The 53238-nt window shown below is 31.3% G+C and carries 46 protein-coding genes and 3 pseudogenes; 26 read left to right on the forward strand and 23 right to left on the reverse strand.

Features of this window, described 5'->3' with window-relative positions; genetic code table 11:
* A partial coding sequence (locus tag Z054_RS31915) for a hypothetical protein (protein WP_035093512.1) occupies positions 1-620 on the forward strand: 620 nt, incomplete at its 5' end.
* A gap of 224 nt (positions 621-844) precedes the next feature.
* Positions 845-1078 (forward strand): hypothetical protein, encoded by a 234-nt coding sequence (locus Z054_RS0124935; RefSeq protein WP_024772735.1) that lies wholly within the window; start codon positions 845-847, stop codon positions 1076-1078.
* Positions 1079-1153: 75 nt separating this feature from the next.
* On the opposite strand, the gene Z054_RS0124940 is transcribed toward Z054_RS0124935, so the two are convergent.
* The gene (locus Z054_RS0124940; protein ID WP_152538670.1) at positions 1154-1399 is read right to left on the reverse strand and encodes a hypothetical protein; all 246 of its coding nucleotides are present in this window, start codon (positions 1397-1399) and stop codon (positions 1154-1156) included.
* 879 nt (positions 1400-2278) lie between these two features.
* Between Z054_RS0124940 and Z054_RS0124945 the strand changes: the two genes are divergently transcribed.
* The 5 genes from Z054_RS0124945 (at position 2279) to Z054_RS0124965 (ending at position 8540) form a co-directional block, all read left to right on the forward strand.
* Positions 2279-2932: a DUF6577 family protein gene (locus Z054_RS0124945; RefSeq protein ID WP_316929950.1), complete on the forward strand. Its 654-nt coding sequence runs from the start codon at positions 2279-2281 to the stop codon at positions 2930-2932.
* Positions 2933-3973: a nucleotidyl transferase AbiEii/AbiGii toxin family protein gene (locus tag Z054_RS0124950; protein WP_024772738.1), complete on the forward strand. Its 1041-nt coding sequence runs from the start codon at positions 2933-2935 to the stop codon at positions 3971-3973.
* A 2-nt stretch (positions 3974-3975) separates the two neighbouring features.
* Positions 3976-6963 (forward strand): DEAD/DEAH box helicase, encoded by a 2988-nt coding sequence (locus Z054_RS0124955; RefSeq protein WP_241461452.1) that lies wholly within the window; start codon positions 3976-3978, stop codon positions 6961-6963.
* Between the two features lie 6 nt (positions 6964-6969).
* On the forward strand, positions 6970-7761 hold the full coding sequence (locus Z054_RS0124960) for an AAA family ATPase (protein ID WP_084050584.1): 792 nt from the start codon (positions 6970-6972) through the stop codon (positions 7759-7761).
* 170 nt (positions 7762-7931) lie between these two features.
* Positions 7932-8540, forward strand: coding sequence for an SWIM zinc finger family protein (locus Z054_RS0124965; RefSeq protein WP_024772741.1), 609 nt, complete (start codon positions 7932-7934; stop codon positions 8538-8540).
* Positions 8541-9321: 781 nt separating this feature from the next.
* On the opposite strand, the gene Z054_RS32770 is transcribed toward Z054_RS0124965, so the two are convergent.
* The 4 genes from Z054_RS32770 to Z054_RS0124980 all read right to left on the reverse strand — a co-directional run bounded on the left by Z054_RS32770 (position 9322) and on the right by Z054_RS0124980 (position 11555).
* The gene (locus Z054_RS32770) at positions 9322-9465 is read right to left on the reverse strand and encodes a transposase (protein WP_394331067.1); all 144 of its coding nucleotides are present in this window, start codon (positions 9463-9465) and stop codon (positions 9322-9324) included.
* Positions 9466-9567: 102 nt separating this feature from the next.
* A complete protein-coding gene (locus Z054_RS0124970; protein WP_024772742.1) occupies positions 9568-9870 on the reverse strand; it encodes a transposase in 303 nt (100 codons plus the stop codon).
* 350 nt (positions 9871-10220) lie between these two features.
* Positions 10221-11234 (reverse strand): ETX/MTX2 family pore-forming toxin, encoded by a 1014-nt coding sequence (locus Z054_RS0124975; RefSeq protein WP_024772743.1) that lies wholly within the window; start codon positions 11232-11234, stop codon positions 10221-10223.
* Between the two features lie 111 nt (positions 11235-11345).
* Positions 11346-11555 carry a hypothetical protein gene (locus Z054_RS0124980; RefSeq protein ID WP_024772744.1) on the reverse strand — a complete coding sequence of 70 codons (210 nt, stop codon included), beginning with the start codon at positions 11553-11555 and terminating at the stop codon, positions 11346-11348.
* A 289-nt stretch (positions 11556-11844) separates the two neighbouring features.
* Between Z054_RS0124980 and Z054_RS32520 the strand changes: the two genes are divergently transcribed.
* Positions 11845-11937 (forward strand): LacI family DNA-binding transcriptional regulator, encoded by a 93-nt coding sequence (locus Z054_RS32520; RefSeq protein WP_241461453.1) that lies wholly within the window; start codon positions 11845-11847, stop codon positions 11935-11937.
* Between the two features lie 478 nt (positions 11938-12415).
* Here the strand turns inward: Z054_RS32520 and Z054_RS0124995 are convergent, their stop codons facing one another.
* From Z054_RS0124995 to Z054_RS0125005, 3 genes are all read right to left on the reverse strand, one after another.
* Positions 12416-12916 carry a hypothetical protein gene (locus Z054_RS0124995; RefSeq protein WP_024772746.1) on the reverse strand — a complete coding sequence of 167 codons (501 nt, stop codon included), beginning with the start codon at positions 12914-12916 and terminating at the stop codon, positions 12416-12418.
* A 23-nt stretch (positions 12917-12939) separates the two neighbouring features.
* A complete protein-coding gene (locus Z054_RS0125000) occupies positions 12940-13275 on the reverse strand; it encodes a hypothetical protein (protein WP_024772747.1) in 336 nt (111 codons plus the stop codon).
* Positions 13276-13339: 64 nt separating this feature from the next.
* Positions 13340-13915, reverse strand: a complete 576-nt coding sequence (locus Z054_RS0125005; RefSeq protein WP_024772748.1) for a Crp/Fnr family transcriptional regulator — start codon at positions 13913-13915, stop codon at positions 13340-13342.
* 402 nt (positions 13916-14317) lie between these two features.
* Between Z054_RS0125005 and Z054_RS0125010 the strand changes: the two genes are divergently transcribed.
* The 9 genes from Z054_RS0125010 (at position 14318) to Z054_RS0125060 (ending at position 24493) form a co-directional block, all read left to right on the forward strand.
* The gene (locus Z054_RS0125010) at positions 14318-15382 is read left to right on the forward strand and encodes a helix-turn-helix domain-containing protein (protein ID WP_024772749.1); all 1065 of its coding nucleotides are present in this window, start codon (positions 14318-14320) and stop codon (positions 15380-15382) included.
* 97 nt (positions 15383-15479) lie between these two features.
* Positions 15480-17189, forward strand: a complete 1710-nt coding sequence (locus Z054_RS0125015) for a serine hydrolase domain-containing protein (protein ID WP_084050586.1) — start codon at positions 15480-15482, stop codon at positions 17187-17189.
* Positions 17190-17593: 404 nt separating this feature from the next.
* Positions 17594-18292: a hypothetical protein gene (locus Z054_RS0125020; RefSeq protein ID WP_152538671.1), complete on the forward strand. Its 699-nt coding sequence runs from the start codon at positions 17594-17596 to the stop codon at positions 18290-18292.
* A 145-nt stretch (positions 18293-18437) separates the two neighbouring features.
* The gene (locus Z054_RS0125025) at positions 18438-18941 is read left to right on the forward strand and encodes a GNAT family N-acetyltransferase (protein ID WP_024772752.1); all 504 of its coding nucleotides are present in this window, start codon (positions 18438-18440) and stop codon (positions 18939-18941) included.
* A gap of 895 nt (positions 18942-19836) precedes the next feature.
* Positions 19837-20886 carry an outer membrane protein assembly factor BamB family protein gene (locus Z054_RS0125030; protein ID WP_024772753.1) on the forward strand — a complete coding sequence of 350 codons (1050 nt, stop codon included), beginning with the start codon at positions 19837-19839 and terminating at the stop codon, positions 20884-20886.
* Between the two features lie 1337 nt (positions 20887-22223).
* Positions 22224-22799 (forward strand): Crp/Fnr family transcriptional regulator, encoded by a 576-nt coding sequence (locus tag Z054_RS0125045; RefSeq protein WP_024772754.1) that lies wholly within the window; start codon positions 22224-22226, stop codon positions 22797-22799.
* Positions 22800-22807: 8 nt separating this feature from the next.
* Positions 22808-23491 (forward strand): hypothetical protein, encoded by a 684-nt coding sequence (locus Z054_RS0125050; RefSeq protein WP_152538672.1) that lies wholly within the window; start codon positions 22808-22810, stop codon positions 23489-23491.
* A gap of 97 nt (positions 23492-23588) precedes the next feature.
* On the forward strand, positions 23589-23942 hold the full coding sequence (locus Z054_RS0125055) for a YciI family protein (protein ID WP_024772756.1): 354 nt from the start codon (positions 23589-23591) through the stop codon (positions 23940-23942).
* 23 nt (positions 23943-23965) lie between these two features.
* On the forward strand, positions 23966-24493 hold the full coding sequence (locus Z054_RS0125060) for an SRPBCC family protein (RefSeq protein ID WP_024772757.1): 528 nt from the start codon (positions 23966-23968) through the stop codon (positions 24491-24493).
* Positions 24494-24920: 427 nt separating this feature from the next.
* Here Z054_RS0125060 and Z054_RS32775 read toward each other — a convergent pair whose 3' ends face one another.
* Positions 24921-25130 carry a transposase gene (locus tag Z054_RS32775; protein ID WP_084050588.1) on the reverse strand — a complete coding sequence of 70 codons (210 nt, stop codon included), beginning with the start codon at positions 25128-25130 and terminating at the stop codon, positions 24921-24923.
* Between the two features lie 653 nt (positions 25131-25783).
* On the opposite strand from Z054_RS32775, the pseudogene Z054_RS29215 reads away from it, so the two are divergent.
* From Z054_RS29215 to Z054_RS30590, 4 genes and pseudogenes are all read left to right on the forward strand, one after another.
* Positions 25784-26194, forward strand: a pseudogene (locus Z054_RS29215) (IS1595 family transposase); the annotation flags it as partial.
* 450 nt (positions 26195-26644) lie between these two features.
* The gene (locus Z054_RS30580; protein WP_024772760.1) at positions 26645-27064 is read left to right on the forward strand and encodes a transposase; all 420 of its coding nucleotides are present in this window, start codon (positions 26645-26647) and stop codon (positions 27062-27064) included.
* A gap of 298 nt (positions 27065-27362) precedes the next feature.
* Entirely contained in the window at positions 27363-27554 is a 192-nt protein-coding gene (locus Z054_RS30585; RefSeq protein WP_024772761.1) for a hypothetical protein, read from the forward strand.
* Positions 27555-28168: 614 nt separating this feature from the next.
* Positions 28169-29413, forward strand: coding sequence for a DKNYY domain-containing protein (locus Z054_RS30590; protein ID WP_161635340.1), 1245 nt, complete (start codon positions 28169-28171; stop codon positions 29411-29413).
* Between the two features lie 71 nt (positions 29414-29484).
* On the opposite strand, the gene Z054_RS29230 is transcribed toward Z054_RS30590, so the two are convergent.
* The 7 genes from Z054_RS29230 to Z054_RS0125115 all read right to left on the reverse strand — a co-directional run bounded on the left by Z054_RS29230 (position 29485) and on the right by Z054_RS0125115 (position 41898).
* On the reverse strand, positions 29485-30558 hold the full coding sequence (locus tag Z054_RS29230; protein ID WP_241461454.1) for a reverse transcriptase domain-containing protein: 1074 nt from the start codon (positions 30556-30558) through the stop codon (positions 29485-29487).
* On the reverse strand, positions 30518-30763 hold the full coding sequence (locus Z054_RS32525) for a hypothetical protein (RefSeq protein WP_241461455.1): 246 nt from the start codon (positions 30761-30763) through the stop codon (positions 30518-30520). The genes Z054_RS29230 and Z054_RS32525 overlap by 41 nt, the downstream gene beginning before the upstream one ends.
* 1404 nt (positions 30764-32167) lie before the next feature.
* Positions 32168-32401 carry an HNH endonuclease gene (locus Z054_RS32780; RefSeq protein ID WP_084050590.1) on the reverse strand — a complete coding sequence of 78 codons (234 nt, stop codon included), beginning with the start codon at positions 32399-32401 and terminating at the stop codon, positions 32168-32170.
* A gap of 19 nt (positions 32402-32420) precedes the next feature.
* Positions 32421-32639 carry a hypothetical protein gene (locus Z054_RS32355; protein WP_024772763.1) on the reverse strand — a complete coding sequence of 73 codons (219 nt, stop codon included), beginning with the start codon at positions 32637-32639 and terminating at the stop codon, positions 32421-32423.
* Positions 32640-32923: 284 nt separating this feature from the next.
* Positions 32924-34618, reverse strand: coding sequence for a cadherin repeat domain-containing protein (locus Z054_RS30595; RefSeq protein ID WP_024772764.1), 1695 nt, complete (start codon positions 34616-34618; stop codon positions 32924-32926).
* A 725-nt stretch (positions 34619-35343) separates the two neighbouring features.
* Positions 35344-36270, reverse strand: a complete 927-nt coding sequence (locus tag Z054_RS0125110; protein WP_024772765.1) for a PorP/SprF family type IX secretion system membrane protein — start codon at positions 36268-36270, stop codon at positions 35344-35346.
* Between the two features lie 3 nt (positions 36271-36273).
* Positions 36274-41898, reverse strand: coding sequence for a T9SS C-terminal target domain-containing protein (locus tag Z054_RS0125115; RefSeq protein ID WP_024772766.1), 5625 nt, complete (start codon positions 41896-41898; stop codon positions 36274-36276).
* Positions 41899-42367: 469 nt separating this feature from the next.
* Between Z054_RS0125115 and Z054_RS0125120 the strand changes: the two genes are divergently transcribed.
* The 3 genes from Z054_RS0125120 to Z054_RS30600 all read left to right on the forward strand — a co-directional run bounded on the left by Z054_RS0125120 (position 42368) and on the right by Z054_RS30600 (position 46214).
* Positions 42368-42568, forward strand: a complete 201-nt coding sequence (locus tag Z054_RS0125120) for a hypothetical protein (protein WP_024772767.1) — start codon at positions 42368-42370, stop codon at positions 42566-42568.
* Between the two features lie 260 nt (positions 42569-42828).
* Complete coding sequence (locus tag Z054_RS31420) at positions 42829-43101, forward strand: hypothetical protein (RefSeq protein ID WP_152538674.1); 273 nt, start codon at positions 42829-42831, stop codon at positions 43099-43101.
* Between the two features lie 920 nt (positions 43102-44021).
* Positions 44022-46214, forward strand: a complete 2193-nt coding sequence (locus tag Z054_RS30600; protein WP_024772769.1) for a tetratricopeptide repeat-containing hybrid sensor histidine kinase/response regulator — start codon at positions 44022-44024, stop codon at positions 46212-46214.
* Positions 46215-46246: 32 nt separating this feature from the next.
* On the opposite strand, the gene Z054_RS32785 is transcribed toward Z054_RS30600, so the two are convergent.
* The gene (locus Z054_RS32785) at positions 46247-46558 is read right to left on the reverse strand and encodes a transposase family protein (protein WP_024772770.1); all 312 of its coding nucleotides are present in this window, start codon (positions 46556-46558) and stop codon (positions 46247-46249) included.
* A gap of 711 nt (positions 46559-47269) precedes the next feature.
* Here Z054_RS32785 and Z054_RS29245 point away from each other — a divergent pair.
* On the forward strand, positions 47270-47803 hold the full coding sequence (locus tag Z054_RS29245) for a reverse transcriptase domain-containing protein (RefSeq protein WP_262482461.1): 534 nt from the start codon (positions 47270-47272) through the stop codon (positions 47801-47803).
* A gap of 244 nt (positions 47804-48047) precedes the next feature.
* Positions 48048-48445, forward strand: a pseudogene (tnpA, locus tag Z054_RS29250) (IS200/IS605 family transposase).
* Between the two features lie 78 nt (positions 48446-48523).
* On the opposite strand, the pseudogene Z054_RS31165 reads toward tnpA, so the two are convergent.
* The 6 genes and pseudogenes from Z054_RS31165 to Z054_RS0125175 form a co-directional block, all read right to left on the reverse strand.
* Positions 48524-49301: pseudogene (locus tag Z054_RS31165) on the reverse strand (IS1595 family transposase).
* Between the two features lie 371 nt (positions 49302-49672).
* Positions 49673-49903 (reverse strand): helix-turn-helix domain-containing protein, encoded by a 231-nt coding sequence (locus Z054_RS29260; protein ID WP_206538812.1) that lies wholly within the window; start codon positions 49901-49903, stop codon positions 49673-49675.
* A complete protein-coding gene (locus Z054_RS32790) occupies positions 49860-50027 on the reverse strand; it encodes a thermonuclease family protein (RefSeq protein ID WP_206538813.1) in 168 nt (55 codons plus the stop codon). Before Z054_RS32790 ends, Z054_RS29260 begins: the two co-directional genes overlap by 44 nt.
* A 153-nt stretch (positions 50028-50180) precedes the next feature.
* Positions 50181-52010 (reverse strand): zinc-dependent metalloprotease, encoded by a 1830-nt coding sequence (locus Z054_RS30605; RefSeq protein WP_024772772.1) that lies wholly within the window; start codon positions 52008-52010, stop codon positions 50181-50183.
* Between the two features lie 212 nt (positions 52011-52222).
* Positions 52223-52579, reverse strand: coding sequence for a hypothetical protein (locus Z054_RS0125170; RefSeq protein ID WP_024772773.1), 357 nt, complete (start codon positions 52577-52579; stop codon positions 52223-52225).
* Positions 52580-52582: 3 nt separating this feature from the next.
* Complete coding sequence (locus Z054_RS0125175; protein ID WP_024772774.1) at positions 52583-52804, reverse strand: transposase; 222 nt, start codon at positions 52802-52804, stop codon at positions 52583-52585.
* Positions 52805-53238: the final 434 nt, after the last annotated feature.

A 53238-nucleotide genomic window follows, 5' to 3' on the forward strand; every position in this document is an offset into this window, starting at 1 on the left:
CAGTACCTATCTCCGCAGAGGAAAGATTCCGGTTATTATTGGGGGACTATGCCAAAATAAAAGTAGAAAATTTAAAATTAAAGGAAGAACTTGAAAAAACAAAGGCTAGAGCAGTTATTAGAGATTATCTGGTAGAACAACGAAATGAACATCAACAGGATAAAAGTGGTAACACAACTGTGGTTTCAGAAAGAGATTTTGAAGGTTACATAGATAATTACTTCGATGAATTGTATTTAGATCAATTTTTACATAGGATAACTATTAATGAGATGCAAAGTGGATTTTGTTTCGAAGTGTCTGGAGAAGATTTAGATCATTTGGGTATTAATCAAGGTGATTTTGTATATACTGATGCTTTGATAGAACATTATGATTTAGTTAGAAAAGAAAACTTATATGTGGTTATTATTAATGACCCTGTCAATGGGAAGGATATTCTTATAGGACAAATTCGATGGTACAGGGGGGCTATAGGGCTTGTACAGCTTGATAAACGACAATTTGATTTGGAAGGGAATCTTAATATTGAACAATTATGGGAAGTGAAAGGGCACATTACTAGAGAGGAATATGATATAAAAGTTAACTGTGATGATGATTTTGAAACACCATATTAAATACTTTGATCGCTGACTAATCATTTGAGATTTTGGTCATGACAAGCAAAAAAATAATGAAAAGTGCTAAAATTCGAAAGTCATCGTAATTTCATTCATTTTGATTTTTTTAAGAAAAATTTATAGGTAACATTTTATAGAGTATGGACACCTATTAGAAGGACAACATTGAAAATACGTTGCATTTAGCACAAAGAATACAATTAATTTAAGGTAAAAAGAAAATGGATTTTGAAAACAGTGAAAAGGACTATATAAAAAAGATAAATGCACAAAGCCAGGAAATGATCAAGGATTTTCAAGATCATTTAGCAGAGGTGAAAGAAGTTCATCCTGAAGTAAATGACAGGATGATCTTTGAAGGTTGGGCAATCCAAAAAATAGCTGGTTTACAAGTGATCATAAAAGAATTAGTAGAAGACAATCAACGATTGAGAAATTTTAGTAATTTGAATTAAAATGATTCTTGATAATTCTTATTATAATTGACAATAATTCTACGTTTTAATAAAAAAAGACGAAATTATAGCGAACTAATCCAAATATTTAGCTACAATTGAATATGCCTGTTCCCTTATTCTATCAGTTTCTCTAATGTCATCCATTCTTATTTGATTATAATTATAAGGAATAGATACTTGTTTTATTTGTTGTTTTAGCTGTAGTAATTGTTTGAAACATTCCTTATCCTTTTTTATTGAAGGAAGATTCATGGCATCTATGATTCCAATAGACACGTTGTTAGTATAATAAACTAAGTCATAACTTTTATGTGACAATTTAAGTTTTATTTGATGCATAATTATAATTGTATAGTTTTTTATTATGCAAATATAGCTAAATATAGATATAAATTATAGTTTAATTTTAAATTTTACAAAAGGATTATCTGTGAGTTCTGGAGTTTGTAAAATTAATAAACATAAATCAGCTAGCATTTAATAGTTCTTTTTGCATTTCAAAGTAGTTGCTTAAATCTTCCAAATCTTGTAATGAAAAGTTTGAACTCTGGATATTTGGGACTACTAGTAAAAGTTAAAACGTTCAACCCTATATGCTATAATACTAAGCAAAGATATAATAGGATAAGATTTTAGTGTTAATGAAAGTAAATAAGAGTGTAACCCTTATGAAACCATTAATAATGTAGAATGGTCTTTTGTAAATGTTTCTATTTCAAATAAATAGTCTATAGAATGGTTAGATATTTCAATTTCTCCCGCTACATTTGGGACATTTTTTTCCTCAAGCCAGACAAAATTGTCTGGCTTTTTTTTGACTTTTTAAAATAGCATGTTTCGGAGGTGTCAAAAATGTAGAATTCTTCCTCTTAGGATTAACAGAATATTTGCATAAACACAACTTTTGAGTTTGATTTGATTCTGTAAATTTCAGCTATCAAGGTTATTAATTTATAAAGACAATTTCTTCGATAAGTCGGCTGTTTTTGTCCAAATTGTTTTTAGTAGTCTTTGTTGTTTACTGAAAAAAATATCAAATGATTTATACTATAATTCGGCACTAAATCTAATTTGCTGACGAATTATAGTTTTTTGTATCTTTGCCTCAAAATCAAATAAGATATCGCAGAGAGAACACTACATATAGAATCCTTCAAAAAGAAGTTTGAGAATTTTGATACGATAACGGTCAAGAAGATATTCGATTTTTATCAAAGTAAAGATACTTTTGTCAAAAAGAGTACAGTCAATTGGCGAATATATAAACTCGTTGAAAAAGGAATCATACAAAGAGTTGGTCGAGGAAAATACAGACTTGGAAAACAAAAAGAGTTTCATCCAAAGGTCAATCAATCAATAAAATCTTTGTATACTATTCTTAAGAATGAATACCCATATTTAGATATTGCTATTTGGACAACGGAATGGATATCACAATGGATGCTCCATATTCCCCAAACAAATAAAACAATTATTGAAGTAGAAAAAGGAACAGAAGACAGTGTATTCTATTTCCTTTCTAATATTAGAAAAAATGTATTTCTAAATCCATCTAGAGACATATTAGACAAGTACGCACAGGAAAATAAAAATCAAATTATTATAAAGAATTTGGTTACGGACGCACCGCTTCAGAAAATAAACAGCTTAAAAACACCAGCATTAGAAAAAATAATTGTTGATTTAATACTTGACCTTGAAATTTTTTCAGAATATCAAGGTCGAGATTTGGAAAGCATTATTGAGAATGCATATCAATTTCACTCTATTCAAGAAGATAAGCTTTTACGCTATGCAAATAGAAGAAGAAAAAGAGAGTTTGTAGAACAGTTCATTAAAAGGATTATATAGATGATATCAGCAGATAGCTTATCCATAGAATGGATGTCTTCAAAAATACGAGAGTTTAAAGGAGACCCAATAATTGTCGAAAAAGTAATTCAGGCATTGACCCTATTAGAGTCTTTGCGAATTGAAAATCTTGAATTCATTTTTAAGGGAGGAACGGCTTTGATGTTGATGATACAAGAACCAAGAAGGTTCTCGATTGATATTGATATTCTAATCGAAAATAAGGATCAGGATTTAGAGCAAATCTTAAATGTCATCATTGATAAGACGGTTTTTGTAAAATGGGAAGAGCATAAAAGAAAAACTGTTTCTGAAATAGAGAAACGTCATTTTAAATTATTTTATGAACCTTTAGTAAAAATGAGAGGTGATCTTAACTACATTTTATTGGATGTGGTTTATGAAACAAACCCTTATGTAAATATTCAAGAGACTAATATTTCTCATTTTCTGCTAATTGAAGAAGGATCTCCAATTCAGGTAATAACACCTACATTAGAAGCTATTCTTGGAGATAAGCTAACAGCCTACGGACCTAACACAACTGGAGTACCTTTAACAAAGCCTATGGAGGTAATGAAACAGATTTATGATATTGCTGGAATCTTTGACCGTATATCTTCTTTAGAAACTGTAAAACAAAATTTTATCAAAGTTGCCCAAAGAGAATTAGCTTATAGAGGCTTTGAAAGTACGGATCACAAAGTCATCTTTGATGATATTATTAATACCTCTCATAATTTTTGTGTTTACGGAAGACTTGATAAAAAGACTTTTGCCATTATGCGTTCAGGGGTTAGCAGGCTAAACAATTTTATTTATGGAGAAAAATTTAGAGAACCCCAAGCTCAAATTGCAGTTGCTAAGGCAGCGTACTTATCATCAAAACTCGATGCTGATTCTTTTAATTTAGAAACGTTTGATAAGTCAATAGATATGAATGATTGGGCGATTTCTGACCATCATTTTTCTGCATTAAATAAATTAAAAAAGCATAATCTAGAGGCTTTCTATTATTGGTATAAGGTATTTAAATTCTAAGAATGAAAGATACCACATTACAAATACAACTTTTAAAATCGTTATTCAAAGGACGTGAAGATGTATTTGCCTTACGTTGGGAAAAAGCAAATAAAAGTGGTTACATGCCAGCATATTCCTATGACCCTTATATGTACCGACTTCATAAACAAAGAGGTGGCACATTTAAAAATTACAAAGACAAGATCTATGTGAAGTTGGATGATTATCAATTATCAAAACATTTAAATGGAAATCAATTTATTGGTATTTATCCCTTATTAAAGGATGACACTTCTTGGTTTATAGTAGCCGATTTTGATAAAAATAATTGGCAAAAACAATCTCAAAGAGCAGTTGAAGTATGCAAGCAATATCATATTCCTGCTTATTTAGAACGCTCTCGTTCTGGAAATGGTGGACATGTATGGGTATTCTTTGAGCAACCCTATCCCGCAGTAAAGAGTAGAAAGATTTTGCTTAAACTTTTTGAACAAGAAGGTGTTTTTTCCGTGTTTGATAAAAACACAAGTTTTGATCGACTATTTCCAAATCAGGATTATTTATCTGGAAAAGGGTTAGGTAATCTTATTGCTCTTCCCTTTCAAGGAAATGCTTTACAAGATAACAACTCTTGTTTTATAGATGCAGAAACACTTACACCTTATAAAGATCAATGGGTATTTTTGAAAACTATTCAAAAAGTATCGAACACTCATTTAGATTCAATTTTAAATGAATTGTCTAAGCAAGATAACCATGGTACTGTTATAGTAAATAGAACACCTGACAACCCAGAGAAGTTACGGATCATCCTTGAAAATAGTATTACTATACATCGGAATAACTTGACTCCTACAATAGCTAATTTCCTAAAAGAGCATCTTAACTTTTTTAATACGGATTATGCTATTAAAAAGAAAACAGGAAGGAGTACTTGGAAGACTGAACGATACTTTAAACTTATTGATGAAACAGAAAACACCATTGAAATTCCAAGAGGGTTTATTGGAAAATTACTTCGGTTTTGTAATAACCAAAATATTGAATATGAATTCCTAGATCAAAGGAAACAACTTGATACGGTTGAATTTTCATCTTCAATTAAGTTATTGAAACATCAGTATCGTCCTATTGAAATTGCCTCAAAAAAAGATTTTGGAATTATCGTTGCTCCACCCGGTTCTGGAAAGACAATCATTGGGCTAAAAATCATTGAACAAAAGAAAAAGACTGCATTAATCATTACTCATAGAAAACAAATTGCAGAGCAATGGATAAGTAGAATTGAAACTTTTTTAGGAATTCCGAAAAGAGAAATTGGTAAAATAGGTCAAGGGAAAATGAAGATCGGAAAACATGTAACAATAGCATTAATTCAATCGTTAACAAAGAAAATTACTAATACAGATGAAAAAATAATAGATGCTTTTGGAACGATCATTATTGACGAATGCCATCATATTCCAGCTAAATCTTTCCGAGAAGTTATTCATAAACTATCTCCATATTACCAATATGGGCTAACAGCTACTCCTTTTCGTAAAAATAGTGATGAAAAATTACTTTTTGTGTATTTAGGCGATATTATTTCGGAAATAAAGTCACAGGATATTGACCGATATAAAAAAGCAAGGATTAAAATTCGAGAAACTAATTTAAATGTTCCTTTTAATTCTAAAACAGATCATTTTGAGACACTTTCAAAAATACTAATTCACGATTCCGAAAGAAATAAACTGATTTTAAAGGATATTCAAAATGTACTAGATAATGGTAGAAAAGTTGTAATTATTACTGAACGGAAGGAACACATTCAGGTACTTTATCAATATCTAAAAAATCATTATGAAATCATTCATATTTCTGGTGATGACAGTACTTCTTCTAGGAATTCAAAATGGAAAAGTATTGAACAAGGAAACTATCAAGGTATTATAACAACTGGTCAATTTTTTGGAGAAGGTACGGATATTAAGAGTGTTTCTTGCTTATTTCTCGTGTATCCTTTTTCATTTAAAGGTAAGCTAATTCAGTATATAGGAAGAGTACAACGTTCTGAATTAACACCAATCATCTACGATTATAGAGATAAGCAAATTTCATATTTGAATAAGCTCTTTTTAAAAAGAAACACACATTATCGAAACTTAGACCGTCAGGCTTCGTTATTTGATGACATAGAAGAAACTTTTGAAGCAAAACCAAAGCTACAAGATGATATTGACAAGGCAATAAAGGTTGCGATAAGTGACTTGGATTTTCATTATGGAATGGTTTGTTTTTCATATAAACTATCAGAACATACTTCTATTCAATTTGAAATTGAAAATGAGGAAATGCAACCGGAGTTTGAGGTTTTGAAACCTTATTTTTCTAAAGTTTTGAACTCCAAGTCGATCACTGTTCAAATTCAGATTGGGTTTGAAGAAAATGTAATCGTTTCTCAATTAGCTATATCAAAAGATATTAACCGTATTAACAAAGAATTGATAGACAGTGTGAAATTTCAGTTTGTCGAACAGCATTTTATAAAAAATGGGAAATCTAAAAATGAAGAAGGTATCGAAGAGACTCCAAAAACAATAGGTTCTTTCTATGGTTCTGAAGATAAACTACTAGAAGATATCTTAAAAAATAGTAGTTATGCTCATCATAAACAGCTTTTATATTTGGCAAAACACCACCAATATCAACGATTAAAAATTAGATTTGTTTTGTATCCATTTTCATTTGTTTTCTTACTGGAAGGACAGCAAAACTATCATATCGTTCTGGAAACATTAGATACAAAAGAAGCTACCTATATTTGGTATCTTTCTAAAGAAACTTCTCAATTTAAAAAAGAATTAGAATTAATAAATCAAAAACTGAATTGGATTCGTAATAATGGTCGTCAATCTTTTTTAGAAACTAAAAGTAAAAACTTCAGTAAAATCATTCATGATTACAGCCAAAATAAAAAAGGATTCTATAAATGGAAAAATGCTTTGGAGGAGCGATTAATTTAAATTTTTATGATGTCATATTTAACATCTGTTCATATAAAAACGGATAGAGATCATCCTTATCCTTATAATGTTCCGGCAATAAAGTTTGCCAAAAATATTGATGTGTCTAATAACATCACTTTTATTATTGGAGAAAATGGTTCTGGAAAATCTACATTGCTGGAGTCTATTGCCTTTAGATTGCAGCTTCCCCATATGGATGGTAGAGGATATGATAAGAAATGTTTTGATGCGGCTAGAAAGCTATTGCCTTATTTAGAATTGAACTGGGATATAGAACGTTCCGTTGGTTTTTTCTTTAGAGCAGAAGATTTTGGGGATTATCTAAATAGTGTACATAGAACAGATATTAACTTACACAATCAGATGGGATATTTAGATCAAGATGTTCCAGAACATGTTATTCAGCAAATGAAAGATAGTGCCAATCATCAATTACATCAAGTGCGTAGGAATTATGGGCAAGAATTGGATTCATTCTCTCACGGAGAAGCTTATATGCATATTATGAATGAAATGGTAAACCAACGAGGTATATATCTTCTGGATGAACCGGAAGCTTCCCTTTCCCCTTCAAAGCAATTAGCGTTTATTTATTTTTTGCAAGAGCATTTGCAAAACTTCAATTCTCAATTTATCATTGCCACGCATTCTCCAATGCTAATGGCATATCCGGACGCTTCCATTTATGAAATTACTGATAAGGATATGAAAAAGACCTCTCTGGAGGAAACAGATCATTATTCGATTACAAAATCATTTCTTAATAATCCCAGAGCATTTTTAAGACATTTCTAGGTATAGTACTATTATTACAACAAACTCTTTTATTTCAATTAAATCCTTTTACAAAAATTGTGAACTCTTAAGTTTTGGGAGCTTTCTGGATGTGTTTTTCTTAACACATTTTGTCTGTTGTTTTGTTTATAATAATTAGTTTTACAAGACTTAAATTTCAATCATTAGTAATGATAATCCCGTTAAACCAATTCGAGACATTAATAGATGATAAAATCCTAAAAAGAGGTGTTGCTTATTATGAAAATGGAGCTGTTGTTGATTTTGAAGAAATCTCTACAGGAGAATACGAGGCTATTATACTTGGTAGTGAAGAGTATAGAGTGCAATTTAAAGTTTCTGACAATACTATTGTAGAACACTTTTGTGACTGCCCTTATGATTTTGGTCCGGTCTGTAAACATCTTGTAGCTGCTATTTTCTATTTAGAACAAGATCGCCTCATGATTAATCATCAAACACTCTCTACTCAGAAAACAGAAAAGAAAACAATTTCAGTCTCAAAACAAGTCAAGAATCTCTTAAAGCAGATTTCGCATAAAGAATTAATTAGTTTTATAGAAAAGCAAAGTAAAGCAGATAAAAAGTTCAGGAACTATTTTTTATCTGCGTTTAGCTACCTTCATCAGGGACAATCAAAGGATTTTTACAAAAAACAGATCCATAATGCTTTACAAGCTGCTAAAGGGAGAAATGGATATATCAGTTGGTCGGAAACTAAATACATTCACAATACGATTACTCCATTTTTAGAAAATGCTTATAGGGAAAAGTTCTAGATCCTTCCTATAAGGAATAGTTGTATCTCCTCCTTATAGGGAAAAGTTCTAACTCTTTCCTATAAGAAAAACCTACATATCATTGCTATAGGAAAAATTCTTGTGTCATTCCTTATAAGAAAAACTTACGTGTCGTTGCTTTAGTAAAAATTTTAGTGTCATTACCATAGAATCAAGTTTGAGGTTTGTTTCTCTGTTACCAAACAAAAAGTTAAATTTTGCAACTTTTCAAATAACATCAAGATCGATACGAAACAGGGATAAATTTATTCTTTAGTAACCAATAAATTTTTAGGTACAAATCGAGGTGCTTATTTTTCTCGAATACAGACCACAATCCACCTGTGTATTTGCCATTCAAATCGGGCTGTATATTTTTATCAAATACTGATCCCAAAAACTTTGATACACTTAATATTTACCTTATGTTCCGTTTTTTAGTAAAAATCTAAATTGGACTGTGCATTTTTAGTTAAAAACCATTGTTAAAAAATAAGTTGTGATCGGGCTGTATATTTGGGAAAAATCAGAATCCCAATCGACCTGTGTATTTTTAAGCTAAAAAAGGTAAGTATAAGCTTTAAAAACTTCATTTTATATCAGGTGTATTTACCTCCGAATACTATTGTTTAGAGATAATCCGAGTGCTTTTTGAATTACATCTCATGCAATTTATATCCATAACAATATATGTTAACCCACATTTATTTGAATTTAGATAGCTTAAAAATGTGTTGAACTATGTTTCAATGCATGGAAATTACTGTAACCCTATTTCGAATTACGATAATGTGAACAGCTTTATTAAAGAAGAAACGATCCAAAACCTCAAAAAAAGTTCTTGTTTAATCCTGGGGCTTCCATAAGTTTGTTTACTGTCATAGAAGATGTTTTTTATTTCTAAAGCTAATTTCTGATCTTCCAAAACCCTATTACAAGGACCGTTACTATACCATCGATAATAACCTCCTGCTAACTTTTAATACTTTACACATTTTCTCAATGGGGTATATATGTTTATACGAAACTATGAATTGATAGATTTCCTACCGCTCTTGGAGAAAATGTAAACGGCCTTTTTAAAAATTTCTAGTTCTAATTGAGCATCTTTAAGAGCTTTACGTAACTCCTTTACTTCCTGATTATCTACTTGAGAAGGTGGTTTAGACACCTTTTTTGAAGATCCATCTTCACTATCTAGCTTACGCCTTCGATAAATCCTATCAACTTTAACCCCTAGTTCATCGGTTAATTCCTTTATGTTTTCTCGCTGATAACTTAACCGAACAGCTTCTGATTTAAATTCTTTACTATAAAATCGTTTCTTCATTTTTCTAAGATGTTTATTTAAACATAAACTGTCTTAAATATCTATCCGAATAAAGGTAGCAACTCCAACATCTCATGCAATTTATATCCATAACAATTTATGTTAACCCACATTTATTTGAATTTAGATAACTTATAAATGCGTTGAAGGAGGATAACAAAAATAAAATAGTTGATAAACAAGGATATTTTTAGATTCATTCTTCATTAAAATGGTTGTGACTGGTTATTATGCCATTTCTTATGCGAAATGGTCTAATTAGATAGTTTAAAAATGCTGCAATTTGCTTAAAATTGCAGCATTTCAAATTTCATTATAATTGGGTTATTACCCAACCACATTTCTTCTATTTAATTTAGAGGTTCTACTACACCTGCTATAACATTTGCCCTATAAGCTGTTTTTGTGTATACAAACCCTCTTTGTTCCTTTCTACCATCAGAATCTAAGAGTCTATTAATTCTGGTAAAGCGAAAATAATGTCCATCTACGCGGTGACCAAAATTAGCTCCTATACCACCAGAAGTGTATACAGGTATTCTATATTCCATTTTAGTTTCTGATACTGGTTGTGTCATTATTACGCGTCTTTTGGATTTAGGAGGAATTATAATTTCACTGCGTACTTCATAAACTTCTTCTCGGCTAGAAACACCTCCTTGAGTAGCGCTTACACCAACTGTTATTTCTATAGAACCCTCTGTAACAAGAGGAAGTCCAACTTTACCGCCAAGAGCTACACTTAAAGACTCAGTTACACTCCAAGAAGAATTTGATCCTTTTTTTATACTATGAACAATAGTATGCTTATCTTGTACGTTGGAAGGGTTTTCAAGTGTTACGTCATAAATTATTTTTTGTCGTTTATCACCTGGATCAACTACACTAATAATTGGATTTCCTGTATGAATATATGATGGAACATTATATCGTACTGTAATAGGAGGATTCATCCCATCAAATATATTTTCATTATTAATAGCGATTCCATCTGGCCGACTCCCATATTTTGTAGTCATAAGGTGCATTATTCTATATTTATCAAACCCTAAAGCTTTTAGGTGAGCAAAGTTTAATTTTTCTTTAATGTAAGATTGTACCTTATTCCTTGGCTGTTCTTTATTACTATCTTCTTCTTTATCAAAATTGAGGTTTGGAACTTCTTCCCATCCATCATTTAGCATTTCTTTAATGGACTTATACCCTAAACTACTTTCCAAATCAGTAGCAGGCTCTTGTTCATGAGAAGTAATTTCATTAATAGTTTGTTGTTCATCAGATAACATTTCTGAATCTTCTTTTTCGCAAGCAGTAAATACACACGCTAAAGCAATCGATAATAAAACTTTTTTTAAATTTTTCATTTTTGTGAATTTTAGTTATTTAAAATTGAATAATTTTTCAAGTTTTTATTTCTAAGCTGACGACTAACAAAAAACTTCAGGTTTTTATTCTATTAAAACATGATATTATTCTTAAAAATTCATTGCTACAGATAATCTATAGGCCTGACCCAAAATTGATCTCTCCAGAAAGACATCATCTTTAGCATTAGTTGTTTCTCTGTTGGTTCCTTCCAGTAATATATTAACTCCAATTACCGTATCTTTAATCGTTCCTGATACATTTTTTCCTCCCTGAGCAATGAAATCTCCATTCCGAAAACCAAGAAGAGAATAACACATAGTCTTGTTCTCATAATTTTTAAGTATTTAGTTCTTTGCAATTTCATAAAACCTTAATGATAATTTGTTTTTTCTTTAAGATTCAAAAGGTTCGAAATCGTTTTCGATCACATCGAAAACGATTTCGAAAGAAATATTCATTTAGGGAAAAAAGCCTGTATAAAAACACTTTTCTCATTCTTTTTATCCCTTTTCACTAATAAGAGAGGCTTTTTAATTTTTTATATACAATTTAATCTAATTGTATTTTAGCTTAAATTGTATATTTAATAAATATAACACTTAGTCTATGAAAGTTACTACTCTAAAAGATATTGCTAATGAATTAGGAATATCTGTAGCAACTGTATCTAAGGCTTTAAAGGATTATCCGGGTAAATAAAGGGACAAAGAAAGGGTTCTTCAGATCGCCAGAAAACTGAATTATTCGCCTAATCAATTAGCTGTAAATATAAGAACCAAGCAAACAAAAACGATTGGTGTTATTATCCCAACTACGGTACATTATCATACTCCTCATTTTTAAGACAGCTACTTAAAAATGAGGAGTAATATATTTAAACCTTCTTTCAATAACATAGTGGGCAATATCATGATAAGGAATATTTGGGCCTATTCTTTCAATAGTCAAACTTCCATCGTTTCTTTTACAAGTTAAAATGTTTTGGTTTTTGTCTTTTGTAATTATTATTCCATCCTTCAAATGCTTTTCAATCCCTACAGGCAAAATTAGGTTGGACTTATACTTATAACACTCATTTATGTTTTTGTACGTACACCTCTATTTTCATATACTTTAACTTTCATAAAATTTAAAAATATAAAGAAATCTTTTTAGCAAACATCATATAACTTTTAAATTATAGTTCTTCTTCCAACCTCACCCATCCAACCCTTTCTTCGGTATTTTGTCTTATTCTTTCACATAATTGTCCTGTGTGGTGTTGAAGATGTCTGAGATTATAAAACTGAAGCTCTACCTTATTGAAATTCAACCAATCAAACCCAGAATGAGAATTGAAATTAATTTTTTTTACTCGGTTGCTCAGTGTTTTAGTTATTTTTTTATGATATAAAAGAATCTCGGGTTTTGAATAAGGAGTCTTGATTTCTGGTAATTTTTCTCCATACTCCCCAATTCTTCCTAGGTTTTCATAGTTGTCTTTATGTTTTTCCCATACCTGAAACAATTCTTTTTTTTCAGATAAATATAAATCCGTATAGAACAGTGTATGGTAAGAAAGTTGCCAGAAAACGTTAGTGTAAGATTTGTCGGTCCATAATGAATTAGGGCATTTTTCAATAGCACTCTTTAGCATATTTAAAGAAGAACTATATTGGGACTGTATTTCATCTTTCATTTTATCTTTATCTTTTTTGAATATTATTCACTCCAATCTAAAACTAGTTCAGGTAAAACAGATTCTGTATCTAAATCTATATTCTGAATTTTTGCAACTTCTCTTCGAAACCAGTCTGAAAATTCGGTTTTGTCATTTTTGAAATTTACCATAAAATTTTCATCTCTAGACTCTGTGTAAACCACTACATCATAACCTGTACTAGTTTTTTGTAAGTACCAACTTTCTTTGGTTACTCCAATGCGGTTGTGCATTTCTGTAAATTCATTGTTTCTAGAAGTATTTACTGTTTCAACAAAAGCTAACCATTCATCTATTCTTTCTTTCAAAATAGGAAAACTGTATACATATTTCTTCATTTTTATTTAATTTATAATTTGAAACAAAGTTATATACATAAACTGATAAAAATCTTAATCTAGTTTAAGACTGGTTTTTATTTTTTATTTTGCTTAAATATTCAGGTGTGAGTCCTAAAAAAGAAGCAATCAAATTTTGAGGTAACCTTTGTGCTAATTCTGGAGATTGCTCAGTAAAATGAAAGTAAATATCTTCTTTAGAAAAATTATATAAATATTTCATCATTAATAAAGATTTACCATAAGAAGTTTCGTATACCTTTCTAAAATATTTTTCTAACTTTGGAAATAAGGTTAATAATTTTTCTTGTTTTTCATAAGTAATGGCAAGAATTTCGGTAATTTCAACAGCTTGAATGTGAAAATCTGTTGTAGTTTTATTTTGATATGCTAAATAATCAGTCATCCATCTATTTTCAATTGCAAACCGAACGGTTCTTTCAATTCCTTTATCATTAAAGAAATACATTTGAATACACCCTTTTAATACAAAAAAATTAAGATTACATTTATTACCAGCTCTAAGTATTGTATCTTTCTTATTTAGGGTACATAAATTAAAAAATGTAAGTATCTTTTGAAATTCACATTCATTAACTTCTATGAATTGATTAATATGTATAAAAAGTTGATTTGACATTTTAAATTAAGAATTTTACTTCTATAATATACACAATCCTAAAAAATGAAAAATTGCATTACATTATACATTTCTTTTTCCTGGTTTGTATACTGTTATGGTATCGTTTTGAAAAAATTAAGGTAATTTTTTGTTTAAAAAACCAAGATAGTAAAAGTAAGAGGAATTCTTGGTAGGAGTTTTATAAATAGAAAATGGGATTACTGGTTTTTAAAACAGGAATACTGTTTTGGTATTAGAGAAGCTTAAACTTTATTGATGGTTTTAAAAAAAACATTCCCTAAATGATTCCTATACAAAATCAATAATTTACTGAAGCAAAATTAAGAGCTAGTAAGAAAATATGTAGGCAATAATAATTAATCTAGAATTTAAAATAATTATCCTACTTTTACACATACAATGGATTTTAAACATCAAATTTTATTTTTATTCAGTGCTTTAGGAGCTCTTAATGGACTCTTGTTATCTTTTTATTTTACTTTTAAAAAAAACAATTTATTTAACTACTTTCTTTCTGCTCTTTTATTCGTTTTAAGTATAAGAATATTAAAGTCGGCTTTCTTTTACTTCAACCTTAACCTGTCAGAGTTATATATTCAAATTGGTTTGTCCGCGTGTTTTCTGATTGGTCCATTTCTGTATTTTTATATAAAAAAAACTTCAAAAAAGTACAAAAAAGCAAATAGTAATTGGCTATACCAAATTATTATATTCTTGGCCATAATAATTACGATTGGTATTAATTATCCTTATCGTGAAAACACCCTTTTGTGGTCTAATTATTTTGTAAAAATAATTTACTTCCAATGGCTAATATATATTATTCTTTCTGGTTTTTTATTAAAAGAAGAATTAACCAAACTGCTTTCAAAAACAATAAAATTAGGTGATATTGAGGTTTGGAGATTGAGTGTGTTTTTAGGGGTTTCATTTATATGGATTGCATATAGCATTGGCTCATATACTTCTTACTTAGTTGGTACTTTATCATTTTCATTTGTTTTTTATTTGTTTTTACTATTATGGTTTTTTAATAGCAATAAAAGTTCTGTTTTTTTCAAAAATCAAATTAAGTATTCCAACAAAAAAATTGACCATGTAGATGCAAAATTGATTAATGTCAATTTGACAAAATTGATGAACGAAAAAAAGTTATATGCAAATCCTAATTTAAAATTATCAGATGTATCTTTTGAACTAAATATTTTACCACATACTTTATCTCAATTTTTAAATGATAATTTAAATAAGAGTTTTCCTTTTTTTGTAAATGAATATAGAGTAAAGAAAGCTGAAGAAATATTACTCTCCAATAATAAATTAACCATTGAAGCCATTGGGAATGAATGTGGCTTTAAATCTAATTCTACTTTTTATTCAGCATTCAAAAAAATGAAAGGAGTTACTCCTGCAAAGTTTAAAAAAACAAATTATTTAAACGGTCATATTTCTCCGAATTTATAAAATCGAATTTCTTATTCTCAATTTCCTAATAGTTTTTAATCCGTAAATCGTAGTATTGTTAAAATTTCAAATTACGGATTAAAAAAAATAGAGTGTTATGAAAAATTATATAGTTTACATAGTATGTGTGTTTTTTACAATGCATGTTTCATGTCAAGTAGCTATAGAAAAAAATATAAATTCAAAGAATATAGAAAAACAAATAGATTCTATTTTTCAAAAATATAATAACTCAAAAACTCCTGGAATCGCAATTGGTGTTGTTAAAAAAGGAGAATTAATTTTTAGTAAAGAATATGGTATGGCTAATTTAGGGTATGACATTCCCGTGTCAGATTCTACAGTATTTACATTATGTTCAGTTTCCAAACAGTTTACTGTACTAGGCTTAATGCTTTTAGTTGAAAAAGATTTGATTTCCCTTAATGATGATATCCGAAAGTATGTACCGGAATTACCAAATTATGGGCATATTATAACATTGAGGCATTTAGCAAATAACACTAGTGGCTTACGAAGTAATCTTCAATTGCTTGGTTTAAAGGGATATACTGCTGATGATATGATTACCCAAAATACTGTTGACCAGGTTATTTTTCGTCAAAAAGAATTGAATTTTATACCTGGAGATGAATATAATTATTCAAACTCTGGTTTCATTTTATTAGCAAAGGTGATTGAAAAAGTGAGTGGAAAACCATTTAGCTCTTACATAAAAGAAAATATATTCATACCTCTTGGAATGCATAATTCTTTTGTGATGGACAATTATCAGAAAATTGTAAAAAACAAAGCGCATTCGTACGGATTAGGGGAAGATAAAAGCTTTGTGTTTTCACCTTCAAATTATTCATATGTCGGTGCTTCTGGTATTTACACAACCTTAGAAGATTTTTCAAAATGGGCAGCCAATTTTGATAGTATAAAAGTTGGTAGTCAAGATATATTTGATCAAATGAATACTAAAGGTGTACTGAATAATGGTAAAGAATCTTTTTATGCTTTGGGACAAATAGTGCAAGACTATCATGGTTTAAAAAGAATATGGCATTCTGGTGGAGATGCAGGTTATAGGTCTTATATAGGAAGATTTCCAGATCAAGAAACTACAATTATTTTATTAAGTAACAATGCAAGTGTTTATGCAGAAGGAGAAGCCTTAAAAGTAGCAAATTTATTTTTGAAACCATTTTTTAACAAAAGTGAAACAAAGATAAAACAAGAAAATCAAAAGCTTAGATTTATAAATCTATCGTTGAAACAAAAAGAGAAGTTAACAGGGTCTTATTTGAGTAAAAACTATGAGATTATTAGAAATATTCAAATCCAAAATGACACATTATTTTATGTGCGTCCAAATCAAGGGAATCGAAAATCAGAACTTAAACCTATAAATGCAACTAAGTTTGTTTTAGGTACTAATAAAGACGTACAAGTAAGTTTTAAAGACAAGCAAACTTTAAAGGTTTTAGTAAATAACGAAGAAGTTGAATCTTATTATAAATACGTTCCTAAAGTTTATACTACTGAAGACTTACAAGAATTTACAGGTAAATACTATTGTGATGAATTAGAAATAATTTATGAACTTAAGGTTGAAAATAATAACCTGATTATTTATAATTCAAAAATTGGAACAATTAAAATAAATTCATTAAAAGAAGATGTTTTTATAGGTACTAGTTGGATATTTAATTCTTTAGTTTTTGAAAGGAGTAAAAATAAATCAGTAATCCTGGGATTTAGAGTTTCTGGACAACGCGTGAAGAATATGTATTTTAAGAAATTGAAAAAAACATCTTTGTAAGGTTTCGGTTAGAATAATAGGCAAGTAGAGTGTTAATAGTTTAGAATGATTGTATTGAATTCTATCACTTTTTAGTTCTACATAATAGTAAAAACGAAACGAGCCAATACCATATATAATTAATTGCTAGTTTAAGCCAAGCCTATTTACGAAAATCTTAGCGGATTTTCTATTCCAGTTTTCATTTGCTAACTTTGATGCTTAAAATTACAACTAATCTTATACAAACACATTATAAAGTATAAAAACAATTTTAGCAAAAGAACCAAATAGTTTTCAAAAGGTATAATTGATGCACACTTATAGAACTTAAAAACTAGAAGGGGTACAATAGTTATTTATTTGCTAAAACCAATTGAATTATAAACATGAGTAACGAAATAACACCGGAAGAAAAACTCCTAATGGCTCTTTTTGGAAAGACTGATCCTAAATCTAAAAAAGGAAAACAGAACAAAGAGAAAAATGAAAGTATTCCTGTAGTTTGGAAAAACTTCATTGATATCACTGATATCCAGAACCTACGAGATCAGCTAATAGCACATTTATCTATTTTAGCAGATACTCCTGAATGCAAAAAAATTCTAACAGATATAATTAACCGTGCTAGTAAAGTTGAAATTGTCGGTAATAGACTCGTCATTTCTATTCTCACTGTTTCTAATGAAATTGGTAAATTGGTTTGTTCAGCTCCTTCCAGAAGAGACAATTCAAAATTTCCAAGTTCATACCAAGAGATTCTTAAAATCCACGATGGTTTTTCATTTCCAGATTCAGGACCTGCAGCTTTTGACACTAAACTTGGTCCGTATGCTCCGATATTTTTAAATGGAAAAGATGTGTTTACGATGTATGACCCTGATAGTTCTGAGGAGGACGAACTTGTTGCAGTCATTGACACGCATCAAGATTGGTTTATATTGGATGAACAAACCAAATTGTCTATTGATAAACCTGCAGTAAGATTTTTAAGTCATGGAAGTTCTAAAAGTGAAATAATAAGTAAAGACTACAGTATTGGAGGGCATTTTTTACGTTTAATAGCAATAACTATATTAGGACGTGACAAATCTTATCTGAAATTGTTTCAACGATTTTTTTAGAATCTATTAATTTAACAGATATTTGAATATTGGCTTATGAAAAGGAATGAATAAATATAGAGTTAAATAACACTTCTTAGCACGAAAATTAAAAGTATTAAAACGACTTTTTATTTGAGGCGTTGACAAATATTTGAGAAAAACGATGATTGAGATTAAAAAGGCAGGTAATTCGACTGAATTTAAAACCATAGAAAAATTGGCAACTGAAATTTTGCACGAAGTTTACGACCCAATAATTCCAGCTGAACATACTAATTATTTTTTAGCGGAATTTCAATCAAAAAATGCAATTGAAAAACAAATTAAAAATGAAAATTTTAGCTATTTTCTCTTAAAATTCAATACTAAAAATGTTGGATATTTAGGAATTCAAGAACTGAAAGGAAAACTGATTTTAAGCAAAATCTATATTTTGAAATCGTTTCGTGGACTGAAAATCGGAAAAACAGCGTTGGAATATGTTAACGGATTTGCAACGAATAACAGAATTGAAAAAATTGAGCTAATTGTTAACCAACAAAACCAAAATACGATTAATATTTATCTAAAAAACGGATTTAAAATAGTGGAATCAATTGTAAACTCGTTCCCCAATGGACATTCTGTTGAGGATTATAAAATGGAAAAAATATTGATTACGGAATAAAAACGATTTGCCAACAATGTATCCTATCTAAAGTTCTTTCCCAAATCTATAGGTTAAAAACACGATATTTAACCCTGTAACTAACTTATATTAAATATCTTACACTGCTAGATTATTAATAACTCCAATATAGCGTTGTCAATATTTCAATGATAGCCTATAGTAACCCTGTATCCTATATGTGGTATGACACAAGATCATCCACCAGCATCTCTATGATTATAATTGGCAAACAAGGCAGCTTGATATAAAATGTGATAACGGTTTAAAGCTTCCCCCACGTTGTTTAATTGTACTATTTTGTACCAAAAATATTGTCGATTTTTAGGCTTATCGTTCTTATTTCTTCCAACTTACCACTCTGAGGTCTGTTCTAATAATAGCATGAATACGACTCAATAACTTTCTTGTTACCTTTACTAAAATCCTCTTGACGCCTTTACCCTGTTGAGATCGATAATATTCTTGCATCATAGGGTCAAAACGTAAAGATTGCCAAGTAGTGGTTTCTACCAGGTTTTAAAAGAATTGTAGAAATTGCTAACACCTCAATTCTATCATTAGAGGATACACACACTACTATAGTAAATATATAATGTTTGACTCATAAAAGTCTTTCGAGTACTTAGTCTGTGATTATTTTGGCGGGTAAGGAGAAGGTATTAGCGATACAAAACCAGTATCTGAAAAACTTATAAGTGACTAGAAGGAATTAGGAAACAATTTCTGATACAGTATCTACCATTAGCAATTTTCTGATATCAATATAATAACTTAGATTTGTGGAACAAGAGCCGTATAATAGGAGACTATCACATACGGTTCTGTGAGAGGCTCGGGATGAAATTCCCCTTGCCTACTCGATTACTAACGGATTATATCCAATTGAAAATATATGAGTTTATTAAATCAATACTGTTTCAATAAGGGTAACTACTATCTGAATACTGCAGGACCTACAAAATCACCGAAAAAAGTGTGGGAATTAAGTAATTTTCAAGCTAAATCTGCTCCTTTGATTTATGATAATGTTTTATACTTATGTATAGATAAATGTTTTATTGCAATTGACCCTGAAAATGGCAACACTCTCTGGGAATATAAAATACCCGGACAAGCTACTATTCCTGTTTTTAAAACAGAACACGTTTTTTTTGGAGGATATTATAGTGATAATTATGTATACTGTCTAAATAAAAACACAGGAAAAGAAATATGGAAATATAGGACAGGATCAAGTCATTCTGGTGTTCAGAGAAACCCTTTAATATCTAAAGATTCCCTCATTTTGACGGCAGGAAAAACAATTCATGTTTTAGATATAGTCACAGGAAAAAAAAGATGGACTTTAAATTTAAAAAAGAGAATCGGATATAATACCCTTGTAGTTACCGATGAAAAAGCTTATGCTATAACATATGAAGGACCAAATAATCTTTTTTTGCATTGTATAGACCTCGATTCAAGGAAAGAGTTGTGGAAAACTAAAGTTTCCAAACCTATTTCAGATCCCATATATATAAATGGGGATTTGTACTTTTTAAATTGTGAAGGTGATTTGTGTTTTGTAGACCAACAAACTGGTGAAATATCTAGAACTAAGATCATAAAACTAAAAAAAGAAGCATCTCATCTCTTTCTAGTGTATCATGATGGAATTTTACTTATTGTATGTGATTATTATATTCTGGCTAGAGATCTAAAAAGTAATACGTGGTTATGGCATAAACATATAACTGGTAAAATAGGAAAACCTATAGTGAATAGCTCCGTGGTATATTTTGGGTCAATGCGGTGCGGAATTTTTGGTCTTGACATAAAAACAGGAAAGGAAAAATTTAATATAAATACAAATGTTAGATCAAAATTTGCTTGTAGTATTGGCGCAAATAAATTGTTCTATGCTGGTTCTATGAATGAGCATGAACTAACCGCTTATAAATGAGTATTAAACAAGGTTTAACAAAACTTAAACTGCATTTAATACAGCATAGCTAAGGCGTTTTACCTACGTAGAAAAACTTACTAAGTCAAAATTTCCGTATCAACCATTTGTACTGAATGGTCCGTTTCATCATACTTGCATTATGAATTCTAAATACAATAAAGAAGAAGTTATTAAGAAAGGAATGAGACTCTTTTGGACAAAGGGTTATCATAACCGTAGTATTGGTGAATAATTTTTATACATAAACAATATTTGTTCGTATTCGATTAGCAAAGTAGATGAAAAGACTGATTTGAAGTTGGACAAGAAAGAAGAAAAGAACAAACAAAAACTTAAAGAGACGTTACAAATGTCATCACAAAAAAATGAATGGAACCTTATCCAAGGTATTAGAGCAAGAACGTATCAAATGCTACAAACCACATTCAGTTGTTTTTTTCTCAAATGATTGCTCACAAATCACATCATCGTGGTCAGATAGTGTCAACAATAATGTGGAATGGTTTAAAGATAGACAAATCTGTGAATTTCTGATTGTGCAATTGAAACAGAAAGTAAAATATTGGAAATAAAAACAGTAAAAGAAAATTATTCTTTTTTAAGAAGAATAGAGATGTAACCTTATTGTCAGGTAAATCTTTAAGCACTTTTTTTTGTTTTTCTTTATGAATGGTCATTCATGATTTTTTCAAGATCATTCATTGCTTCAGAATAAATAGTCGTCCTTTAAAAAGGGGGTTGGTAATTTAGATTTGGTTAAAATTTTGGCTATATCTTTGAGTTTTACCATTGATTTTCCCATCTACAGCCATCATGAAGTTAATACTATCACCTATTTGTTCTTTAAGGAGGTTTTAGGCTACCTTATGATCTGCTTCGAGATGTCCGAATAAATATAACAACTCCAGTTCAATATTGTAAACGATGTTGGTATCAACTCTCAGGTAGCTATACCAGGTATAAGCCAGGCGAACCCAGCTCCTTATTCAAGCTACAATGCAGAGTATTTTAACTACAGCATAAGCGATACCCATACCCATCCACAATGCAATCAGTTAAAAAGCAATGGAAACCAGTATAAGATGTGTAACTACCATTTCAAACAATACAAAACAAAAAATGCAAGCATTACCATGTGTGTAATAGGTATATCACCACAAAGCTATAAAAAGAATAAAAACTGTATTATCTAAAATATTCTTAATCTTAAGAAAAATAATCCCGTTTTAGGGCATCATACAAGATATCCCTAAATTACATATATTTAATCAAAATTAAAGGTAGTTTTAGACGGACTGCCGTTATGTCTTATCAAAACAGAATCTCAAATAAGAATGAATCAATCTCATTTTTTAAAAAGCATTTTTAAATCTGAAAATTTTAATTCGAAGGAATTAGAATTGATTTTGATGCAGTTTGAAGAAGTAGAATTCAACAAAAACGAATACCTTATTGAAAAAGGCAAAGTAGCGAATTATTACTTCTTTTTAGAAACAGGATTCTTACGATCATTTACCATTGATATTGAAGGAAATGATGTAACAACTAAATTTTTCTCAAAAAATGATATTGTAATAGATTGGCATTCTTATTTTTTAAAGAAACCATGTAAAGAATCTATCCAAGCATTAACAAAAGGAAATTGCTGGAAAATTAGTTTTAACAACTTTATGAAATTATTCAGTATAGAAGCATTTAGAGAAGTTGGTAGAACCAGATTGATTAACAATTATTTTGAATTAAAAAACCATTCCATATCTATAATTGCGGATCAAGCAAAAGATAGGTATCTACATTTATTGAAAGAAAAGCCTTCAATAATTCAAAATATTCCTTTAAAGTATATCGCCACCTATTTAGGGGTTACTGATACTTCTTTAAGTAGAATTAGAAAAGAAATCACTTTATAATATCAATTATGTTTTCAACACAAGTACCTATTACTTTCTCTATCATTTTTTTGTTGGCATTCTCATTTCCTGTTATAATGGTAGCTCATTTAGCAAAAAAAGGTAGAATTAAAAACGGATTTTGGATAGTTCTTGGTTTTTATATTTTATATCTATTCACAGTGGCATTAGCAAGTTTTAACCGTTTTTTTGATGATGTTATGTTACCACCAAAAATAGTATTAACCACTACACTTCCTTTAGCAATATTTGTAACCATAGTTTATAATACAAAAGCTTGTAAAAAGACAAATACTATTTTAAAACTAGAAGATTTAGTCAAGATTCATATTTTTCGACTTATTGGTAGTACTTTTATAATTCTTTCAATGTTTGATTTATTACCAATAGTATTTGCTCTTTTCGCTGGTATTGGAGATTTGTTAACTGCCATATCAAGTATTTTTGTGGCAAAAGCTATCCGAAATCAAAAAAACTATGCGAAACAACTCACATGCATCTGGAATACTTTTGGTCTTGTTGATATTTTAATTACCTCTGCTATGGCTATTATATTCACTAAAATAAGTATAGATAAAGGTATTCAAGGTGTAGAGTTTTTAGCAGAATTTCCATTTTGCTTTATTCCAGCATTTGCACCACCAACTATTATATTTCTTCATTTATTGGTTTATCGCAAATTATCTTCATAAAAACAATCTGATTCTTATTTCTTGTCATAGGCAAAGATTTTTCTGTTTTTACTCTTCTACTTTTGATGTATTGTTTAACATTTAAAAACTAAAAGAGATGAAAATGGAACAAACTTTTATGATGATATTCAGGTATAGTTCTAATCCTGATAACAAATCTACAACTCAAGAAATGCTACAAATGAAAAAAGATTGGGACAATTTTATAGGGAACATTGCTATTAAAGAAAAGTTAGAAAGCACACATCAATTAGGTTATGGTGGAAAACAAATTTCTGCTGATTTAAACGTATCTGATGGAATTCTAATTTCTCAAAATAAAACGATTAGCGGAAATATGATTGTTAAAGCTAACTCTATAGATGAAGCTGTTGTAATGGCGAAAGATTGTCCTATTTTGAAAATAGGAGGCTCTGTTGAAGTTCGAAGTATTATCCCAATGGAGCACTAATGGAAATTAAAAAAATTAAAAAAATGATACTAACAATACTTGCAATCATATTAATACTATTTTTTGGTATTGGATTATATAATGCCAATAAATTAAAAAATATTCACATCCAAACAACGGTAAATATTAATGCCGATATTCAGACAATATTTGATAATGTTCTATACCTAAAAAACTTTCCGAAATGGTCGCCATTTTATGAAGTTGACCCAACACAAAAAATAGAAGTTAAAGGAAATGATGGAGAAGTAGGCGCTCAATTTCATTGGAATGGTAATAACGGGAAAGACCTAGGTTATCAGGAAATAAAGGAAATTAAACCTTTAGAATATATAAAAATGGAATGTGATATTCAAAAACCTTTTAAAGCAAATCCTACTTTCGAATATTCTTTCTCTAATTTAGGGAATATGGTTAAAGTCACACAGGATTTTGATCTCAAATCTGGATTAGTGGATTCTTTCTTTATGTGGCTTTTTGGAGCAAAGAAGAATATGGAGAAAATGAATGAAAGGGGAATGGAACTTTTGAAAGCTAACAGCGAAAAATAATAAGGCATAATAACAATGTATCCTATGTAAAACCCTTTCCCAAGTCTGAGATTAAAATACAATATTTAACATTCTAATTAACTCATATTAATGATTTTATATTATTGGATTGTTGGCAACACTATAATGGCGTTACCAACAATCCAATAATAATCTATAGTAACTCTACATCCTATATATGTGGTATGACACAAAATCGTCAACCAGCATCCCTATGATTATAATTGGCAAACAAGGCAACTTGCCATAAAATGCGATAACTTTATCTTTGTTAAAGCTTCACCCACGTTGTTTAATTATCCTATTTTGCACCAAAAAGTATTGTTGCGTTTTTAGACTTATAGTTCTTATTTCTTTTCAACTTATCACTCCTATCTGATAAGGGATGGGGGTCTGTTCTAATAATAGCATGAATACGACTCAATAATTATCTTGCTATCTTTACTAAAACCTTCTTAGCACCTTCACACTGGTGAGATCGATAATATTCTTGTTTCACAGGGTCAAAACGTAAAGATTGCCAAGTAGCTTCTATCAGGTAACTTCTCATTATACGGTTGGCTCTTGGTGTTAACCTAGAAGTAGTCGAATGATCTCCACTTTGGTGTACCGATAGGATCAAACCCACATAACTAATAAAAGCTAAGTTCTAAAATAAATATGATTGGTATGGTTATATTGTATAATAGATACAGATATTATGATTCCACAAGATTTCAGAGATTTTTTCATCAATTCAGACGCTTCTGTTCAACAACAGATTGTTTCCTCTTTGCTTGAACTATCGATAGAAACCTCGGTTTTAGTGGAGGATAGGGATAAAAAAGCATTTGATTGCCCTCATTGTTCTAGTAATAGAATACGTGCTAACGGCAAAAACAAATGAGTTCAACGTTATCAATGTAAGGATTGCCACAGGAATTTTAGTGAGACTACGGGTAAATTCTGGTTTGGTCTAAAGAAGAAAGATAAGGTTGATAGCTATCTATATTGTTTACTTTCAGGTTATAGTATACGCAAGAGTGCTAAGCAGGTAGGTATCTCCATTCAAACATCCTTTGATTGGCGTCATAAATTACTGACTTCCTTTCGGAGTGTTTCTGTAGAAGGGTTTGAAGGTATTACAGAGAGTGACGACCTTTTCTTTCCTTATTCAGAGAAAGGCAGCCATAATTTAGAGCGTCCTGCTAGGAAACGAGGTGAAAAAGCTAGTAAAGCAGGAATAAGTAATGAGAAGGTTGCTGTAATTGCTACTTGCTATAGGTCAGGAAACAAAGATTTCAAAGTAGCTACCAAAGGTCAGGTCGTATTAGTAAAAAAGATTTGGATAAAGCTTTAAAAGGAAAACTAGGCAAAGTAAAGGTTTTGTGTAGTGATAGCCATAGAAGTTATATCGCATTTGCAAAGAGTAGTAGTCTTACCCATAAAAAATTCAATGCCTCCAAAGGACAGCGAAGTGTAGATAAGATATATCACGTTCAGAATATTAATAATATGGATATGAGATTGAGAAAATTTATGGATTCAGTTAATGGAGTAGCTACTAAATATCTTCAGAATTATTTGAATTGGTTCTTAGTCCTTGAGAAAATCAAGAATTCAACCAATAGAATGGCAACAGCAGGCATAGCATTTACATCAAATACTGCATGGACAGAATTCAAAAATATAGCTGTAGAACATATCCTTTTTAGAACTTAGCTCTAATAAACTGTTTGAAGTTCTTAAACCTTCGTAAATCTCCCAACTCACAAAGGATTACAAACGTTACAATAGGATCTACTCACGGAACAGATCTAAGCAAATAGTAATCCTTTTTGTAATGTTTACGATAATATGCAAGGAACTTAACACTAACTCCCTATTGTTGTTTATCTACAAAATCAAAGGATAGTTCCTTTTATACCAATTCCTAAACTTATGCGACCAATGGGGTTGATCTAATTCTTTGGGAATCACTATAACTAAATACAACAATTACATCTTAATTTGGGTTTTAAGAATGATAAATTAAAAACAAAACATAAAAATTCGGCTCTGTGTTAATCCGAAAACTAGCATCTTTTCATACGCTAGGTTTCATACGCAGGGCGTCAAGCTGTCTAAAAACCTGCTATTCTTTTCTGTTTTATTTTTTTGTAATTTGAAGATATGAAATTTATTCAAGGAACTGATCGTAGCCAAACCCATCTTTTTCCAATTTCCTTAGAATCTTCAATCGACTCTGATAATGAAGTTCGACTTATTGAACTTTTTGTAGATAGTTTAGAGTTGTCAGAATTTGGTTTTAAAACTGATTTTAATGAAAATGACAGAACTACATATCACCCTAGTGATATTTTAAAACTATACATTTATGACTATCTCAATAAGATACGTTCATCACGAGATGCAGAAAAAACCTGTAAGCGAAATATAGAAGTAATATGGGTGCTAAAAACGTTACAACTTCACCACATTACCATTTCTAATTTTCGTAGAGACAATCCCAAGATCATCAAAAAAGTATCCAGAGCAACGATATTAATAGCGAAACATTTCGATTTAACAGAAGGAAAACTCATTGCCTGAGACAGCACCAAACTACATGCTTAAAACAGTAACAACAAAAATTTTAATCCAGAACTATCTTCTTGTGATGCTACTGATAAAAAACAAATCAAACAAGAAATCGAAAAACATACTAAACGTAAGCCAGATTATAAGCTACTGGAAAAACAACTCCGAGAAAGTAAGGAAACTCAAATCTCCACCTCTGATCCAAATAGTAGGTAAATGATTACCTGAAATAATATTACAGAGGTGGCATATAATATTCAAACAACTGTAGATGATAAACACAACTTACCCATTGATTATAAAGTAACCAATGACAGTAAAGCCATGGAAAACATGTTACAGCGTTCTAAAACTATTTTACAAAGTACTGATTTTACAACTCTTTTATGATAAAGGGTATCTAACAGGAAGTGAGTTTAAAACAGCTGATAATTTAGGGGTAGATGTAATGGTAGCTATTCCAACAGTAGCTGCACAAGCACCAATCCGGCATACAATTTAGATCAGTTCAGATATAATTCGCAAAACGATTATCATAGTGGTCCACGAGACAGTAAACTAACCACAACAGGTAAATGACATAAAGCAAAAACCTATTATTGGTTTAAAAGGTATACCACTAAAGATTGCAAGCAATGCCCAGTAAAAGATTAATGTACCATTGTTAAAGACGGAAAAGGTATTCAGAGAAGTGAATATCAAAGTTATACCAACCAAAATAAAGAGTATTTATCGAAAACGACAAGCTATTGTAGACCCCCTCATGGAACCATAAAACGCTAGTGGGAATTTAATTATATCATAACCAAAAAATACAAGCAAAGAGCTAATGCAGATATTGGGTTAATGTTTATAGCATACAATCTTAGAAGGGTTTTTAATATTATAGACAAAAATGAATTAAAAGAGTATTTCAAAAAAATCACCTCTTATGTATTGACCATAATAAGTGTAACTATAAGGAAAATAAGTTATTTTAAAGCACCTATATTTTTGAATAAATTAAGAGTAGTTTCTATTTAAAATCTCGCAAATCAACTTATATTTAACCAATAAAACCAAAATAACGAAGCTTTTAGACAAACTGACGTTATGAGGAATAAAAGAAGTTTAAGTATGTCAGAACCCACAGGGATTTTTATTGATGTAGAAATTGATGAAACAGATTTAAAAAAATTATTGAATCAAAAATTTGAAAAGGCTAGGTTTGGCAAAAAATTGGGCTATTATTTCAGTGAATTGCTATATCGTTCCTATACAAATGAAGCAGATTCGGTATTTATTTTTAACTATGATAAAAAATCTAAATACTGTTTTATAGGACTCTTACTTAACCATTTTTCAGATACCGATATTTTATTATTTCCAGAAGTTCTTGAAATAATAAGTTTGTTTAAAAAATGTAATTCTTCAAACTATGCTATAGTAGCATCTACTTTTTCTGAACTATTCAAAGCTTACTCTTTGAAACAAAACCAGGTTATAGCACAATCTCCAAATGATTTTTCAAAAGATGTGGTTGAGCAGATAATGAATAAGTTTTATTCTTTTAGTCAAGATCAGCAGTTTCTTAGTCCACAAAAAGCATTAAACAAACGGAACTTTTTTTACAAAAATTTTAAGAATTATTTTAAAAAATACCTGGTATATGCGGAAAAAGCAGAAAAGTCAATAAAAATAAAAAAAGCAACAAAAAATGATCCTTTTTTCTTGTTTGGGGACTTTTATACTTATGAAAACCGTGTTTTCTTTAAAAAAAAGGTCAATTCCTTTATAGAAATCCCTAAAGCTGACCCTCTTACCTTCAGAGAAGCTGGTTTATCCATATTTGCTGATAAAAACCATGTATTTGTACAAAAATGGGCTTTCCCCTTACCTAGCATAAACAGCTTTCTAGAGAGAAATTGGGAATATCAAATTATCAAAGGAATAGACAGTAAAAGTTTTGAGCCATATAAATATAAATTCGAAACCACCTATTGGAAAGATAAATATGCTGTATACTATGGCAAGTCAATAAGTGGAGTGGAACTAATTAAAATAGCGCAAGCAGATCGAGAAAGCTTTGAAGAATTAAATTTTGGGTTTGGAAAGGATAAAGATCATGTATTCTACCTTGACAAAATTATATCTCTTAATGCAAACCACTTTATTTTAAACAAGAATGGGTTTATTTACGATGACAGGAATATTTTCCATTACCAGAACCAAATTCCTCTCGATGTAAAAACCTTTAAAATTTTAGAATATGAGTCAGAACAAAATCCATTTATGGGGACGTTTATACTAGAAGATAGAAGTGGAAAGTATAAATATAACCGAAATTGGAAAGGTGAAACAATGAAGGTCATAATCGAGTAAACGGGTGACGGTTAAATAACCGCCACTGCGCCTCTCACACCACCGTACATACGGGTCTCGTATACGGCGGTTCACCAAATCGAAGTTTGCTCTTTATTTAAGTAGTCTATCATAGGAACGTATCCTTTTCTTCTAAGTCTGGATATGGTAATGGTAGTACCTAGTATAGGACTTTGAGCTACTGCCCAGCCTCCCATTCTGGTTCGACTCCAAGCATAGGCTTGTCCATGTTTAATCCCTAATCGAATCAGATTCTTACGTTTTCGTTCTGGCTTTTTCCAATCATGCCAAATACAATATCGTAACCGATTACGTAGCCACTCATCTAGCTTTTTAAGTTTAGTGTAGTTATTGGTCAACCGATAATTGTTTAGCCACCCTCTGCATACTTGGGTAATTCTATCCAATCGTTCTATCAAGGACATCGGTTTGGTTTTCTTGGTCAAACCTTTAAGATTACGCTTAAATTTATTCCAACTACTTTTACTAACAACCAACTGGTACTGTCCTTTTATGCCTTTCTTGTAGATCGGCACAAATCCATGCCCTAGTAACTCGAAATTCACAGGTCTGCGTATACCGCTTTTTGCCTTGTTTATTGGTAATTTAAGTCTTTCTCTTAGAAAAACATAAATCTTGTTTCCAACTTCTTTAGCTTTGCTTTTCGATTTTGTATAGATACTAAAATCATCTGCATAGCGAACATAACGAAGTCCTTGTCTTTCCAGTTCCTTATCCAAAACATCTAACATAACATTAGATAATAATGGACTTAGTGGGCTTCCTTGAGGGATTCCTCTTCGGCGTTTATAAAACCTACCATCTATAACAATGGGAGCTCGTAGCCATTTACGAATCAATCGTAGAGTAATCGGACATTTCACCTTGTTGTAAATTAATTGTAGTAGAATACTATGGTCTACCTTATCAAAAAATCCTTCTAAGTCAATATCTACAATATCCTGAAATCCATCATTGATGTACCTCTGTGTTTGTATTACTGCTTTATGTAGGTTCTTCTTGGGACGAAAACCATAACTAGAAGGCTCAAATCCATATTCGAACTTGGTCATCAATTGCTGGCTTACCGCTTGTTGTAACCATCTATCTACTACCGTTGGAATACCCAAGTCTGGGTTTACCATTCTCTTTGGGAATACTGACTCCTAAGATCGCATCGGGAGTATAGCTGTTATCCAAAATAGAGCTTAGCAGCTTGGTTCGGTATTTCCGTATAAAATCGGGGAGATCCCAACACCTAACTCCATCTACTCCACTAGCACCCTTATTACGCAAAACTTGACGTTCTGCTTTATAAAGGTTAGTCGCTTCTAATACCGATTCAATCATAGGTTTAAATAATTTGTGTACTCCTGGCTGCTTAAGATTAGGCTAGTAAAACCTCCTAATCGAATTTCGACATGATTTAATGTTCTGTCCTTCCTTACCTGTGAGACCTATGTGATGTCTATTCACAACTCGCCTCCTATAAGTACTATGACTTCTGCTGACTTCTCTACTTTACCAACTCGTGGTTATAGAGACCTCCGCATCTTCTTTCCCTCGATCCCTGCCGCATCTACTAGTTCGATATCTACTGAAAAAAAAACAGCTTTTTGGACTTTGCAGTGATGTGCCTACTTATCCGATCTTATAGCCTCAATATGTGGTTCGTGTACCTCAGTACCGAGTTTTGTAGTCTCGCTTTCTTCAGTCCTAACCTCACAGTCAACAACCTTACGACTTACTAATGGTTCAAGACGTTACTCCTGCCCATAAGAGACTTGCACCCTCTAGATGAATTATTTATCTTCGATAAATAAAAGATGCCCATGCTGGGCACACACAAAATACAAACAGTATTAAAACGACTGTTTATACAGAACGTCAGACTGCCTAAAAACCTGTCTTAATCCTCAAATTATTTGGGTAGGTATCGATGTAAAGCATTTCTGCTTTATCAAGTTCCCCCTCGAAGACCTGATCAAGATTTTTCTTACTGACCTTTCCCCTTGTTACCCGAAGTTCCTTATTATGTTTCCTATCACAATTGACCACTACAGCAATTTTCTCATTGCTGGCACCCCGTTTGGTTGCCTTGACTGGAAAGTCTAGGAAATTCCCTATTTTCTTTCCCTGACTCTAGAAAGAAAAATATCATCACTCTCTAAATACCTTCAAAACCATCAGCGTGGATTGCTCAAAGTACTTAGAATCTTATGACGCCAATCAAAATAGGTTTGAATACAGATAGGTCGATTGACGAAAAAAAACATCAATAAAATTGCAATTAACAATCCAGGCCTATTGTGATATTCAATTGATCAAAAAGAAAAATTCTTTAAAGTGTTTTTTATTGTGCCACCACACAAGATTCGTTAGCAAATAGTAATCATTTTTGCATGAATCAAATCAATTTTGCTAACGGAGTTTTAAAAATATAGAGACTTATGATAAAGTAGTTATTACTGTTTAGAAATGGTTAAAAAAGTGTGAGACTATTGATGGAAATATACTAATCGATACAAGTATTATTGTTCATAATGATGAGTCCGATTCTAAGCTTTGGACCATAGAATATTATCAGATAAATCGCGGCAAACATGTTTACCATCTTGCTTATCGACATCGTAGATCTAGTTTTTTTCATCTTTTTTTGTTAATTCTTTCCTCAGACTAATGATAGTCGGGTAACCGAGAGACATAGACGCCCCTCCTCTAAGAACCGTACGTGCGACTTTCGCCGCATACAGCTCAAACTTCTTTGATTCTATCATTACTTTTATAGCACAACTTAGTTATGTTAATATTCAGGCTATAGACTTGTCTGCGACAGTCAGGGTGTAACACTACCAGATTGCTAAAGGTGTATTGCCCTCCTAAATGTTTAGGTTTAATGTAATGGGGATTCCACTTAATTACCTTCGTGGTTTTCCCTTTACACATCGGACAAATACCTCTTTGACTTCTCCATATTCTAGTTAACATCCAATATCCTTTAAGATGGCTAATTATCAGTATACCTTATAATTGCCCTATTTCCAGATATTTTCCTTTTGAGCCTACCATTCTTCCTTTCAATACCCAATACTTTTTCCATTCCATGTAAAGCAATATTGGCTAATAGTGGAGATATTGTTCCTCCTTGCGGAGTACCTGTTGGAGTTTCTTTAAATACATTATTTTCCATAAATCCCACTTTGTGTTTGTTTAGTACTTGGTACATAGGGTTCCGGTTTTATGTTTGATAAATTTCTACAACCCATTTTTTTCAAAAAACTTTAAATGAGTTCAATCCTCGGAACAAGCTCACAACGCTTTCGGTGAAATTTTTTAAGTTGCAAAGTAAGCTTCGAGGTATTAGATTAAAAGTCTGTTACTTATTTTAAATGTATTCTTACACATTTTTTCAAAATAGAGTTTCACTAATAAAAAAAGCAGTACCTTTCAATCTAGGTAAATTAAAAACCATCTCTTTTAATAATGAGTAAATTTAAATCAGGACTGGTATCAAAATCTGCAATCTATAGAATAGAAAGCTCTAGTATCCTTTTTCCAATTCGTTAGATATGCAGCTGTTGGGTCATCCACTTGTACACAAGAAAGATAAGAATTCGAAGAATAATTCCATCTCAGATCTACATATGTTAATGCAACATTGTTTCCGTTTTTAATGTTTAAAGAAGTTAATAATTTATTGTTCCTTAAATCTATTCTGGTCAAAGCGGTATTATACCTTAGATCTAATGTAGTAAGTCGATTAAATGAAGAAAATAAGTCGATCAAAGCAGTATTTTTGCTTAGATCTAATGCTGTGAGTTGGTTCTCTTGACAAACCAGTTTGGTCAAAGCTACATTTTTGCTTACGTCTATTGTTGACAATAGATTTTCGTTACAATATAGCACAGTTAAATTAGTGTTCTTACTTACATCTATTGCTGATAGTCTATTCCTACTACAATAAAGCACAGTCAAAGCAGTATTTTTTCGTATATCTAATGTCTTAAGGTTATTGCCAAAACAATTCAATTCGGTCAAACCAGTGAAATATTCGATTCCTGAAAGATCGGAGATGTCTTTACGCTCTACATTTATTTTTTTAACAACCTGTGCTTCGGCTATTGAGATTCTTCCATCTCTATTCGTATCTATTACTGGGGAAGTATGTTCAAATAACGCCTTTCTAAAGTTTGGATCAGGAATGATAATACCATCATCTGTAATATCATTAAGGTTTACTATCACGGTAACTTCTTTACTTGGTACTTCTTCATTATTATTCGTTTCTTGTTCATTTGTTGCTACTATTAATAATGTCGCTCTAAGTGTTTTTCTAGTTTCATAATCAAAAAGTGATGCGTCTTTAACCGTAAGTTTTCCTGTATTATTAATAGTAAATGCATTAACAGGTTCTTCTGTTTTAAAAGAATACATCAATTTTCCTTGATCAGTAGTCGCTTTTATAGTCCCCAATTCCTGTCCTGAAACAGGGTGTTCGTCTATAGTAGTTTCAAAATCTTTTACCGTTATGATTGCGTCATTAATATCATTTAGATTTACAGCTACGTTAACTTCTTTACTTAGTTCTCCATTTTTTACCAATATAATAGCTTCAAGAGTTTTTCTAGTTTCATAATCAAAAAGTGACGCATCTTTAACTGTAAGTTTTCCTGTATTATTAATAGTAAATGCATTAACAGGTTCTTCTGTTTTAAAAGAATACATCAATTTTCCTTGATCAGTAGTTGCTTTTATAGTCCCTAATTCCTGTCCTGAAACAGGGTGTTCGTCTATAGTAGTTTCAAAATCTTTTACCGTTATGATTGCGTCATTAATATCATTTAGATTTACAGCTACGTTAACTTCTTTACTTAGTTCTCCATTTTTTACCAATATAATAGCTTCAAGAGTTTTTCTAATTTCATAATCAAAAAGTGATGCATCTTTAACTGTAAGTTTTCCGGTATTATCAATTGCAAATGCATTAACAGGTTCCTCTGTTTTAAAAGAATAGACTAATTCTCCTTGATTAGTAGTTACTTCTATAGTCCCTAATTCTTGTTCCGAAACAGGGTGTTCGTTTATAGTAGTTTCAAAATCTTTTACGGTAATAGTAATTGTCGAGGTTTGGGAATCATCATCACTAGAACACGCAACAACAATAAGAGTTATAAGTAGTATAACAGATAATTTTAAATTTTTCATGAATTTATTTTTTTTGTTTTCACGAGATTGTATAAATCTCCAATAGTATTACAATTTGAGTTCAAATGTATTATATCAAAATTAAACACATTACCCCATTTTCAGGGTTTTTTTCATCATACTCCACTAATATTACAATATAAATCATATAGATACAATTGATCACTATCTGTTTTTTGGATGAACTCATTTAAATCATTATAATAGCATGCCAAATATATTTACAAATTGAAAAATTGTTAATTTATGTTAAAGTAAAATTTGATAAAAACACTGCTTTTTGAAACAATAAAATCTTTATAACTTTTCATTTTTCAAAAAATCACACATTGTTATGCTACTTTAAAAACTCTTCTCTTTTTTTCAAATCTTGTATCAAAAAGTTTGAACTCTGAGGGGTTGGGGTCCGTAGGAAAAAAACACTTAAACTTATTCAGGAACTGGACTCTAACCTGTAATCTTCGGATTATGAGTCTATAAAAGCACAAATATAACCTTCAGCTTATAAGAATTCTACTGATATTCCTGTTTACAAATCAATACAAATAGGCACGTACCTTTTAGACAATTAAATTAATATCCTTCAAGTTCTATTAGTATATTCATACCTATAATATTTGATAGGCTTGTCATTGCTAGCATTACAACTAACGGACATTAAGCGGATATTTAATAGTTATTTACTTACCTACAACAATTCGCTATTGAATCTTAGCCTGAGATTATTATCCTTTATTACCAAATCCATCACCTAAATGGTAACTAAGTATAATCCCATGTGTATTATTAATGGGAGTATCTCTTAGGGTTTGATTATAATTATACAATACTCGTAAGTGATTAGAAATATAAAACCCTGCAAGAAAATTCATCGAAGAACTCGTTCTGTATCCAGCACCAATTTCAATTTTATTTTTGTAGTTCACTGTAGTATTAACATCTACCTGAATTGGAGCTCCAGAAACATATTTAACCAAAACACTGGGAGTTATTAATACTTCTTTAAAACGTGAAGCAAAAAAACGATACCCTGCATATGCATAATATGGAGTCTTTAAATTAATATTATCCTCAGAAGACAAAGAATCTCCTAGTAGGTTTGGAGCAGAAGCACCTATATAAATATGCTCTCTATTATACAAAATTCCTACCCCCAAAGTAGGGATAACAGTATTAATATTATTTGCAAAATTAGGATCATTATCAATACCTAATTCTAGTAAATTTTCGTTATAAATCATTGCACCTCCCGTAATCCCAAAAGATAATACGTTGGGATTATACGACCACCATCTTGCCTGGTTATAATTATGGTCAAAAACTATTTTATAGGCATATGCTCCAAACAAGCTTGTTGTTGTAGTTACTCCTACCTGGTCACTATAAACTCCTGCTCCTAATCCCATATTTTTTGAACGTAATGGCGAGTTGACTGTTAATCCAATATTTCTCGGACTACCATCTAACCGATTTAAATATCCTCTATTGGTGAGAGTAATATCAGAATCGGGATAGAAACCGGCATGGGCTGGATTAATAACTACGGTATTGTAATTATAATTTGCAAAGACCGGGGTTTGTTGCCCAAATATTGAGCATAAAAATCCTTTAGATAGTATTGCAACTATCAATAATATATATACTTTTTTCATAAATTAACGCTTCAAAACAAGGAAACCAGTTTGCTTTTTTAAATTATGAGAACCTTCTATTTTGATATTGAAGAAGTATGTCCCCTCGGGTAATTTATCTCCTCCCAAACTTCTCTTTCGATTGGCAATTCCTCTAAAAACTCTTGAAGTATTATTATATCCTTCAACTTCAAAAACTATATCTCCCCATCGATTATAGATCGATACTTTATTATTTGGATAATTTTCAATGTTATGAATCTCCCAATATTCATTGATTCCATCACCATCTGGTGAAAAACCATATCGGGTTTGATCCTCTTCTTGTGCTTCTACATAAACTGTGACTATATCTTCTTCGATACATCCTTGATCACTAGTAAAAACAACAGTATAGGTTGTTGTTTGATTTGGGTTTGCTATTGGGTTAGCAATATCTGTATTAGTAAGACCTGTTGAGGGTGTCCAAACAAATGTTCCACTACCAGAAGCAATCGCGTTTAACCGTACCTCCTGCCCTTGTGTAATCTCTTCGTCCTCTCCTGCTTCTATAGTACATATTATAAGATCGTCATTATCTTCTATAACAACATCTTGCGTTGTAGTGGTTCCCAGTGTAATACCTGCAGATGGGTTACTAATCGTTACTATTGCCGTTTCTGTACTTTCTACAAGAGCATCATCAACAATAGTAAAAGTTACTGTACCTGTGGTCATCCCATCAGGAATAGTAATAGTCGTATTACTTAAGGTAAAATCTGAAGCAGTAATTCCTACTCCTGTGGTAGCAAGATCAATAGTTTGAGCACCTACTACAGCTCCCGAAGAAGTAGCCGTTACCGTTATTACTGTACCTGCTGCTTCTGTACCTGTATTTGATGAAACTGAAAGATTTACCGTAGGGATAGGTGCTGAATCATTATCTGTAATATCAATATTTTGCGCTGTAGTCGTTCCTAGGGTAATACCTGTAGATGGATTGCTAATTGTTAGTGTAGCCGTCTCTGTACCTTCTACAAGAGCATCATCAACAATAGTAAAAGTTACTGTACCTGTGGTCATCCCATCAGGAATAGTAATAGTCGTATTACTTAAGGTAAAATCTGAAGCAGTAATTCCTACTCCTGTGGTAGCAAGATCAATAGTTTGAGCACCTACTACAGCTCCCGAAGAAGTAGCCGTTACCGTTATTACTGTACCTGCTGCTTCTGTACCTGTATTTGATGAAACTGAAAGATTTACCGTAGGGATAGGTGCTGAATCATTATCTGTAATAACAACATCTTGCGTTGTAGTGGTTCCCAGGGTAATGCCTGTAGATGGATTACTAATCGTTACTATTGCTGTTTCTGTACTTTCTACAAGAGCATCATCAACAATAGTAAAAGTCACTGTACCCGTGATCATCCCATCAGGAATAGTAATGCTAGTATTACTTAAGGTAAAATCTGAAGGTGTAATTCCGATTCCGGCGATACCGATATCAATAGTTTGATCACCTACAACAGCTATCGAAGAAGTAGCTGTGACCGTTATTATCGTCCCTGCTGCTTCTGTACCTGTATTTGACGAAACTGAAAGGTTCACTATAGGAGCAAGAGTAGGAGTTCTTACTTCAAAACTACACTGAGTTTCTTTTCCGCTATTATCGGTTACCGTCATGGTAACTGTTGTATCTGCTGTAAATAGGGTTCCTGCAATAGGGTCTTGTGTAATCTCTAGATTGGTGTCACAATCATCGATAGCACTAACAGCACCTGTATAATCAGGTAACGGAGATCCTGAACTTAAAGTTTGATCACTTGGGCAAGTTGTAATCTGTGGAGTTTGAGTATTTGGAATAGAAAATCCATAAATTATATAAGCATGACCTGGATCCAAACTAGAACCGCTATCATAATACAATCTTTCTTTCTCCCCTATAATTACATCTGTAATACCATCGCCATTGATATCTCCTAAATCTGAAACAGGATAATCACCAGAATTAGATCTGCTTACAATAAAAACTTCTGATGATGGTAAAGAAAAGGGATTTAGTGTTGCATTCCAAGGAGTATTCTTTCCGTAAACAATAGCTATGGAACCAAATTGCCCTACGATTAAATCATCTATTCCATCATTATTAAAATCCCCCCCTGCACTAGAAACTCTATAGTTGTTTCCTGTAAAATCAACTCCATTTGTACCATTTAAGTTTGTTATATCTTCTGCTGCAGAAAAACTAGTATTCTTCCCAAAAAAGAGTCTTTTGTTTCCAAACAATATGTCGTTTACCCCGTCATCATTAACATCACCAACTCCTGTTATAGTTTTATAAAAAGAACTAGACGAAAAAGAAGAAACATCAACATAAAATCCTGTAGTTCCATCTATAGTTGCGGTTGGTACAATACTTGAAAAGCCACCTGTTTTTCCAAAAAGAACATAGGTTTTATTTGTATTTCCTCCTTCAAACCCTACATCATCAATTCCATCTCCATTAACATCTCCCAAACCAACTACACCATTACCTATTCCTTCTCCATCGGCATCACCTTTTATTATAAATCCATTACTACCGTTTAAATCCCTACCTCTTAATAATGCAGGAAATGCAGTTGAACTCCCATAAACGATATAACATTTACCAGAAGTATCAGTAAACCTTGCTGATCTGGCTCCTATTATGATGTCATTAATTCCATCATTATTAATATCTTCTGCCGAATCAAAAGAAAGTGCAGACTGATCATACGGATCTGCTCCCATAAAAACAAAACCATTTGTACCATCAATACTCGAGACATTAAAAACAGGAGAGAAGCCACTTGTTTTCCCAAAGACCACATATGTAGTTCCTAATTCTGCTCCTAATCCATCGTTGCGAAATGGATCACTAAACATCAAATCATCAATTCCATCATTATTAATATCTCCTGCAGTACTAACTTGATAACCTGAAAATTGAAAATTACCTCCAGAAATATCATTACTTATTTTAAATCCATTGGTGCCATCCAGCAATGTAGTATCTAAATTCGGAAGAAAATTATTTCCTTTCCCAAAAATCACAAAAACATCTCCAGGAAAATTACCTATTTCTCTTCCATAAGAAGAGTTAAAATTATACGCCTTACCAGGTGAACCTACTAAAAAGTCTTCAATTCCATCTCCATTAACGTCTCCTGCTTCTCTAACATCATAACCTGTTTCTCCTTTTATCCTATTTCCATCTATCTGAAAACCAATATTACCATCCAAATCATTTATACTTATTGAAGTAGTTGTGCAATCTAACGGGGTTATAGCAGGTCGAACAGTTACTAAAAATGAACAACTTTCGGTATTTCCGTTACCATCTGTAACAGTTACCGTTACATTGGTGTCTGCTGTAAATACTGTTCCTTGTGCAGGAGTTTGCGTATACGTAAGATCAAATAGTGATGTGCAGTTATCTGAAACACCAAGCTTTAAATAAAAATTAGGCAGTGTTGAATTAACAAATAATGATTCTGAAGTTAAACAAGCAAGTACTGGTTTCTCATCATCTACTCCTCTGGTTACAACAAATGTACAACTAGCACTATTTGAGCTTGCATCGGTAGCTGTCATTGTGACTGTCATCCCATCTGTAAATGCGGATCCTGGAACTGGATTTTGGGTAATTACAGGATTGGGATCTACTATATCTGATGCAGTTACCAATGATATAAAATCAGGAATCACAGTAGAGTTACATGCTATAGCTTGATTAGAAGGGCAAGTAATTGTTGGAGGAGGAGTATCAGTACCTGACAAAGTAGTAACATCATTGATATGGTAGATTTCTCCTTGATTTCCAGCTCCATCTTCTAAAAACAAATACACATCATAAGTAGTACCAGCTGTTAAAGAAGAAATTATCTCTTGGATATCGGTATTTGCGGTATTCATTAAAAAATTACCATTTACTACAGCTCCTGTTCCATTTAGAATAGCATCATGATCAATAGTTCCTGAAAAAGTCCCTGGTAAAATTGCATAATGTATGGTTCCTGTTTCTGGTCCATTAACAACTAAAGTAAATCCTGAAACTGTCTCGTTTATAGCTTGTGGGTACCCCGTATTTAAAGGCGTTGCGCAGTAATCTCCTCCAAAAACAACATAACTGGTACCAGTTAACCCATTAATTTCATCTCTCTCAAATACTGCCGGAGCCCCTATAATAATATCACTAATTCCATCTTTATTAAAATCACCAATACCCCCTACATCATATCCAAGATTCTCCTGTATTCCATCTTCAAAAATCCGCAAATGATTAATATCATTGATTCCTATTCGATTTTGCCAAGGTCCCGGATTTCCATAAACTATATAACCTCCTCGCTGCGATGACACCCAATAAGGCACTCCCATAATGAAATCATTTATGCCATCATTATTGAAATCCCCTGCATCATTAATTGATAATACAGACAAACCTTCAATAACAAAACCATTCGTACCATTAAGAGTGTTCAATTCAAATGTAGAAGAAAAAGGAGTAGTTGAACCAAAAATAACATATACTTTACCTGGAAAAGATTGACGTGCAGAGATAGCAATATCCTTTATTCCATCGTTGTTAATATCACCTATACTACCTATACCTCCTCCTAAAAAATCCCCCGTTCCTTCTCCATTTATAACAAACCCATTTGTTCCATTCAAACCAGAAAGTTCAATTGATGAAGAAAACGGAATATTAGAACCGAATATCACATAAACTTGACCTGAGTTAGCTCCATTTTGATCTGCTCCAGTTGCACTTATCATAATATCATGTATCCCATCTCCATTAATATCTCCTGCATTAGCTACTTTAGAACCAGATTCATCATCAATATTGACACCATTTATTACAAATCCATTCGTTCCGTTTAAATCAGAAAGTTCAAAAACAGATCCAAATGCTAATGATTTCCCGAAAATAACATAACTTCTTCCTGCTTTATTTGTAGTATTGGGAGAGGCACCTTGTGCGCCTATAATAATATCATCAATGGCATCATCATTAATATCTCCTGCATTGCTTAATGAAATTCCAGTTAAATCTCCAGGGTCTACTCCATTAATAACAAAGCCGTTACTACCATCTAATAGATTAAGATCAAAAGTTGAAGGGAAACCTGTTGATGTTCCATATATTACATATACAGACCCTACATCCACCTGATGAGAATTTGTATATATTGCATTAAGCATGATATCATCTATACCATCATTATTGATATCTCCTGCACTGCTTACTTCTCTTCCTGTCCAGGAATCAATACCATCAATTTTAAATCCATTAATTCCATTCAACGATGAAAGATCAAAAGAAGCAGGCATTCCCATAGCTGTTCCAAATAAAACATAGACTTCTCCAAACTTATCGTTACCATTTGGATCTGCCCAATATGCTCCTATAATTAGATCGTCTATAGTGTCATTATTAATATCTCCCGCATTTTTAACAGACCATCCTGACATATCTGCTGAATCAACACCATTAATTAAAAAGCCGTTAGCTCCATCTAGTTCCGAAGTGTTTATTCTTGAAATACAATCTTGAGCTATACCCTTTATTAAACTTAAAAAACAGATTAAAACAATTGATATAGTTCTATTTCTACCTATGATATTACATTTAATATTTCTCATTTTTGAAAAAATTGTTTATGATAAAACTATATTTTTTCTTAGTTCTAAAATTCACTATAAATAGGGTTTTACCACATATAAATACCCCCTGTTTTCAGGGTGGTTTTTTTTACAAAAAAAAAGAGATGTGCATTTACTACATTTGACTGGACATTAAGCTGAGAGAATTCTAGCTACATAATTTATCTTTGAATTATATCAAAACGTAAAAAAAAAAATGCACTACAGAGTTTAAGAAAAAAGCTGTAGAATTAAGTTATGCCAGAGATAGTATTCCACAAGTATCTAGAGAATTAGATATTCCTACGTCGGTGGTTAAGTCGTTGGCGAAAAGAAGCTAATAAATATGGTGCTAATAGTTTCCTTAAATCCGTATGTCTAGGTTAAAAAATAACCGCAAACTATTTATTTACAAAGGTTTGCGGTTTTATGTGTTTTTACCTAAATTGGTGTTGTACAAAACACTGATATGAAAATAATTAAACCTTCGTACATAAGCCCATTTGGTGGTTTAAATTTTGTTTTAGAAGAATTTGAAAAACAAAATATAGGCCTTTATTACAAAGTTTTTTACCGGTATTACCTGCTCAATGTAAATACTCTTGGAGAGATATTTTATATAGTTTTTGGTCTATTTGTTTCTGCGGTGGCGATTGTATTAAAGGCTTAGGTGCTAATTTCCATCATCATCTAAAAGTAATCATTTTATAAATGTTCCTAGTCCTGATTAAGTTTTGAATCGATTTAAAGAATTATCTCTTCCCTAAGATATATTAAAATGTCCTCGGGGTAAGAGCATACACGAATTTGGAATCAATGAAAAGATCAATGCCTCAAATTTAAATATGCTAAGCTCATTACAAGTGTTTTCTGATAGAGAATTAACCCTTAATTATGATAGTACTATAATTGTTAATTATAAAGCAGACAGTGCTAATACTTAAAAAAGCATATGGATATTGCCCGGGAGTAGCTCTGATAAGCAATCACATTGTTTATATCGAAAACAGAAATGGTAATAGTAATCCAAGAACTTTACAAAATCAAACAATAACCAGAATGTTTGATTTATTAGATATTCATAACATAAAAATCCATGCTTTTAGAGTAGATAGTGGTTCTTACTTATATAGTGTAGTCCATATAGCTAGTAAGAGGGGTAAAATATTTTTATATAAAAGCTCGTATGAGTTCCGTTCTTAGTAAAGCCATAAATACTATGGATAATTGGAAAAGAATAGAAACCAAACAAAGTATTATATATCGAGCAGAAATACAATTCAAACCTTTTATAAGAGCTAATCGAGACACAATAATCCTAAGTTTCTTGAAAAATACCGTCTGTCTTATCCTAGACATACCTTTAAAAAAGCCTGATCTAAAAACCTAACTAACAAAACTCCTTTTTTAAAACCCACTCGTTACTGTATTCTTAGAGAATAAAAAAAGTCCTTTCTGAAAAAAGAAAGGACTTAATATTAAACTGCTAATTCAAAGCTTAAAAACAAAGAATTAAGCATTTTATGAAGCTCACAAAACATTATGAAAACAATTCTAAAAAACTAAAACTACTTGGCCTACCCTTCATTCTAGTTAAACAGAAAATAGTAATAATATAAATAAAGTATTGAGCTTCATTTTAAATTGATTGTAAAATCAAAACAATGTATAATCATCTACCTACAATTACTACTGGTTATTATCCAAACCCGACCAGTTTTTGTATGTAATATTCATCTTCAAACTGTTTATTTTATTGCATAAAACAAATATCCAATTTTTTATACTTTGTCAATCTAAAAGCAATTACAATTAGAAATCTTTTTACTATAATGGATACATGGAATTAAATTAACCTTTTAACTAAATTAGAATTAATCCTTTTAATTAGGCAGTAGTTCATTCTGTTTAACATCTTTAGATAAAGAAGGTAATTAAACAATGTATAGTAAATTGTAAATAGAAACAAAATTATCACCTTATTCATTTTCAAACTTCTTCTTTAAATCAATTTTGCAATAGTTTTATGAATATAACAATCTAGATTAGTACTAGTAGATACCTAAATGTATACCATGTTATAATTTTTTTTTGTATATTAATGCACCTGTAAATGATAAGATATGACTTTAAAAAAAGTGGTATTCGTCTTTTTTTATATCAATTATGTTGTGTTATGTCATGCCCAATCCTATAACATAAGCAAAGACAGTATTAAAAAGCTTATTTCAGAATCCTTTATAACTTCTACCCATGGAGAATACAATAAGGCTTATGCGCAACTTAATTTTGCATTAGAGTATGGAAAAAAAAATAGTTATGATTCTATTGTTGGTGAAGCATATAATTGCATTGGTAGTATTTTTTATGAAATTGGTGACTATGAAAATGCCGAGAAGTTTTATTTATTATCAAAAGAAGCTCTATTAAAAGCCAATTATAAATCTTATCTGATCTATCATTATAATAATATTGCAGAACTATTTTATGAAAAAAAGAGTTATGATAAGGCTGAGAAAATATTTTTACAATCTAGAGATTTAGCACTAGAGCTTGAGGACAATTACAAAATACTATGGCCTACCTATAATATAGGTAAAATTAAATATACTTTAGGGGATTATAATGGAGCCCTTTTTTATTTGCTTGAGACTATCAATTTATTCCAACCTAATACTGAGCAACAACCTACTATACTGATTAATTCGTACATACAGTTGGCGAATATTTATATTAGAAGAAAAGATTATCCGAAAGCTCTAAAATACCTTAGTAACGCAGAAGATATCTCGTTAAAGCTTAATTATTATGGTGAATTGATTGAAATAGAAAAAAACAGAGTAACCATATATAATCATCTTAAAAAGCCTGAAAACACAAAAAAAGCAATGGCTAATCAAATCACTTATTTAGAAAATAGTTTTAAAAACCAACAGATTTTATTTAAAGAAAAAAACAAATTGCAAAGGGATTTATTCGAAAAAGAAAGTAGTTTAAATTTGACTCAGCAGCTCAATGAAAGTCAGAAAAAATCACTTAAAAAAATAAAATATTTCACACTCACTCTTCTTATTTTGTTTCTGATTATCATTGGCATTGTGATACTTTTATATCGCACTAATAAAATTCGTTTAAAGTTAAACAGTCATTTGAAATTTAAAAACAGAGAGCTGATTAATGCTAAATCAAAAACAGAGTATGCTGCAAGGTTGAAAAATAATTTCTTTTCTACAATAAGCCATGAGCTCAGAACACCGCTCTATGCAGTTATTGGCATAACAGATGTTTTAATTAGTGAAGCACCTAAAAAAGAACAGATACACTATCTTAATGCGTTAAAATCATCTGGAGAGCACTTGTTTGCATTGATAAATAATATACTCCAAATCAATAAATATGATGCTAGCAAAATTGAAGTAAATAGTATTGAGTTCAATATTGAAAATGTTATTGAGAATCTGGTAAACTCCTTATCCCACATAAGGAAAGAAAACAATAACATCATACATATACAGATCGACAATACAATACCAAAGAGATTGAAAGGAGATTCGATAAAGTTTACCCAAATCATAATGAACTTATTGGGTAATGCTTTGAAGTTCACCGAGAACGGCAATATTTGGTTAAACATCTGTAATATCCATAATGAGTCCAATGGTCAAAACATTGTAACTATTAAAGTAAGTATTAAGGATGATGGTATTGGCATTTCTAAAGAGATCCAGAATCAGATTTTTGATGATTTTTATCAAGAATCTAAACAACTTAATCGAAACTATGAAGGAACTGGTTTGGGGCTTGCTATTGTAAAGCGTTTATTACAAGCGATGAATAGTGAAATATTTGTAGAAAGTAACCCTAATAAAGGTGCTAATTTTTTCTTTTCATTAGATTTTGAATATGAAAAGAAAAGTGAAGAGAAACAAGTACAACTTTCTAATAATGGTAGTTTAAAAAATAAAAACATTTTAGTTGTTGATGACAACAGTATAAATCAAATGATCACTAAGCGTATTTTAGAAAAAAATAATGCTAATGTAGTGGTTGTGGACAATGGTTTTGATGCACTTAATCTAGTACAAAAAGAAAGTTTTGATGTTATTTTAATGGATATTCATATGCCAAAAATGAATGGCTATGAAGCTGCAAAAAAAATACGAGATATAGATAAAACAACACCGATAATAGCTTTGACTGCAGTTGATCTTAATGAAAATGAGGGAAAAATTTTCTCTTCAGGTATGAATGATGTTATTTCTAAACCATTTCAACTAGAACAGTTCTATATTGTACTCCATAAGTATATTAATTGATTGTAATCCGTATGTCACCCTTTTCGATAGGACTAAAGAGTTTTAAGGGATTGAAGTAGAATAAGTTTAAGGAAAGCGGCAAAAACCTTCACTTGACAAGTATTATTGAGACAATAAAACTTCCTTGATCTTAAAAAAATAGTGGACATATTACCAAACATAGGGAGATCCTTAAATGTACGATTATAATAACTGTGTAATTTTGTAGAAACTGTCTGGCATTTTGGACAAAAGCAATCTTTTTGCTTACTCTCTAAATAAATATGAACGTAGTCATATTCTCTTATCACAGAAACTACTTTAAAAGTATCTTCATCTGAAAGAATAATATTTTTCACTTTCATTAATTGGCTTTACCAACAAAACGAAAAAAATACGATAACCACCAAAAGTGGGGAAGAACCTGATGTTCATCACCTAAACCGAGTCATCTTGCCCTCTCTAATCCAGATTATGTTGACCTTGATAAATTATAAAAATTCAATAAAACGATCATAATAGGTTGAATTGGTTGATTTTCTGAAAAATAGAAAAGAGAGGAAAAGGTGAGGTTGGCATAAGTTTAACGTTTTACAGATAAAAATGTAATGTGTTTAGTTGATAGTACATGATCTTAAAAAAATAGCATTGGGTAATTTTTTGTCAAAATATTCGTTGTGTATGGTTTATATCTGTAGTTAAAAGAGTTACTAATTAGAAAAGAGAGAGTTTCCTGAAATAATTACCTCTTTAAGCCCCCTCTAAATTAATCCTGATGATTAATTAGAGATAATCTGGATGCTCTCTCTTTATAATAATATGTCTTTCTTTTGCCTAAACTGTTATGGACAGGTTAATGCTGTTTTAGGGTATTAAAAACAAGAAAAAATACGGTTATAAAGTAAACAACAACCACACTTTTTACTCGTGTCAAAAGTCAGTCGAACAGATGTGTTCATGCTAATAAACCTAGCAGAGATTTGTGATATTTATTCTACAAATATATAGAGAATTCCCCTTTTGGCGGTTACGGTAAAACCGCGTATTTTGTTTTAAACATAAAGAAGAACATCCCGATTGGCAAAAGGATTTTAAAACAGTGGTTGAAAGCAAATGTAGTGGACAAAGGAAAAATAATTATCCCCAGAAAGGGAACTCCTCAAGGAGGTATAATTTCTCCAACATTGGCGAATATGACAATGGATGGATTGGAAGAAGCAATCAATAAGGCAGTTGGTGTATCTTATAATAAAAAAGGTAAGAAACAAGGAACCGATGTAAAGGTTAATTTTATCAGATATGCTGATGACTTTGTGGTTACGGGAGTAAGTCCTACTATACTTAAAGAAAAAGCTCAATCAGCAATAGAGCAGTTTTTAAAGGAAAGAGGATTAAACTTGTCTAAAGAAAAAACATCCATCGTTCATATCAATAAAGGTTTTGATTTCTTAGGACAGAATGTTAGAAAATATGGAGAGGTATTATTAATCAAACCATCAAAATCTAATATTAAAGCCATAAAAAGCAAAATCAAATTGATTGTCAATAAAAATAGATCCGCCAAAACTTGTGATTTAATCAGACAATTCAACCCTGCTATTAAAGGTTAGGCAATTTATCATCGACACATTGTGGCATCAGACGCTTATTCCGAAGTACAAGATTGTAATTTTAAGATACTCTGGATATGGGATGCCTGAAGACATCCTAAAAAAAATAAGCGTTGGATAAAAAAAAACTTTATAAAGGTCAGTAGTTAGAGTAGTTAGTTACTGGTCTCAGATATGGGTGAAAGCCCTGCAATTTCATTGCAGCACTTTCAGCAGTGCGAAAAAATCTATACTTTAGATTTCGATGGACTCTAAAATAAGAAAAGGTTCTCATACAGTAAGTCGTTTGACTCGCCACATAGTTTGGTCTACAAAGTACAGGTATAAAGTTCTTCGGGGAGATATTCAGATACGTTGTAGAGAGTTATTAATTCAAATTTGTGAAGCAGAGAGTGTTGAAATATTGAAAGGTGTTGTGAGTGCTGACCATATTCATATGCACATTGAATATGCACCAAAGTTAAGTGTAAGTTATATCGTAAAATAACTAAAAGGTAGAACCTCTAGAAAATTACAGCAAGAATTTCCCAGGATACAAGATCGTTATTGGGGTAAGCATTTTGGGTAAATTGATATGGTGTTTGGAGTACGGGGAACATCACAGATGAAATGGTCAATGAATATTTAGAACATCATAGGTGAGACAATAGTGATAATTCCAATTTCATGTTGGAATAGGCAAATGGACTTTAGTCCCTAGTAATACAAAACCCCAGCACTTTAAGTGCTGGGTGGTTTAGTTATAATTTCTTTCTGATAAATTTTGTCACTATTGACCATTTTAGCTATTAAATTATTGAATATTGTATTTTTACTCTGGAACGGTTTATCCTGAAACAAAACTCATTAAAATATCTGTTTAAATTAAAATCACTCACCCAACAATAAGTGGTTCTGATCCAAGCTTTGATTTGGTTGATCATTGTGTGGAGCGCCTTAAAATTAAGCCCTTTATTACTTTCTATTTTAAGGGTATACATCCTTTTTGTTTTCCCCCTTCAGTAAGTTCTACTGCTGTAATAGCCTTCTTTTTCTTAGCATTATAGCTACACTCTATTTTGCCTTGTTCATAACCTCCCAAAACAAATTCATCTACCTGGACATTACCCTACATTGGATGGTTTTTACTGGAATTCATGGCTTCCCTTACTTTAAGCATAAATAAACAGACTGTTTTTTCAGTGATCCCATAACGAATACCCATTTGACTAGCAGATAAACCCTTGGTAGTAGTGGTCATTTCAAAACAAATGAAAAAAACAGTACGTACCCCATATCGAACCCTTTTAAATATTGTATTGGCAGTTGGACTTTCTACATCACTACATTTATTACATGTCCTTGAATGATCCTTTTGTATTTGGTAAGTAGCATTACCTCATTTACGGCAAGCATATCCATCTTTCCACTTGATTTAACTTAAATATTCTTTACAATCCAAGTCTGTTTTGAAGCGTTCAGCAAACTCTAGAAAGTTCTGACCTTTAAAAATATTCATAAATAATCATTGTTTATTGACTTTCAAGATAGGAATTTATCTACTGATCTCTAAAACTTTAATTATAAATGGGTATTTGGTGCTATAGAAAATGGTAGAAAAATAGGCTTATATCCAGTAGCCAAAGAGATAAAAAGACACATTGGGATCAAACGAGGGGCAAATCCATATGATCCCAAATGGGATACTTTGAATTTCGTGAAGATAGGATGATGATCAGCCATCTTAAAGGATATCGGATGTTAACTAGAATATGGAGAAGTCAAAGAGTCATTTGTCCGATGTGTAAAGGGAAAATCACGAAGGAAACTAAGTGGAATACCCATCACATTAAAAGCGTCTAGCATTTTATGTACACAAAATTTATTGTCTTAGGGTAAGTTTTGGATATTGGTTATCTTCTTAACCAGTGATCTATCCAAAACCGTATCAGAATTACATACCAGATAATCCAAAGACATATCCAAAACATCTGCTATTTTAGTAGCAATATCTACAGATGGGTTGATCTCGTTACGTTCATAACGACCAATAGTAACGGCAATAGTACCAACTTTTTTAGCTAACTGTTCTTGTGAGAGTTTTTTTTCTCTTATGTGCAATGGCTACATTTTTATCGATAAGATAATCAGATATATTAGTCTCGCTATAGATTACTTCTGCAATGTATCGTACATATTGGTCTTTGTTTTGTTTGTTCGTAGTGACGGTAACCGGTAATAACATTTACCTCTGTGTCTTCTGGCAGAAGCACTACCAGAATAAATAACGTTCAGGATTAATATTGCCTGAACGTTATTTTTACCGATGCATTATCAATAGCATCTTTCTTACTCAACAAATCAATCAAACTTATGAATTATAATTGGTCAATATAGTCTAACGAACAATTAACCTCTTAACCTGAGACAACATTCCATCATTTATTTTAACATAATACATCCCATTAGATAAATTACTGGTATTATAACTAATAACATTGGTTTTTGGAGACATCCTAAGGTTCTTTATCACTACACCATTAATATCATAAAATGTTACAAAAACAGATTTATCTGTCTTACCGGTATAGTGAATAGAAACATCATTACCTCTTTGTACCGAATTAGGAAATATCTTTATTGATTCGGTAAAGCTACTAGGGCCAAATAACGGCAGGTTAGCGGTATAGGAACGACTCCAATCACTGGTTGCGGATCCATTTCTAGAACGCAATCGATATTCATATGAAGTTCTGCTTCCTTTTTTGCCAACCCAAAAATAATATGTACTGGAGGTTCCTTCGGTAGACCAAACTCCATTAGTTTTAAGCTGAATTTCATATTGATTCGCTTCTGATATTGTATTCCAAGTAATATAAAATCCAGAATGATAGTTATCACTTCGAACACCAGTTGGTATAGGTAATGTATTACCTCCTCCTCCTGAGAGTTCTACGGTTCTATAATCAGAATAAGAGCTACTTCCCTCTCTATTATTTGCTCTTACTCTCCACCATTGTGTACTATTGGCTGGAAATCCTGAAAAACTATAAGAAGTCTGAGCTGTATTTCCTTGTGTTTCCCAATACCCTAGATCTGCGTTTCCATTTTTTTCAATCCATAACTGGATATCATATGAGGTAGCAGTGGATGCACTATTCCATAATGCAGTAAATGAAGTAGCTGTAATATTAGATTCACTTAATCCTACAGGTATTGCAGGTAAGTCTCCTCCTCCTCCGGCAATTACACCTGTAGCTATCAGGTTGGATCTTTGCCACAATGGTCTTCTGGCAGAATGCTCTAAAGCAGCAAGCATTCTGTTTACCTGCCCTTCTGAGTACATTTTGTAACATCCAGACGCTCCATTATACCCCATATAATTTTCATAATTAATGTATCTACCACAATCAGATATCTCATTACATCCACCACCATTAGTTTGAGTATCTTGTGGAGTATCACTCACGCGGTCAGTTCCATTACATCCACCATCATGCGTATGAATCAGGTTCAACCAATGGCCAAACTCATGTGTTAATATTGCAGCAAATTCACTATTAGTGTTTCCAAAAAGATAACGGCCATTATATACTACTCTGGCAGTATTATTATTTGACATACCTGTATTAGGATACCAGGCAACGCCAGAATTGTTATATTCACCGTTATTATATAAATCAGATTGAATGTAAACATTCATATATTTATAATTATCCCATGCAAAATACCTAATCTCAGAATCATATGTATCATCATTTCCAAATCCACTTCTAGCTCCATAGAATTTTACTCCTGTAGTAGAATTACCACTAGGATCAATTTTAGCAAGTCTGAATTCAATGTTTAATGTACCTCGAATAGATCTAAACCTAGAGTCAACTGTGTTAAAATCACTATTTCGTCCTTGAAACTCCTTATTTAATTCGTCTAAAGCTCTCTCTATTTTTGATCGATTTACTGTTGTTCCACTAAAATCACTTCCGAAAACGTGAAATACAACTGGTATAATGTAAGTAACCGCTCTTGACTTTGATACTTTTTCAGAGGAAATAAACTCTTTGGTGAAGTTCTCGAATTGCAGGTATTCTGCTTTAGCCTTTTTTGATTTGTTGATCATCTTTTCATTCATTTCAGAAGCTTTACATTCAACAATTTTTTGAGAGAAAGCTTCTCTTGAAATAAATAAAATTAGTACTGTGAGTACTACAAATTTTAGATTTTTCATAATGGTTTGTGTTAGATTTTAAAAGTTAGATTAAATTTAAGTAATACGGTGATCAAAAACTTGTACATTATTAACACATCCTTATATTAAATTACCAAACTATTCAAAAACTGTCTTTCTAAATCAAATGTATCAAAGAAGACAGGTGGTTTTTTATTTATTGTCAAGTTAAAGGTCAAAACCCTGCAATTTTATTGCAGTTACTTTAGTTTCTATAACTGTTTTAGATTTGTTGAATCAAAACTAGAATCCGCATTTAAGAAAAACCCTTCAATAGCAATATTTGCTTGCTCTAGCGTTTCTGTTACTACCTCAAACTGCACTTCTATATCATGAAGATCATTATAGTTACCTGCCATGGGTTCAGACATAGATAAAGGTAAACCCTGTCTATCAATCAAATAGAGAGCATTGGTAGTTTTGGTTTTTTTTCTACCCTGATATTCAACATCTGAACCACTTCTTAAGGCTGGTGTATGACTACCATTCAGATCTACACTAGAAATGCCTAACTCTTTCTTGTGGGTTTTAAGGAAGTTGATCCAGCAATCCTTTAAAGTATCGGACAAAGACTATTTCCTATAATGATAATAAACCGCATTCCAAGTCAAAGGATGTTGTTCAAAAAGTGCTTTTACCGGTAACAAATACCTTTGAACACCTGTTTTTAGCTTGTAAAGTATAGTATTGATAATCTCCACCAAGGGGACTGTTGATGGAAATCCTCGTTTTGTTTTGGGAAGGTATTTTACTATTTCCATTTCTATCGTATCCTTGTCTAGTATCAGGTACATAATGGGTTGTTTTTTAACAAGATAAAAGGTAAGCACTTGATTATACTATACATATTATGTGCTATGATATAGTATCTCTTATCTTCTAAATATTGTAGAATACTCTTCAAAAACGTATTCACTTATTTCATTTAGAACAGTATTTTCTTCACTTACTACCCAAAGGAATCTGCACTTAATTTCAGCGTTTTTGGGAATTATATAATCTTTATTGATTTGTTAAAATCAAAGAAAAAAATGTAAAGATTAGTACTAAAATATCCATATATAATACTTTATTAATCCAAATGATGGTAATACCATAACTCTAAGGTATATTTCGCTTCTAAATAATCAATCTTAAAAACATATGGAAAAAAAAGTAGACACAAATCAGTTCTTAAAGTTTTTTTCGATAGAAGCATGGAAACTAAACTTTACAAAAATCGTAAACA

The organism is Aquimarina macrocephali JAMB N27, assembly GCF_000520995.1.
Lineage (GTDB): Bacteria > Bacteroidota > Bacteroidia > Flavobacteriales > Flavobacteriaceae > Aquimarina > Aquimarina macrocephali.

Bases quoted from the DNA above. Each gene is read 5' to 3' on its own strand.
- Z054_RS0125010 (WP_024772749.1), top strand. From the start codon at position 14,318: ATGGATTTTAAACATCAAATTTTATTTTTATTCAGTGCTTTAGGAGCT.
- Z054_RS30590 (WP_161635340.1), top strand. From the start codon at position 28,169: ATGTCAGAACCCACAGGGATTTTTATTGATGTAGAAATTGATGAAACA.
- Z054_RS32780 (WP_084050590.1), bottom strand. From the start codon at position 32,401: ATGTTAACTAGAATATGGAGAAGTCAAAGAGGTATTTGTCCGATGTGT.
- Z054_RS29230 (WP_241461454.1), bottom strand. From the start codon at position 30,558: ATGGTAAACCCAGACTTGGGTATTCCAACGGTAGTAGATAGATGGTTA.
- Z054_RS0124950 (WP_024772738.1), top strand. From the start codon at position 2,933: ATGATATCAGCAGATAGCTTATCCATAGAATGGATGTCTTCAAAAATA.
- Z054_RS0125030 (WP_024772753.1), top strand. From the start codon at position 19,837: ATGAGTTTATTAAATCAATACTGTTTCAATAAGGGTAACTACTATCTG.
- Z054_RS0124955 (WP_241461452.1), top strand. From the start codon at position 3,976: ATGAAAGATACCACATTACAAATACAACTTTTAAAATCGTTATTCAAA.
- Z054_RS0125050 (WP_152538672.1), top strand. From the start codon at position 22,808: ATGTTTTCAACACAAGTACCTATTACTTTCTCTATCATTTTTTTGTTG.
- Z054_RS30600 (WP_024772769.1), top strand. From the start codon at position 44,022: ATGACTTTAAAAAAAGTGGTATTCGTCTTTTTTTATATCAATTATGTT.
- Z054_RS0125045 (WP_024772754.1), top strand. From the start codon at position 22,224: ATGAATCAATCTCATTTTTTAAAAAGCATTTTTAAATCTGAAAATTTT.
- Z054_RS0124935 (WP_024772735.1), top strand. From the start codon at position 845: ATGGATTTTGAAAACAGTGAAAAGGACTATATAAAAAAGATAAATGCA.
- Z054_RS0125060 (WP_024772757.1), top strand. From the start codon at position 23,966: ATGATACTAACAATACTTGCAATCATATTAATACTATTTTTTGGTATT.
- Z054_RS32790 (WP_206538813.1), bottom strand. From the start codon at position 50,027: ATGTTATTACCGGTTACCGTCACTACGAACAAACAAAACAAAGACCAA.
- Z054_RS0124995 (WP_024772746.1), bottom strand. From the start codon at position 12,916: ATGAAAGATGAAATACAGTCCCAATATAGTTCTTCTTTAAATATGCTA.
- Z054_RS32520 (WP_241461453.1), top strand. From the start codon at position 11,845: ATGAAAGTTACTACTCTAAAAGATATTGCTAATGAATTAGGAATATCT.
- Z054_RS0125055 (WP_024772756.1), top strand. From the start codon at position 23,589: ATGAAAATGGAACAAACTTTTATGATGATATTCAGGTATAGTTCTAAT.
- Z054_RS0124970 (WP_024772742.1), bottom strand. From the start codon at position 9,870: ATGAAGAAACGATTTTATAGTAAAGAATTTAAATCAGAAGCTGTTCGG.
- Z054_RS0125015 (WP_084050586.1), top strand. From the start codon at position 15,480: ATGAAAAATTATATAGTTTACATAGTATGTGTGTTTTTTACAATGCAT.
- Z054_RS32785 (WP_024772770.1), bottom strand. From the start codon at position 46,558: ATGAAAGTGAAAAATATTATTCTTTCAGATGAAGATACTTTTAAAGTA.
- Z054_RS0125005 (WP_024772748.1), bottom strand. From the start codon at position 13,915: ATGTCAAATCAACTTTTTATACATATTAATCAATTCATAGAAGTTAAT.
- Z054_RS30585 (WP_024772761.1), top strand. From the start codon at position 27,363: ATGACAGTAAAGCCATGGAAAACATGTTACAGCGTTCTAAAACTATTT.
- Z054_RS30605 (WP_024772772.1), bottom strand. From the start codon at position 52,010: ATGAAAAATCTAAAATTTGTAGTACTCACAGTACTAATTTTATTTATT.
- Z054_RS0125175 (WP_024772774.1), bottom strand. From the start codon at position 52,804: ATGTACCTGATACTAGACAAGGATACGATAGAAATGGAAATAGTAAAA.
- Z054_RS30595 (WP_024772764.1), bottom strand. From the start codon at position 34,618: ATGAAAAATTTAAAATTATCTGTTATACTACTTATAACTCTTATTGTT.
- Z054_RS0125115 (WP_024772766.1), bottom strand. From the start codon at position 41,898: ATGAGAAATATTAAATGTAATATCATAGGTAGAAATAGAACTATATCA.
- Z054_RS0125000 (WP_024772747.1), bottom strand. From the start codon at position 13,275: ATGAAGAAATATGTATACAGTTTTCCTATTTTGAAAGAAAGAATAGAT.
- Z054_RS0125110 (WP_024772765.1), bottom strand. From the start codon at position 36,270: ATGAAAAAAGTATATATATTATTGATAGTTGCAATACTATCTAAAGGA.
- Z054_RS32355 (WP_024772763.1), bottom strand. From the start codon at position 32,639: ATGTACCAAGTACTAAACAAACACAAAGTGGGATTTATGGAAAATAAT.
- Z054_RS0124975 (WP_024772743.1), bottom strand. From the start codon at position 11,234: ATGAAAAATTTAAAAAAAGTTTTATTATCGATTGCTTTAGCGTGTGTA.
- Z054_RS0124965 (WP_024772741.1), top strand. From the start codon at position 7,932: ATGATAATCCCGTTAAACCAATTCGAGACATTAATAGATGATAAAATC.
- Z054_RS0125020 (WP_152538671.1), top strand. From the start codon at position 17,594: ATGGCTCTTTTTGGAAAGACTGATCCTAAATCTAAAAAAGGAAAACAG.
- Z054_RS0125120 (WP_024772767.1), top strand. From the start codon at position 42,368: ATGAAAATAATTAAACCTTCGTACATAAGCCCATTTGGTGGTTTAAAT.
- Z054_RS0124960 (WP_084050584.1), top strand. From the start codon at position 6,970: ATGATGTCATATTTAACATCTGTTCATATAAAAACGGATAGAGATCAT.
- Z054_RS32525 (WP_241461455.1), bottom strand. From the start codon at position 30,763: ATGATTGAATCGGTATTAGAAGCGACTAACCTTTATAAAGCAGAACGT.
- Z054_RS0125025 (WP_024772752.1), top strand. From the start codon at position 18,438: ATGATTGAGATTAAAAAGGCAGGTAATTCGACTGAATTTAAAACCATA.
- Z054_RS30580 (WP_024772760.1), top strand. From the start codon at position 26,645: ATGAAATTTATTCAAGGAACTGATCGTAGCCAAACCCATCTTTTTCCA.
- Z054_RS0124980 (WP_024772744.1), bottom strand. From the start codon at position 11,555: ATGTGTTATTCTCTTCTTGGTTTTCGGAATGGAGATTTCATTGCTCAG.